Raw genomic sequence first — 57,671 nt, 5'->3', positions numbered from 1 at the left:
TTGAGACTTACAAAAAGTATTATTGTTCTATGGATCAAAACCCAGAAGAAAGAGTAAGAAGGTTGTTTGATACTGAGTATGAAAAACTGAAACTTCAGTTTATGTCCGATCTGCATGATGATGTATTTTCTAAAATGGGGATTATTTCATTAACAAGTAATCCCTGTGATATGTTAATGTGGGCGCATTACTCTAATCATGATGGTTTTTTAGCAATCTTTGATGTTGAAAAGTTAGTAAAGAAATTTCATGGTCCATTTCCAATAAATTATAAAGAGAAAGCAGATAAGTTTGACATAAATATAAGTCCTCACTTGGCTATCTTTTATATGACTAATATTAAATCTAAATCATGGTCATATGAAAAAGAGTGGAGGCTCATCGCGGAAACAGACTCAAATTTATTCTTGCCTCATCAGCCAAATATAGAGAATCGCATTGAAAGACAGTTTCCTTACTCTAAGGGTACTTTAAAAGAAATAGTTTTAGGATTCAATTTCAATAAATTAAGCATAAATAAGGTTACTAAAAAGGACGGCTTTGTTATTTTGGATTTCAAAGGATTAGAAGATGCCGATTTTAGAGTAACTCTTTTAGATTTTATAATTCAAAATAATATTACAGTTTCTTCGATTCATTTATTTGAAAATTTAGAATTTAAACTTATAAAAAAGGAGTTAGAATTAAAGTATTTTGACAAATATGAATATGGATTTAAAATAAAGCACGTTGCCTAACACCCGCTAGCGCAGATTTGCAATTTTGAGCGTTCTAAACCCCATTTTACCTTAGGATAAATCGACCAACTTTGATAAAGAAACTTCTAAAGCATTAGCTATTTCTAATAAAGTATAAAGAGTTGGGTTGACCTTACCATTTTCCAACTTCTCAATAGCTTGACGGTCTTTATTGCATGCTCTTGCCAAGTCGGATTGACTCCAACCTTTCTGTTCGCGAAACTCTACAACTCGCTGACCGATTCTCTTCTTTAGTTTATCACGTGTCACGAAACAAATGTCAGCTAATTTGTTGACAAGTTTGTCATATTAAAAGTTGACAAATTGATTTTTTAAATTACATTTGTCATATAGTTGTATGACAATGGTAAAAATCAGAAAATTGAAAATTCATACGAAATTCCGCACAAGGAGATTTGATTGTACAACTATTCCTGAAATTCGGCTTGAAGGAAAGTGGCTCGCAGAGCTTGGCTTTAAACAAGGGCAAATAGTAGTAATTGAGCAAGAACCCAATAAACTTATCATAACAATAGATAATGGAACTAAATAAATGCTCCGCACTAACCGAAGTCAACCTCCCAGACGCAACCAACTTGTGGAACGTTGCAAACAAGTTCTGAACGAGTTATCATAGCATATCCAACTTGTTTTTAGAAAATGTTGTATATTTGACTCAAGTTCAGAATAATTAAATGAATAAGATACTAGCTGATAGAATACTTGATGTAAAAAAACTTTGTGAAATCTATAAGGTTAAGACGATGTATGCATTTGGCTCAGTATGTACTGATAGATTCAATGAGAACAGTGATATTGACCTTTTAATCTCTTTCGATAATTTATCGATAGACCAGTACACCGACAATTATTTTGATTTACATTACAAGCTGCAAGATTTATTTAAACGCCGCATCGATTTACTTACTGAAAACTCTTTATCAAACCCATATTTCATAAAAGGTGTTGAACAAACTAAACAGCTGATTTATGCAGCTTGAAATTTAAAAGTTTTTGTTTGACATTAAAGCCTCGATTGATTCTATTTATGAATATCTTGGCGAGAATAGAGATTTCAATACATACAAAACCAACAAACTTCTTAAACGAGGTATAGAACGAGAGTTTGAGATTATAGGAGAAGCCGCTAGTCGTATTTTGAAAATTGATTCCAACTTCCCGATTGAAGATGCAAGAAAGATAGTTGATTTACGAAATTGGGTAATTCATGGTTATGACAGAATTGATGATGTAATAATTTGGGGCATAATCTCAAAACAACTTCCAATCCTTCAAAAGCAAGTTGAATCTTTGTTAAAGGATGAATAAAAATCAGTTTACAACAGCGTTTTTATCCTTTTTTAGGCTGCTGATGTTTTGGTAGGCTCAACGCTTTTTATTTACTTTACTATCGGGGGTAATAAAACAGTTTCAATCTCCCAAATGCAACCAACTTGCGAGACTTTGGTGGAAAACTTAATTGTTGAAATAAAATGGCATTAAAATATACAAATAGGGTTGGTGAAAACTACTATTTTAAAGCAATACCGACAAAAAAGGGTAGACTTAGATACTATACGACAAAGATTGAAGATGATTGTCAAAATATAAATGAGATTCCTAATGGATTTGAGATTTATGAAACTCCAGAAGATGCGATTGTTGTACTTAGATTAATTGTTAAAAAGCTATTTACAGAAAACGAAATATCGGTGATTGAGAAATCAATTGCTAAAACAACAAATCTCAAATATTCATTAATAGATGTGCGTGAGAATTGCTTGACAGTATTTGTTGGGAATAGAAATGGAGTGGATTTAGGCGAATGGGATGAAAACTATAAAGATTTCATGATTAAGACGCAAGCATATCATCCGAAAATGAGAATTATAAAAACTAAAAATGAATTTATTATCCAGCGAAGGTGTTACCTAGGTTCAATGGATGATTGGATAGAAATTGATAGGTCTGAGGACTTGGAAAGCCTTTCACTAATCTACTGTTACCATTTAAACAAAGAAAGTTTTTTTGAGTTATTTGAGAAACAATAAAAGCCAACCGCCAACAGTGTATTTATCCTATTTGGGTTGATGATGTTTTGATAGGCTCAATGCTTTTTGCTTACTTTACTATCGTGTTGTAAGTAAACGGTTTGAACCTTCTAAACGCAATTAACAAGCGGGGTTTATGCACTAATTTATTTTAAGAAACGACCAAAGATATATGATAATACAGATTGCAAGTGATTTGCATAATGAATTTGGAATTCTTGATTTGGATTTTGAAAGCATTGATTTATTGATCTTGGCTGGCGATATTCATGTTGGAGAAAGAGGGTTATTGTGGATTAAAGAACAAGTCAAGAAAGTACCTGTTTTATACGTACTTGGAAATCATGAATATTACAGAAACTCATACCCTAAATTGCTGAAGAAACTTAAGGAAGGTTCGAGAGAATCAAATATTCACATTTTAGAAAAAGACAGTATAACTATAGATGGAATTACATTTCATGGAACAACATTATGGACAAATTTTGAATTGTTTGGTAATCCAAGAATTGCAGGAATTGAAGCGCAACAAAAAATGAATGATTACAAATTAATTAGAATTGATCCCTCTTATTCCAAATTAAGGTCAATAGACACACATCTTTTCCATTATGAATCACTCGAATGGCTAAGAAATAGCCTTGAAAAAAGCAAAACCTCTAAAAATGTTATCATAACTCATCATGGTCCAAGTATATTGTCCTTATTGCCTGAATATAGAGAAGAATTAATTTCAGCTGCATTTGTATCAAATCTTGAAGACTTTATTAAAGAGATGAAACCTGAATTATGGATTCACGGACATATACATAATTGCTTAGATTATACAATTGAAAACACAAGAGTAATATGTAACCCTAGAGGTTATCCAGACGAACCTTATAATGGATTTAATAATAAATTACTAATAAAAATTAGTGCATAACAATGATTCGACAAAAGTTACGAATTCGTGTTTTCCAAATACAGCATTGAGTGACATAGAAGATTTAATTAAAAAAGAGGTTGTTCGTTTGAACAACCTCTAATATTAATTACTTATCCTTAGAAATTAAAAATGTACCATCAAATATAAACTTCCATAGGAATATGGGAACGTTGTATAAAGATTATTACTTCTATCACCAGGCGTTACCGCACGATCATATTTTACTAGTTGGGTTAGATTCATCTCTTCACCTTTAAGATTGCCCTGTGATTCCCACATCTTGCCATACTGAATACCTAATTCAGCCCCAACACAAATTTTAGGCATAAAATAGTATTCTGCACCAGCAAATATACCTAGGCTTACCGATTTGGTAGCACCATCGTTAGATTCTAATGTTCTGCTCGATAAATTACCCCAATGCGTTGTTGGGCTAGGATTTAATTGATTCATTTGGTTACCATACTCACGTGTGTACTTGGTTTTATAGTATGAGAACCCAAGATCGGCACCGTAAAAGCCTCTTAGCCTTTTATACCCACGAAATTTTTGGTAGCCAAGTCTTACCCCGTAATTGTTGTCAATTGAGGTTTGCCTATCCTCAACTTGCTGACGACTAAGAGGATCAATAGCCCTAGCAGCATCATCAATTACATAGTAGTTATATACATACTTTGAAGAGTTTACACGAATAGAAACTCTTAGCGCCTCATTATCACTAAGGAAATAACGGAAATATAAATTTTGATCTCCTAAATTAAGGGAGTTATTGGTATTTCCGTTAAACATATTGCCAACATAATAAAGAATTGGATCGGCTGAAAGTCCGACGGCAATATCACCTTTTTGCGGAAGAATAATACTTCCGTGTTTATTTACCAGTACACTATCCTGAGCTATAGCATTAAGTCCAAGAAGCAGTACGGTAAACGATATAATTATTTTTTTCATCTGTTTAAATTAAGTTAACTATTTGTTTTGCAACAACATTTATACTAAAGTATTAACAACAATTTGCTTTTAACTCCGATAGATTGTCTGTAATTTGCTCATTTCTTTTGGTATACTCTTGAACATGGACATTTCATGAAGTCTTATTTTCGCAAATTTGATTAATAATTAGTTTTCGTTTTGAACACCTGATAGCGTAATCGTACTAGCGTAAGTAGTGCTTATAGATTGAGCAGGTATAGTTCCAGTATAAAGGAATTTCTTTGATGGAGGAACTGTAAGGGTTTTGGTTGCTTCAAATTTAAGACTTATGGCCTCATCTTTAGGAATAGTTGCAGTTATTTTTCCATCAGCACCAACAGTGGCAGTACCTGCCCAAGTTGAGGTGTAAAGATTCACGATAGTACCTTGTGGTACGTTCTCATTTCCTGCAAGAGTTTCATCCATATCGGCTTTAAGAATAAAAGCACAAGTAACTGTTTCTACAAAATTATCTAGCTGATTTTGACCATCGTATGTAATTTCCTTGCTTTTGCTTTCTCCTGGTAAAACAGATATAGTTTGTGCTGCGGTTACTGAGTAAATTTTTGAAATAGTATTTGACACAGACCCGAATGACTGTACCTGACTATAAGTGAATTCTGCTGCTTTTATAGTAACAGTTACACCTGTACTAACGGTAGGAACGGTGATATCTGCAATTCCATTACTGATTAATACAGTATCAATCCAATTTCCGGTTACACCTGCGGCACTACTAAGGCTGCTATTTGGGATAGATACAAAAACCTTAGTTCCATTTGGTGCTAGTTCTAAACCTTGTTTAGTCTTATCCAATTCAGCATAAAAATATGCTTTCACCTTAGCTTTCTGAGATTTATCTAAGGTTAAATTTGATGTTGTTATTTCTTTTTCGCAGCTGGCAAAGATAAATGCCAAAGCAATCAAAATAACCCCTAATTTTCTTTCTGTTCTTTTCATAATGTTTAAAATTTGGTTATTAGTTGGTAAAAGATTAATTTATTTAAAAGTAATTTTCTAAAAATCAAAATGGGATACGAAATTATAAAAAAAATAGTAAATACAAATTATTTATTTCAAATAAATTTGTTTAAACAATTATAACAAAGATTTTTAAAAATTGTTTTTTTGTATATCCGTTATAATACCTGTAAGCAAAACACTACCCATTGTCATTCCGGGCGAAGTCCCGGAATCTGGATGTAGACAATGGGATTCCTGCATTCGCAGGAATGACAGTATAAAGGTTTGATTTTGTTATTTAAACGGACACTCATATTCTTTTATTCACAAAAAAATAAGGGTATCTCGGTTTTTTGAGATACCCTCTGAAAATAATTAAAATGTTACTATTTGAAACCTCTGTGTAAACTAATCAAAACCAACCGTACCAAGATTACATGCTTCAAAGGTGTTACTAGTATTGGTAAATACTGTATTTGCATCATTATAAACACCCCAACCGCCACAGAATTTGAACTTACTATTGGATACAGTAAATGTTGAACCGAATGATTTAATTGCAGCTCTTGTAGCTGAACTTCCTTTACCAGCATACTGGAATTCACAATAATCGAATATTGTATTGTCTGAATTGTCCCACAAATTAATACCTTCCCAAACTCCTGCAGCAGGCGTTGTAGCTGAACTTGTGAAGATTATTGGATTGATAGTAGATCCAACTGCTGTGAGAACTGCATTGTTGCTGTAACCTACATCAATTGTACCACTTGAACCGAATTTTAAAATAGTTTCTTCCTCAATTGTTAGGTTTGCATTTATATTAATTCCAACATTGATATAGTAAGACACTGTTTGCTTTTTCCATGTTATTGGGGTTGAAATATCACCACTATTTACATCAATACCATAACCCGATGCACAGGTGAAAGTATTACCTGTTCCGATTGTGTTAATTGCAGTGGCTGGTAATTCCATAGCATGAAGTGCGTTGTTATCAATAGTGTTATTCGATATTGCTTCAAAGCCACTATAGTCAAATTCAAACCCTTTACTGCCAGAGTGATGTACTGAATTATTGCTAAAAGTTAAGGATGTACCTATGAGTTTAACTGCACTATTTGTAGTGATCCTATTTAGCCTAATTTACAATTTGTAAAAGTATTGTTTATACTGCCAGCAGATAAAGTTTAGCTATTAAGGAAAAGTCCCCGTCCATTTGAATCTAATAGTATACTGTTTTTAATCTCTTTAGGTTAATTCCTCGAAGCTCTGCTTCGATAGAATAAATGGCTTCCAAATAATACCTCGACAGCTCTGCTGCGAGGTAGTTTATTTTATTGACTTTTTCTAAATACAACTCAGGCTAAATAGAAGGGCAAAATAGCATTGCACACACTATTCTAATTAGAATGTTAAGACGTATCTTTGTATCGAAATTGTTTTAAAAGACTACGCTTCGATTATGGAGAAGGATAACATCAAGCAGAATTTAAAAAATATTACTGCGGATAAGAATATCATCCCATCAATTCATAATTATTGTGATAGGTGGTGCGAAAAGTGCACGCATACAATACATTGTAGCGTTTTTAAAATTGAACAGGAATTAAACCTTAGCAATGAGGAGTTAGATGTTAAGAACCAACAATTCTGGACGTCTTTAACGGAATTGTTTCAGGCAACTGTTGAGTTGATACACGAAAAGATGCAGGAGTTAGAGATAGATCCAGACATTGAGATTCCATCTGACGATTTCATTTCCAAATCTATTAGTAGCGAGATGGTTATTATCTCTCGCAATTATGCTTTAGAAATAGCTAAATGGCTTGATCAGCAGCGCCAAGTAATTCTAGAAAGATATAATACCTTACAAAACATTAATACTGAAAGTGCCCTTCTATTTGCTGACACCATTGAGGTGATTCAGCACTACTTTATGATAATTGCAACCAAAACCTATAGGGCATCTTTAGTATACGATGATATTAATGATGAAAACGATGATGCAAGAGGCTCAGCAAAGGTTACCATAATTGTAATTGATCGATCAATCGTTGCTTGGAGTGCCATGCTTACATATTTTCCAGTAATGGAGGATGATATACTACATTTTCTAAAAACCCTATCTCAGGTAAAACGTATGCTTTTAGTGGCATTTCCCAGTGCTATGGAATTCGTAAGACCTGGGTTTGATGAATAGTTCCGATCTCTTCTCAAGATCGGAACTATTTTTTATCGAACTTTACTTTCCGTTATCGTAAACTTAAAGAGCCAAAGCTTTTAGTTTAGAATCAACTTGAAGACCTTTTTGTCTTATTGAGATTTTATTTATTTCAAAACCTAGGGCATCACCTTTTGTAACAAAATTAATTCCAGCTCCCGTGATAGCTAAACCTCTGGATTCTCCAATAATTAGAGTGGGACTATAGCCAAGTTTGGTTACAACAACTTTAATTAAACCGCTACTTAAATCATTAATAAATAAAACATTACATTTTGATATTTCGTCTGTAGAGTTAAACTCTATAACTGATATCTTTTGAGAAGTTACTTTTTTTGTAGCCGCAATTTTTTTTAATTCCGGAGTTACTTTACTGGATCCAAGAACACCAATTACAAAATCGCCTGTCTGATAAGATTCTGGCCAATTTATATACTTAACAATATTATAAATGTAATTGGCTTTAAGTTTTTCGTCTTGCCCATTCACATTTATTGATAGAAGTAATAGAACGCTTGATAAGAATAAAAAATTCCTCATTTACTTTAATGTTTTGATTATTAAATGCAAAACTATGATCTATTGCTAATAAATAGGAAAAAAGACAGATGATATTAAGTGCTTAATTGTATGAAGTAAATCATCAATTAGAAGATACATAACTTGCTTATTATAAAGCATATTCGCTAATTTCAACAAAAAAACCGCCCCTTTTGAAGGCGGTTTTAATTGAACTATAGTAAATATTGTTATTTACCAAACTTAATGCTTGCTTGTGCTGCTGCTAAACGAGCAATTGGAACACGGAATGGAGAGCAGCTTACATAGTTTAATCCTGCTTTAAAGCAGAACTCAACTGATGCAGGATCACCACCCTGTTCGCCACAAATACCAACCTTTAAATCACCGCGTGTAGCACGACCTTTGGTAACTGCCATTTCTATTAGCTGACCAACACCGCTCTGATCGATAGTTTGGAATGGATCGGAAGCTAATATCTTTTTGTCTAAATAATCGTTCATAAATCCACCGGTATCATCACGGCTAAAACCGAAAGTCATTTGGGTTAAGTCATTGGTACCAAATGAGAAGAATTCAGCTGTTTTTGCCATACGATCTGCAAGTAAACAAGCACGAGGAATTTCAATCATTGTACCGTATTTACACTCAATGCTTGCCATTCCAAATTTAGCGCTAACCTCAGCTCTAACTTTATCAAAAATAACTTTAGTTACATCTAATTCAGCAACATCGCAGGTAACAGGAACCATTAATTCTGGATGTGGTTGGTGTCCTTCCTTAATTAATTCAGCTGTAGCTTCAAAGATAGCACGGATTTGCATCTCTGTAACTTCAGGATAAGTAATACCCAAACGAACTCCACGGTGTCCCATCATTGGGTTCGACTCGTGTAATGCTTCACCACGTTTAGCAACTGCTTCGGCAGAGATTCCCAATGCTTTTGCAAGTTCAGCTTGTTTTTCAGCGCTTTGTGGAACAAACTCGTGTAATGGTGGGTCGAGTAAACGGAATGTTACAGGCAAAGTATCCATAGCAAGTAAGGTTGCCTTTATATCTTTCTTAACAAATACCGATAACTCATCAAGTGCGCTACGACGCTCTTTTTCACCTTCGCTAAGAATCATTTTGCGAAGTAAGAAAAGTGGTTGCTCAGAACCTTTACCGTAAAACATATGCTCGGTACGGAACAAACCAATACCTTCAGCACCATACTCACGAGCTACCTTAGCATCAGCAGGTGTCTCAGCATTTGTGCGAACACCCATTTTGCGATATTTATCAACAATAGTCATGAACTCCTGGAAGCGTGGATTCTCAGTTGCATCCATTAATGTGATTGCACCTGTGTAAACGTGTCCTTTTGTTCCGTTAAGGGTTAAAATATCACCCTCTTTAATTACTACAGTAGTACCAGGAATTTTAGCTGTTTTGCTAGCAGCATCTACGTGTAGACCACCAGCACCAACTATACAGCATTTACCCCAACCACGAGCAACAAGAGCAGCGTGTGAGGTCATACCACCACGAGCTGTAAGAATACCTTCTGCTGCGCGCATACCTTCAACATCCTCTGGGTTGGTCTCTTCGCGAAGAAGAATAACCTTTTCACCTTTACGAAACCAAGCAACTGCATCTTCAGCGGTAAATACCACTTTACCTACTGCTGCACCAGGACCTGCTGGTAAACCTTTAACGATTGGGCTTACTTTTTTCTCAGCTGTTGGATCACAGATTGGGTGAAGAAGTTCGTCTAACTGAACTGGGTCAACGCGCATAACAGCTGTTTTCTCATCAATTAGCTTCTCATGTAGCATATCCATTGCCATGTTCAACGCTGCAGTACCTGTGCGTTTTCCAGCACGACATTGTAACATGTATAGAACACCTTCTTGGATTGTGAACTCGATATCAAGCATATCTTTGAAAGCTTTCTCAAGGGTATTGCGGATATCATCAAGCTCTTTATATGTTCCGGGCATTGACTCTTGCATACTGTGCAAGTGCTTGTTTTGCTCGTTCTTTGTGTCGTCGTTTAGTGGATTTGGAGTGCGGATACCAGCAACTACATCTTCGCCTTGAGCGTTTACTAACCACTCACCATAGAAGATATTATCGCCAGTTGCAGGGTTACGGGTAAATGCAACACCAGTTGCAGAAGAATCGCCCATGTTACCAAACACCATTGATTGAACGTTTACTGCTGTACCCCAATTATCAGGAATACCTTCGATACGACGGTATGAAACAGCTTTCTTACCATTCCAACTCTTGAAAACAGCCATAATACCACCAATTAGCTGCTCTTTTGCATCATCTGGGAAATCTTTACCTAGAGCTGATTTAACGCGTTTTTTGAACTCCTCAGCTATTAACTTTAGGTCGTCAGCTGAAAGGTCTGTATCTGATTTATATCCTTTTTTATGTTTGAACTCATCAAGCATATCGTCGAGTTGCTTACGGATACCTTTACCATCGGTCTCAAGACCTTCGGCTTTCTCCATAACAACATCAGCGTACATCATAATCAAACGACGATATGAATCCCATACAAAACGAGGGTTATTGGTCTTTTTCAAAAGACCAGGAATTGTAGCAGAGCTTAAACCAACATTAAGAACGGTATCCATCATCCCTGGCATTGAACTACGAGCACCAGAACGACAGCTGATAAGCAATGGGTTGGTTGCATCACCATATTTCATACCCATGATATCCTCAGTCACCTTCATTGCACTCCATACTTGTTCAAGTAGGTCGGCTGGTAATTGGCAATTATTTAGGTAATAATCGTTACAGGTTTCGGTTGTAATGGTAAACCCTGCAGGAACTGGTAGTCCTAATAGACACATCTCAGCCAGATTGGCTCCTTTTCCACCAAGCAGATTTTTCATATCCGCCTTACCTTCAGCTTTCTTTCCTCCGAAGGTGTAAACACGTTTCACGTTAGACATTTTAGAATGATTTTATAATTTAAATATTGATTGATACTAGATTGAAAAAGACAACTTTTTCGAGCCTACAAAATTATCAAAAAATATGAAATAGTGGTTTTTAGGTGCAATTTGTTTTATGATCTGCAACACAGAATTTGAGTGTTTTAAGATGTGAATACATCTAAATCGATTGCAAGCTATTAAGTGTACTTAAAAAATATATCTGCTTGCTATAATTTGCAATTAACTAAGTAAAGTATTTTCTAAATTAGCATTTTTATTACCAAAAATGAACTTTATGAAAAGAATTGAACCAACTGAGTGGCAACTTAAGCAATGGCACGATGACCCCAAAAACTGGAAACTTGGAATTTTTTACTACAACAGAATGGATAGGAGGCTATTTCCACCAAAAAGATTTTACGGTGGATGGACAGTAAACTTTGCGAATCCAATCTCAATGGTTGCTCTTCTTGTTTTATTGATTTTGATTATTGCAATAAAGTATTCAATTCAATAGATATCAATAATTTAGATTTTGTTTTATATAATATATTGAATAATTAATCAAAACCCAATAGGTTAGTTTTAATAAATTGATATCTTTGAATTAAGGATTACAATAAGGTGTGGTTTAACATCCTTTTAGTTGTATAAACACACCCTTTTGTATGCTTATAAGCGATTTAGATACAAGCAAATGACAACAAGAAAGATTATGAAAAGTATAAACGAAGTTAAATTAAGTAATGAAGCTGAACTTGAGTCTTTGCTTGTTCAGAATCCTGAACAGATTGAAAAAGGTTTTACAATATTAACTCATCAAAGAAAAACTTTTGGGTTTAAAACATTAGATATTTTAGGAATTGACTCTGAAGGCATTTTAACATTAATTGAACTGAAGAATACGGTTGACGAAGGACAATTAAGACAATCAATTTTATATTATGATTGGTTATTACAGCAAGGAATAGATTGGATTTCTGATGCATATAAAACACAATTAGGGGAAAAGAAAATTGCAGATAAAATGCCGCAAATTTTTCTAATATCTCCCGAATTCGATGATGAAATGTTTATTGAAGTAAAATACATTAGACAAGAAATAAAAATAAGGTTATTTAAGTTTATTGCGTTTGAATTTGACGAACATAAATATGTTAAATTAATTGAAGAGGCAATTCCATCAATTAAAGCCATTGAAACAAAGCCTTGGACTTTGAAAGACAATATTGAATATATTTCCGACAATGAAGTAAAATCAATTTTTGAAAACTTCATTAAGCGAATAAAGGAAATTGAAAAAAATATTGAAGAAAAACCATCTAATTATTTTGTGACATATTGGATTAAAGGAAGAAAATTTTGCGATTTGTATCCTAGAAAAAATTCATTTGCAATTGGTTTTAAAGTTAATACCGAGAAAAAGTGGGAAAGTTTGAATAATATTTCATCGAAGGAACAAGTTGATGAGGCTTTTAAGATGATTTATAAATCTTACGAACTGATGAAAAAATAATTGCCAGCCTACCTGTGGTTAAAAATATTGGGGCTGATGATGCAGTTGCTTAAATTTTTCTAACGTATAGTTTGTTTTTAGCGCAGGATGCCAAAGTTGATACTAACTCACCAGCAAATGCAACCACGGGAATGTTGCAGCATTACTAAAACTAATAATTATGTCGAAATATAGACAATACTATGATGAAGAAGAAGATGAAAATGTGGATTTTACTGTTTTCCTTATTCATGGACGCTCCCAAGAGGTACATAAAATAGAGAGATTCATAAAAGACGAGTTATTATTTAATGCTGTTTTATTACAAAACTCGTTTAGCGGAAAAAATATTATTGATAAATTTAAAGACGAAATATGGTACAATGCTTCTTGTGCTGTTGCAATCATGTCTCCAGATGACAAACTTGATAATGGTAATTACAGAGCAAGACAAAATGTTTTTTACGAACTAGGTTATTGTAGTGGTGTCTTTGAATCTTATTATGATGAAGACTTAGAAAACGAACCTGTAATAATCATTAAGGAAAAATCTATTGATTTTCAGGATGTATCAGACCTTTTGGGCGTAGAATACTTAAGTTATACCAACGGATGTATTGAATCTACTTTTATTCATCTAAGAAAAGCGTTAAATAATTTGTACGAAGAATTAGGTGGTGAAGAGGAGGTTGAGTAAAAGGTTATGCTGCTAGTAGCAACCACACCATCCTTGCTAGATTTAACAACGATAAATTAATTAGTTGGTAATTAAGTTTAAGTATCAATTACTGGTAATTGGATTCATAATATAATAACGACTTTGTTTTTTTTGAATTAATTGAATGACAATTTGTTTAGTGTAACTATTAATTAAACTACTCTAGTTATGAAAAAGAACATTTTTGTAATTATGCCATTCGGTTCAGGAAATGAATACGGTGGAAAGCAGGAAGAATCCGAATTTATTTTTGAGGAAATAATAGTACCTGGAGTAAGAGATATTTTTGGTGAGGATCAGATTATTGATCGTGAAGTAGGTAAAAGTAAATCGGGTTTAATTACAAAGTCAATTGTTGAACATTTAGCGAAAGCGGATATTGTAATCGCTGATATTACGGGTCACAATCCTAATGTTTTTCTTGAGTTAGGAATGAGATATTCTCTTAAAAATAAAATTACGATTGTATTAGCTCAAGAGAATACCGTTATTCCATTTGATATAAAGGGATACAGATTAATTTTATATAATATTTTTAAACCGAAAATTGCACGAAAGCAAATATCTTCATTTATCCGCACTAGTATTGATGAAAAATCAGGTTCGGATAGCATTGTTTTTGATACCTTCAAACAAATGTCAGTTAGTATTCCAGACATATTAGAAAGTAGAGGTGACGAGCTTAATGTTAAAGATCCAATTATGTCATGGGACGAGTATATGACTAAGATACAGTATATTTCAAATTTTTTAAGACGAATTGTTAATGAGGGTAAATATGTTCCAGATGCAGTTCTTGGTATTTCAAATGGAGGAATGATTGTTGCTGATCTTATTGGAAAATCAGTCTTTGCAGGCACAAATACGCCAATACTGAGTCTTTGGGCACAAAGATACACGACAGAACAAGATTATTTTAAAAATGCATTAAATGACGCATTATTTAGTGCAATAAAGAAAACAAAGTTTAAAGATAAAATATTTCGAATACTTTTATTTGACGATCATTTGGCTTCGAGTAATACGGCTAAGCAAGCTTTTGATTATATAAAAAGCATGTTAGGTGATAAAACAAAAATTGTTTTCATTCCACTCGTTTCAAAAAGAATAAAATATTTGAAAGTTTTTAAAGATTACCTGCCATTTGGATACAATGAAAATTCTATTGATATTTTTCAGGTAGCAGAAGATGATTTTATAAAAGTTATTGATACTAAGGCTCACTATTTTCCTTATTTGATGAAACAAGTTAGCGAAGGACTTGAGCATATTGACCATACCAGTGACGAAAATTAGCTGATACCAACCGCAGAGTAATATAATTTAAACTTCAACCAATCAAGAAACTCAAATAGAATCCTAATTTAAAAAATACATAAATGAATCAAATAAGTAAACCCATTGTTGTTGAACAGGAATTCAACTCATCTGTTGGCAAAGTTTGGAATGCTATTACTAAACTCGAAGAAATGAAACAATGGTTTTTCGATAACATCCCAGCTTTTGAACCTGTGGTTGGGTTTGAAACAGAATTTAGCGTTCAATCAGAGGGTCGTAATTTTCAGCATTTATGGAGAATTCTAGAGGTAGAACCAAATAAAAAGATTAAGTATTACTGGAGATATAAGGAGCATAAAGGTGAAGGTTTCGTGACCTTTGAATTATTTGAATCGAAGGAAAATACTAAACTTCGTGTCACTAATGAAGGATTAGATTCTTTCCCCCAAGATATTCCAGAATTCAAAAGAGAAAGCTGTCAGGCTGGCTGGGAATTCTTTATTAAGGAAAGATTGAAAACTTATCTTGATAGATAAAAATATTGCTCTTCAATTCAGATATATAACAGCCAAACGCTATTTGCTACTATTAGGATTTTAATGCTCCTTAAATTTTAGGTTTAAAATCAAATTATTAGGGATATTACAACCATAAGAGGTCGTCTCAAACTTAAGGGTTATGCTGGTTTGTTAATTTTGTTCCTTTTTATTAGTTTTACTACCCAAGGGTAAGGAAATATTAAACTTTCTCACATCCTAAATGCACAAACTATCAGATGTATAATACGAATAAAACTAAAAACTAATAGGGTATGAAAAAACGAGTTAACTTGATTGGGCTATTGCTTTTAGCAATTTTTACAATAAGTTGTAGCAATAGCAATAAGCCTAAAAATTTTGATTATGGGTCGGTTGTGAATAATAAATATACCAACTCATTCTTTGACTTGGAAATTAATTTACCAGCCAATTGGGTTATTCAAACTAAGGAGCAAACTGAAAACCTAGTTAAACAGGGTAAAGATGTAGTTGCTGGTGACGACAAAAATATGAAAGCTATTCTCAATGCTTCAGAAATAAACTCAGCAAATCTATTGGTTGTGTTCCAGTATGAGGTTGGAGCAGCTGTGGAGTATAATCCAAACTTTATGCTTGTGGCTGAGAACATAAAAAATTTTCCAGGGATAAAGAATGGGAGTGATTATTTATATCAGGCTCGAAAGCTGATAATGCGATCACAACTACAATATGATAGTATTGATGAGGAGTTTACAAAAGTTATTATCAATAATACCGAATACTATGCAATGAATGCTTTATTAAACTATTTGGATGTTGGCATTAGGCAGACATACTATTCAACCATTCAGAATGGGTTTTGTGTTAGCGCCATAATTTCATATATTAACGATGAACAGAAGGCTGAATTAGAAGAAGTGATAAATTCAATTAATTTCAAAAAATAGATTATTGATAGTATCCGTAAGATCGGATATAAAAGTCAAACGTTGAGCCGGATTCGTGATCCGGCTTTTTGTTCCTATCAGGATTTTCAATTCGTTTAAAATTAATTTACTAAATTCGGTTTCAAAATCGAATTTTCATGGAGATTGCCTTTACGTTTGCCTAAAAGGCAATTTCTAACTGCCCATTTCCAACCATTAATAAAACACGTTCTCAGGTACCTCCGTAAAATCGTAAACTTGCATGTAGGTTTTTGGTAGCTCCTCCGCTTTATGCGTTGTAATTAATGCAATAACTTCCATTCCAGCATTATGAGCCGATTGTATGCCTGAGATTGAATCCTCAAAAACGATACAATCCTTTGGGTCAATACCAATTAGCTCTGAGGCTTTAAGGTATATCTCGGGATCGGGTTTACACTCCTTAACCATGGAGGAATCAACCACAGTATCAAACATATCTCTGATACCTAATTCATCCAGCACAAAGTTGAGATTACTTGCTGGTGCTGATGTTGCTACTGCTGTTTTAATCCCTTGCTCCCTTAGCTTTGCTATAAAGGCTTTTAACCCGCTAATGGGTTTTATATCATCTCTATAGATATTTCGGTAAATCAGCTCTTTCTCTTCTGCGAGTTCATCTATCGCAAATTGCGATAGTTTAGAATTAGTTAAATTGGGTAGGATATCGCGGTTGCTTTTTCCAAAGTACTTAGTTCTAAAGTTTTGCTCGTTAAATGGTATTCTATGATTTTTGCAGAAACTTGCCCAAGCTTTTACGTGGTAATTGTGATTGTTTACAATTACTCCATCCATATCGAATATTGCGGCTTTATATTGTATCATGTTTTTTTGTTTAGTTACTATGAAATTTGAGGGGGCAATTTTCGTTAATTTTTCTCGAATAATATATTTTTTGTGAGGAAACTATTCTGCAATAAAAAAATGTTGCACGCAAAGCCGCTAAGTCGCAAAGAAAATAGAATAGGGGTACAGCTAAAATATTGTGATTGGGTTATATCAAATTGAACCTACGGTTTGGATGCAAAGAGAAAAACCAAAGGTTTTTCTCTCTCGGCGTGCTTTGCGGCTTTGCGTGAACCGAGCAGTATTGAGGGAACTGTTTGAATGAATTTGCAAAGAAGGGGAGGGGTTTATTCCTATGTTTTTATCCGATTTAAGGGATGGTATTAGGGGTTTTACCTATACCATTGTAACGTTGCTTAGTAGTTTTTTGAAAAACATTGGTTGCCGTCTACAAGCTAGTTTTAGCCTTGTATCGTCCTTTAGTATTATCGTCTTTTCCTTTAAAATATTCAATTCCTTTACGTAGTCGAGGTTAATAAGGCATGATTTGTGGATTCTATAAAAAATATCTAAGGGTAAAACCAGTTCAACATCTTTTAACAATTTTGCAACAACAATGTGTTTATTATTATTTAAAAAGATATGAGTATATCTTCCTTCGCCCTTGCAATATATGATATTGTTAATATTTAATACACTAACACCAGTTTGGGTTCGAAAGGCTATACGGTCATTACTATATTTGGATTCCATCCTAATATGTTAATAAAATATAGTTTTTTGATATATTTATAAATTTCGGAAATAAAACTTATCTGTTATAGAGTTACATAGTAAAGTTATCAACAGGAAGATGTTAATAACTTGTTGATAACTTTAGAGTAGTAGCATTAATTGGGTTAGAATAATAGTGATAATAAATGTAATCCATACATTGGTAGTTGTGGTTTTTAGCTGATTTTCATTTGGTGAGCCAATGAATTCTGATTTTATTTTTTCTATCCCTGATGGATCACCATATTCTGTTTGTAATGGTTTTGTTGCATCATCTCGGTTTTCAGATGCTAATTATCAAAGGATTATTTCAAAGGACAATTCTTTGCAGGCAAAGCCAACAGAATAAAAAGAGGCTGTGTAAAAGGCTCAAAAAGGTTTTACGCAAAGAACGCTGAGACAAAATGCAAAGACTGCAAAGTGCTGATTTAATGGGTTATACTCTTTGCGGTCTTAGCGAAAAACTTTGTGAACTTAGCGTGAAATCTTCTAGACAGCCTCTAGCAAAAAATATTTGTTATTTACTGTTTTACTTTCCTTTTTGAGCCAGATTTTGCTCTTGCAGCACCAATAATAATAGAAAATGGTAACCAAAAGGGTGCTGTAAGTACTGCCCATTTAATAAAAAAGAAAACTAGATAGCCAATTATTGGTAGCACAAAATAGTACATCCATGGGTGGCTCATAGCATTGATATCGTATTGAAACATCTGCAAAAGCAGGTCAAAGTATTTTTCGAATATTGGGTGCATTGGTATGGGTATATTAATTGTTAATACTTTTAGAGTTATTTTTTATATCGATCTAATAACTCCATTAATTTTTTATCTTTAATTTCATGTTTAGCATAGTCATACGCAGTAAATGTAGTCCTTCTTGGATCATTTAAAGCATATTTCTCTTGTATATGAGAATCCGCTCCATGAATTAATAAGTATTCTATTAACTCAAGGTTGATAGGGTTTCTTGATATTGCCTGTGCAATTGGTCTTTTATCAAATTTATTTGCTACATTTACTTCTGCGCCATGTTCTATCAAAAGTTTTACAATTTCAAGATTATCATGTAAACATGCATCGTGAAGAGGAGTATCCCCTTCCGAATCAGGTAGATTTACATCAGCTCCATTTTTGATACAGTATTTTGCTACTTCCCAATTTTCAGTCATGCAGGCAATTGATAGTGCAGAACCTAAATCTTGGTAATAAGCATTTACACCGTATTTGTTTAAAATAGAGATAACCTCATTGTTTTTCTTTTTTTTAATTGCAAACCTTAATCTGCCTATTGAAATTTCATTATTTTCTGACATGTTTATTCGTGTTTATGACTTCTATTTTCGTGTGCATCTTCTACTTGATAGTTTTTTATATCATGGTATTCATCTAAAAATTCTTCCCAACTTATTTCTCCAGATATATAATCATCTACTAAATTACTATATTTTGCATCTTTTTTATGTCCAGCATCCCACGGATCCCCAACATAAATTTTTATTTCCTTTACATTAGCATCTCTTACAAATACACCTTTTGCATCGGTTTCTTTAGTCGCTTTTGCCCAAACATCATTCCTGAAATTGGAACTATGAGTAGGTCTGTTGTTAATTAAATATCGCCTTTCCTCATTAACCTTTTCTATATCTCCTTTATCCCACTTTTCTTTAAATTCTTTGAATGTATTTTTTTCAACTCTATTTTTTAACTTTTTATACCTAAATTTATGTTCTTCTTTCTTTTTAGGCTTATTAACTTTAGTTGCATCTGCAAGATATTTACCATTTATATATTTTGCTTTTAATAGGTCGCCTTTTTGTACCGGAATATCAGTAACATCACCCGAAGCATCCAAGGTAAAACTCTCTTCAGTATTATTCGGAGCGATCCTAATCTTAATGTCCATATCCCCATCTTTCTCGTCCTCCTGAACTGATTTGAATTTAACATCTAAATTAATACCTTTTTTCAATTGAGGTTGATATTTATCCTCTAATTCTTCTCCTTCTTTTTGCTTGCGTTTGTGGAAATCTTTAAAGTCTTCTTTTTCCTGAATCTTGCTTTGTTTTAGCTTGGATTCTATCTTATCGGCTATTTCTTTATGCTTTTTCTCATCTTTTGGATCAAGTTTTTCTGCTTCTCCAGTTTTATTTTCTTCTTTTATTTTTTTGGCGTCTCCTGGTTTAGCCTTTTTACCTCCAAACCATTTTTTGACTTTATCGGCAACTACTTTTAACCCTTTACTAATTGCTTTGTCTATTGGCTTTCGAACTTTTTCAACGGTTTCTTTTATTTTCTTGGATATGCCGCCTAGTTTTAAGAACTGCGCTAAACCGCTAAGTATCATTGGTATGGTTTTGGCAATTGCACTTTCTATAAAACCTGCTGCCCCGCTAATATTTCCTGCTGCTATATTTGTAATTGAACTTATTACCGAATTTACGAAACTTATTATACGCTCAATATTATCTATAAGCCACATAATAAGGTCGTAAATAGCAATAATTGCCCTTACAATCGCCCCAGCTGGATTAAGCATCAGTGCAAGTTGAATTACCGCATTTTTTACTATGGTAATTAGTGCCCATTCTTTAATCCCTTCAATTATTGATGTTTTGATTGATTCTGCTTCATCCTTTATCCACTCCCATAAACCCATTGGACCTTCTGTAATAAGAATGGTAACCATTTCAAATCCTGTTTCGGCAGCAGTAACTATGTTTTCGCCAACAAGTTTCACCAGTTTCATTCTAATATTTGACCAGGTTAGCCCTAGTATGGAAAGTCCCATTTTAAGTATTCCTTTCAAGCTAAACTCCTGTGGTATTTCAACAGTTCCTCCCATTGCGCCTGTCAACCATTCCATCATACCACCAATCATATGCTTCTTGAAGTTTGTCTGGAACAAATCCAATCCCTGCCCTACAGCCGAACCTAAATTTGAGAAAAAGCCTATTGGATTTGTAACAATGGCTGTAATGGTAGCAATTCCTTTATTAATGATACCCATTACTTCATCGGGGCTCATTCCCATACTGGTAAGGGTAAACGTAAAGAATTTCATAGCAAGGTCGAGTAAGAATTTTCCCAACTTGCTCAATGCCCCCTTCATTTTCTCCTTGCGTTCTTCAATCTTCTTATCAATTGTTTCGATTGCTTTAGCTCGTAATTCCTTCAGTTTTTCTTTTAATTCCTCGCCTTTTTTCTTTACATCTTCGGTAAGTTTATCCAGCTTCTTGCTTATATCATTTTGGCAACCTTGTCCATATTCTTTAAGCTTTCCACCGAGGCTATTTACGTAATTATCAATTTCTATTTTGGCATCAGCAATAATTTTTTCACATTCTTTAATTACTGTTTGACAATCGGTTGAAATTTCTTCAATCAGCTGATCGATGGCACTTACGAAAACAGCCCTGTTTTTTTCAAAAATTGCTTGCACTTCTGGTAAATCGTCGGTTCCCATAGCCCAATCGCCTATGGAAGTAAAGAACCCTCCCACACCCGAATGTCTTTCATCAAAGAATGTGTCAAGGTCTTTATCTACATTCTTATCGAAGGTCTCCAAAGCCAATTTTTGCCCTTCTTCAAAGGTTTTCATGCTTTTCGATTCAAGCGATTCCAGCTTTTCTTTAACCTGATCGTTGGCTTTTTTGTATATCTTATTAATATTTTCGCTAACAAGTAATTTTTCTTGTTCAAATTTTGATTTCCCTTCAATTTGAGAGTTTTGAGCCTCAGCAATTCCTTTTGCCCTATCGGCTGTCATTTGAGAAATGGCTTTTTGCTCTTCGTTTTGAAGCCCCTGTTGCAAGGTGCTTTTCTCTGACTGTTCCACTTTAGCTGCTTCAGCAGGTGCGTTGTCTGCATCCTCTTTAATTCCATCGCGCGCAGCTCTTGCTTCAGCCATTGGGGCAGCATCCGATGTTTCGAACTCTTTTAATAAATCGGGTTGTTGTAATTCATTCTTAACTAAGTCATCGCTGGCTTTTACATATTCCTGAAAATCGGTTTGTTCGGCAGCAGGTGTTGGTATTAGCCCTTCGGATAGTTTTAACTCGCTAACCTGAGGTGGAGCTTCAGGTGCAGGTAATGGAGCTTCTGCATTTTTTTGAACAGGCTCAGCTGTATTCTCTATTTGATTGTATGTTTGTTTAACTTTTTCTGTTTGACTATTAATAAGTTGGTTCATTTCAACCGATGCTTCTTCTGCAGGATTCGATTCGGCTAATCGTTTTACATCTTCTACATCTTTTGGCATTTTACTTTTTATGGCCACTGCAAGGCTATTCTTTGCCGAATCAGGATCAAGTTCTGGTTCAGAAACATTATCAACAGCTTCAACGGTAGCTGTATTAACTTCACTTAACGCTTCCTCTTTACTAGGCTGCACAGCTTTTTCCGTTTCGGTACGTTTTTCCGCAGCACTTTTAGTTGTTTGTTGCTCTGCTGTTACTTCGGAAATTTTGATTAAGCCTTCATTAAAAGTCTCTTTAGAACCTGTGTTTAGCTGACTTGCAGTTTTCTCAAGTTTATTAGTTTTTGCTGTAACAGTTTCTACCTGTTGTTCAGTCGATTTAGGTTTTGATATTTTTATACTTGCACTCCCCCCCGAGGAAGATAAGCTTTTAGCATTTTTTTCAACTGCAGCAGTTTCCTGCTTTGTATTTTTAGATTCAACTTCTTGCCCTTCTAATGGGTTCTCTTTGGGAGCAGCGTTTTTATCTAACTCCGTTTTTTCTTTCTCGACCCCTTTGGGTTTCTCTTTACCTTCGGTTTTCTTAAAATCCAGACCTTTCTTTTCTTTTTGCTCTTTGGTTTCAGTTTTGTCTATACCTTTTCCATTCTTCTTTCCCTCAAGTTTGTTTTTCTCTTTATCATCATCTTTAGGAGGAGTTGCAAAATCGGCTGTTTTTTCACCAATTACCTTTTCCTCAAGTTTATCCTCCTCTTTTTCCTTTTTATTATCCTTTTCTGTTTTAGCTGATGCATTCGATTCCTTAATAGAAGGACTCATTTTAGGAGTTACAACTTTTGGTTGTAGCTGAATATTAAAGTTACTTGGGGTTGGTATAACTTTTTGCTCTGGCTGGGATGGGGCTATTTTATTTAAATTTGAATCTTGGGATTTACTTTTTTGGCTTTGCGTTTCTTTATTACTGTTTTCTTTAATAGGCTCTTCAAGGGCAATGTCAGATTGACCCCAGTTGGTGGGGGACGAGTTATCTTTTTTTATAGTATCTTTACTGCTAATAGGCATTTAATATTGAGTATTATATCGATTTAAAAAACCAAAACCTTTTTTCTTACTTACTAGGATCTAGATCTCCTCTTAAAAGGCTGATGTCCTGATTAATAAAGTTATTTGGCATTTCCCCATTAGTTCCTGCATCTGAATAATAAATCTTTAAATCTTTAAGATTTGAATCATCATAAACATCATAGAAAGTAAGTTTGCTCAACATTTTTATTGCATCCCCCTTTTTCTCGTTAGTTTTTGTTTCACTAATATTTGTCTCTAAAACATTCTTATTGCTGATAACATAGTATTTATTATCTTTTCTAATTAAAGCACCTGCATGTGCATCAGTATTACCTGGTATTATAGCAATATAGCCAATGGGTTCAAATTTTGCATCAAAGAAGAATCGCATTCCATAGCTTGCAAAGACATCACAATCGGCCTGTAAACGTTTTTTAGAAGGTTCACCTGCTGGTAAATGAGCTATTTTTCCTTTAGGATCTGGTGTAATGTTTCCTTTGTCTACATGAAAGAAGAAAATATCTGTAATATTCCTGTAGATTTCAAAAATTGGCTCAGGATTAGTCGGATATTTTTTCCGGGCAGCATCTCCAATGTTTTCAGTATTAGTTTCTAACCAGGTCTTTAAGTCATCAAACCCAAAAGTCTTTGGGGGAGGAATGATTATGCTTTGACTTTTGGCAAGATCTATTAAATACTGAACATAATATTTTTGTTTATATGTATATACCCAAGGCATGTCGGTTTTCATTCTTGATTTGTCATAATCTTCATTTGACATACCTGCTGGTATCAAAGGCTGTAATATAGTAGCACCATAAGAGGGTTCTATAAAAAAATCATGTTTTAGAACTTTAAATAGTAAATCAGGATTTCCTATCTGGCTCGACATCATACTATCGGATAGTGATGCGCGAACTTTGGGGTTAAACATCAATATTTCGGCAATAGCATCGATTATTTTTTGTTGTGTACCAAATTTTAGAAATAATGGTTTTATTATTGCTTTTGTTCTTGTATCATCTAAGTTCTTTAAAGGCGAATTATTGCCATTGGTCAAGGTATCAACTATAGTTACTTTAGTTGGGTCATCGACAGTGGCACATAGGAATGTTACAATTGCTTCAAGCTCTGAAGCAGAAGCCGTGGAAGGATTTTTGAGAATTGTATTATAGACTAGGATTCTTGTATCAGCATTAAGATAGCCAGATTGTGCTATAGCCTTAGAAACAAACCCTGCTTTGACAAGCGAGTCAAGAATATAAAAAGCTTTTGAATCAGCATCATCTTTTATATCCTTATCAGTTGAGGTTGCTTTCAATGTAAATAGCCATCTGGCAACAATCTCTGCCCTTAAATAATTATCCTGCCATTCCTTTAACTCTTTTGGATCTTTTGGTTTAGGGAGGGGATCCATTACTTCATCCACAATTTTTGGTCGGATAAAGTCCCAAGCAGACCAAGGAAAATCCTTATGAGTTTTGTCTTTTACACGTTTGTTTTCATCTGCCCACTTAATAAATTCCGCATCTACACCCTGTTCAGTAACAGCTCGCATTATTTTTCTTTGCGCACTATGTTGTTTTTGTTGTATAACATGAGTCAATTCATGCACCAGTAAATGCCTTTCAGAGGAATTTTCGGGATTATATTGCCCATTATTAAAATAAATATCATTCCCATGTGTAAATGCTTTTGCCCCCAGTTCCTTATTCATCCGCACTGCATTATCATCGGTATGTACACGTACATTATTAAAGTTTCCTCCAATTTTTTGCCCCATTTCTCGGCTAACTCCCTCAGATAGCGGGCTACCTTGACCTTTTGTTGAATTTAGTTGCGAAGCCAATGAAGATGATACTTGTGGTACTTGATTATTTGATGAGCTGCCAACCGACATTTGGATTTTACCCTTTTCTTCATCCTCTGGCGGCCTACTTACTGACTCATCCTCCTCAGACTTCATTTGAAGATTTTTGTCTTCCTCCTCAGATTTCATCTGAAGTTTCTTATCCTCATCTTCCTTAGGTTGCATTTGGAGATTATCCTGTGCATTTCCAGGCATACGAGATACCCTATTGGCTACCTCATCAGCTTGCTTTTCATAAATATCGTTGGGAGGATTTACCTCCAACTTTGGCTGAATTATTCTTCCGGGAATAGTTCCCGGTTTAACTGTTTTCGGATTAAAATATTTTATATTCATTTTCAATACAGTTAAATTTTATAGAACGAGGCTGTTTAGTGATACACAGTAACCTCAATTTTTTTCATTACTTTCTTCAACTTCATTCCATTGAATTACTTATTGTTAAATTAATTTTAATCCATTATAGTAGGCTTCAATTAGCTTTTCATATTTTGGAGATTCTGATAAAAAACTTGATTCGAATATTGTTATCCAGTCTGTACAATAAAACGTGAGATCGTATTTATTGCTTTTATCAGATATCGGGGAAAAATTAGCCCAGTTTAAAAAGGTTCCTGCAATTGGATATCCTTCATTGAATAAACCATAACTAATTAGCTTACCCTGACCATTATACCATTCACAAGGTCCATGTAAGACACCATTTTCTATTCCCATTATCCCTACAGTCTCATTTCTTTTATTCTTAATGATAATATTCTTTCCTTCCATAATTGTATTAATTAACGTCAGTTCGATGTAAGAAACAATGTATTAATCTAAATATCAATCGGTTTATTTTATTTGAATCAATGGAATAATGGAAAATTGGAAAAATGGAGGATACAAGCAAAAATCTAACCTCTTGTTTTGACTTCGTCGAGTTCCGCTTCGCTCCAGTTCCATTATTCCATCATTCCAACCTTCCATCAATACCTTTAAATAATTATATATCATTAAAAATAAACACATTATTACATTTCTTATATCGAGTTCACGTTAATTATATTTAGAATAAGTTATGGAATCAGAGTAAACTTGATTCCATAATCTGAAACTCTCGAAATGAAAGAAACTATAAGTGTAATACATGTAGAACCGCTTAATTGATTATGGTAAAGTAGAATTTCTGTAACATTGTTCATCTACATTTGTAATATTCCAAGTATAACCAGCCACTGGGTTTCCATCTTGATCAATTGCTGGACCGGATACTGGCATCCAATCGACAGCAGGTTTTGGTCCTTCAAGAGGTCTTTCTCCATTTTTGGACATCACTTCAGCCGGATCTTCTCCATTTCGTCCTGTTTGACCACCAACAATGTGAAAATCTCTACTAATACCTGTCGTATTACCAGCAGGTGTAGTCACGCTAACATCACATTCCCAAAGCCAGAACTTGTAATCACGAGGATTGCATTGGGTAGATCTATTAGCAAGATGTGTCATAGTTGCTAAGATTGCCTTCGTGGGATTTAGATTATGCCAAGTAAAAGTCTTAAATGCAAAACCAGCACAATTATACCCTCTTCGAGGTGCAGTCGAGCCTATACCCTGAACGGCAAATAAAAGATGCGCAGCATCAGTGAGAGGACCCCATTTACCGTCAATATCACCAGTATATAAACCATTATTCTTTAATTCTTGTTGATATACCTTAACAGCCTCTCTCGTATTAGGGCCGTATATTCCATCAGGAGTTGTAGCAACAATTCCTTGGATTTCAACAATTGACCGTGTAACGGTAACAGGAGGTGTATAGCGCCAACCATTATCTGGTATCCAAGCACGTTGTATATTCGTATTAGGTTTTCCCTGTTGAATTGTATGCGTTAGTTCATGTGCCAATAAATGTTTTCCCGAGGAATTTTCGGGGCTATATTGTCCATTATTAAAATATATATCATTCCCATGTGTAAATGCTTTTGCACCCAAGTCTTTGTTCATCTGAACAGCATTATCATCGGTATGTACACGTACATTATTAAAGTTTCCTCCAATTTTTTGCCCCATTTCTCGGCTAACTCCCTCAGATAGCGGGCTACCTTGACCTTTTGTTGAATTAAGTTGTGAAGCCAATGAAGATGATACTTGTGGCACTTGATTATTTGATGAACTGCCAGCCGACATTTGAATTTTACCCTTTTCTTCCTCCTCTGGCTGCATACTTATTGATTCATCCTCCTCCGGCTTCATTTGAAGTTTTTTATCTTCCTCTTCCGGTTTCATTTGAAGATTTTTGTCTTCATCCTCCGATTTCATCTGAAGTTTCTTTTCCTCATCTTGCTTTGGCTGCATCTGGAGGTTGTCAGAAGCACTTCCGGGCATACGAGATACCCTATTGGCTACCTCATCAGCTTGCTTTTCGTAAATATCATTAGGAGGGTTAACCTCCAGCTTTGGCTGAATAACCCTTTCGGGAATAGTTCCCGGTTTAACTGTTTTCGGATTAAAGTATTTAGTATCCATTTTCAAATCAGTTAATTGTTATATAGTTATTCCTTTCTTTGTGAATTCACGTTTAATACCTTCAAGGATATCCTTTCGTAGTATGATGTTTGAATCCCTGCTCAGTGCCATTAATGAACAGAAATGAATTACGTTTATAATGGAACCACCCGCCAATTCGTAATCGGTGGCAATTTTGTTTAGTTCAATTTTTTCTTCTAAAAGACATTTTTCTGAAAATCCTTTTTTCCATAGTTGCATTCTTTCATCAGGTTTTGGAATAGGGAAATGGATCATCGATTGAAAACGACGCATAAAGGCATCATCAAGGTTGCTCTTATAGTTTGATGCAAGTATTACTAACCCGTCGTAATCCTCGATTCGCTGTAATAAGAAGGATACTTCCTGATTGGCATATCTATCATGCGCATCATTTATATTGGTACGTTTTCCGAATAGGGCATCAGCTTCATCGAAAAAAAGTATCCAGTTTTTACTTTCGGCTCTATCAAATATCTTCGCAAGGTTTTTTTCGGTTTCGCCAATGTATTTAGATATAATCTTGGACAGATCGATTCGGAAAACATCCGCTCCAGTTTTTTGCCCAAGCAAAGCCGCTGTTAAAGTTTTTCCAGTACCTGGAGGGCCATGGAACAGGGTTTTATAACCAGGTTTTAACTTTTTTTCCATGCCCCATTCGCTCATTAAAGTTGAGTGGTACTTAAGCCAGGTTTCAATTTCGAAAAGTTGTAGTTTGGTATATGCTGGAAGAATTAAATCGTCCCAACTCATTTTTGTTGTAAGTAGTTTTGCTGGGAATTCGGCGCTGAATTTCGGTTTGCGAATTTCTCCAAATATAATTAAGTCCAACACATCCTGCGAAACTGTAATAACCCCATTGAGTTTTGGTTCTCCGTTTTCAACATCTTCAAGGCAAAGAATGTTTTCTTTGTAGAAAATATGATCATTATCGAAAAACCGTTGGAGGTAAAATCGTCGCTCAAGGTTATCGCCTGCTAGAATAAACATAACGGTTTCGCCAGTTGGTAAAAACCCATTATGTCCTTTACCTTTTCTTCCCCCGAATTCGGTGTAAATTTGTTGTGTATTGCTATTAATATTAATGAAAACGTCCAATAGTTCGGGCTTTATATATGGCGTAAGTGCAAGAATTAGTATAAACCTCTCCTCAAAACCAAGGTCGTGTTTCTTTATGAACTCTGCATAGGACGATGCGCTTCCATTAAGATGCGGTTGCTTAATCTCAAATATATCTTCGCAATCATTTGATTTATTGCAATTAATCAATGATCTTGTTTTAAGAATTTCCTTGAACCATTCAAGTTCTTTCTTAATATCATCGGCATTATTTTTGACCGTCTCTTTTACCATTCTACATATATCATTTCGTTACTCCAAGGAAGGAGAATCATTGATATGCTCCAAGGTAACCTATCGAGCAGTACATCAATTGTTGTTCTTTCAATATATAATTTCCATCCATTTGTTTGTTTATTCAGTATTCCTTCCTTTTGAAGGAATGTGGTTCTTAGTGCGTGTATAGAGGTATTTTTTAGTACTGTCCAATTATCGATTACAGATTGTAATAGTGCATTGCACTCCTCAATTTCATTTTCGGTTATATTGAAACCTAATGGTATAGATTCATAAATATCTGTACCACAAAGGATTTTATTGAATAACAAGTCATTTTCAGGGGTTTCTTCCTGCTCAGTTGCTAAATATTGTAAAAGATGAATTGCCCTATATTTAGACTCAGCGCTTATAAATTTCCTATCCTTTACCAGATTTAATCTCTCGAAAAACATTACCAAAAATGGCCAAAGAAGAGCCAACCCAGCATTATTTATATGTTCTGAATCAACTTTGGGTTGAGGATAAATATCCGCACTTTTATTACTATTAGAGCCCTTTGTTACGGCGTTCTCAAATACGGATTTATCTTTTAATGCTTGATTTTCATCGATAGATTCTGTGGCTGTAATTTGTTTAATAGTATTGTCGATATTGGATTTGTTAATTATAATTTCGCTGGGTACGGATTTATCTTTTATTGTTTGATTTTCATTAATCGATTCGATGGTAGTAATTGGTTTTTCTGAGTTACTAATCACATCTGTTTTTTCAATATTTTGAATTTCTTCACTATCGTTATGCCATTCAGTAGTAATTTCTAAATCATTGACTAATAAGAATTGTTTAATGTTTTTTTCCTGTTTTTTGGATATCGTTTTATTCCCTAGAATTTCATTAATGATTACTTTATCAGCATTTATTTGATTTAAATAATAAATCAAAATATGGCTGATTGATTCAATTTCATCTGTATTATTGGCAATAAGTAATTGCTGATTTTTGGTTATATAAATAAGAATTATATTCCAAATATTCTCTCTAAACGTTGAATTAAATATATTGTTTAATGTATTAAATGATAATACTTTAGATATAGTTTGAATAAACTCATCTATTGAGTTATTTGTTGAGGAAATTAAAATTTTTAATGTTCTAACAATAAAATCATCAGAGAATTGATTAATGAAACGTTTTCTAATTAATTTATCTTCAAGGAAATTTAAAAGGATGTCTCTAGTTTTATCAGGAGTCTTATCTAATAAATCTTCGGCAATTAACTGTATCGATTGTCTTTCCGTATTATCATTGTTATATATTAATTTACCTGTTTGAAGGAAATATATAAAGATTTCTAATTGAGTTCTCGCTTCGGAATTAATTTGAGTATAAATATCCGAGATATTATTAATAGTATTTTCGGGTTCTTTAACTTTATTTAGCAATATTTTTATATTCGAATCTAGTTTAGTAAGATTATAAGTTTGATTTTTAGTAATTATAATTTTAATGCTTTCTGATATTTTCGAAAGAAAATGGAATAAGTCCTTTGGATTTAAAATTTCATTTCCTGATGGAATAATAAGTTGCGAAATTATTTGTTTAGTTAATTGAATATCATCTATTTGACTTGTTGTTAAAGTATGTTGATTATCTGTAATATACTTTAGAATAGAATTCCATAGTTTTTCTTTTAATACGATTTCTGAATCACCAACAAACGGATGTATTGATTGTATTTTTAGTAAACCATCCATAAGTTCTAATAACAATGGAGCGTTTATTGGTTCTAAAACATGTAGAGTTTTTATAATTATTTTTTCTGGGAATTGGTAGATAAAACGCTTAATGGTATTTGGTTTTAAAAAAAGATTAAATAGCAGACTCTTTAATCTTAAAGACGATTTTTCCAATAGATCCTCAACTAATCTTTGTATAGTAAATTCTGAATCTTTCCTGCACCACCAAGGGAATGATCCGGTTATAAGAAAATGGTTAAGTATTTCCAAATTATTATCGACATCTGACCTAATCTGAAAATTATTCTTATCCTGCTCGGTATTACTATAATCTTTATGGGTTGTAAAATCTAATTCGTCGCCTAGTGATTTTTCATGCAATTGGACTATAATAAACTCTTCAAGAAGCTTTTCAACTTTCTGAGGGAAATCGCTATTAAGTTTATCGACGCTAATTCCACCTATGTCAATTTCTAGTTTATCAATCTTAATGATTTCAGCGTTGCTGGAGTATTTATCGATAATTCTTTCAATAACAGTAGGGATATGATTCCAGTAGGCTCTGCTGAAAGCATCTTGTATTAGATGGGCATCTTTTTTATCATTCAGCCTAATCTCTAATACCTGTTTATTGATTATATGTTTTTGATCACCCACCAGCAAAAAATAATGTTATTATTATCATTTTATTTTTATATCCGTAATTCGTTTTTTAAGCTCTGCGTATTCACTCTTTATTTTGGCAATTTCGTTCTTCATGTTTTTATAGGCAATAGCTTTTTCATCCTTATCTGAACCTTTTTCAGCCATCCAGTCAATGTAATCCTTGGTGATTTTCATTTCGGTTCCATGGCTATACTTTGCAGCAATCTTTTGTTCGATTTCTCCGTTTATCATCAGGATTGCTTTTTCACACTGTTTTTTTGTTTTAAGCAATTTTTTATCAACGATCTCTTTTATTGAATGCTTTTTAATTTCATCTCCAGCAATATATTCAAAGGGTTCATCAATTTTAATAATACCTTCCTTCACCTGTTCTTTCAATGATTTTTCAACTATTTTATTTTTTTCTATTTTTTGATTGGATTGTAATTTTAGGAGGCCCTCTTTGACAAGTTCTGAGACTGTTTTATCAACAATACTATTCTCCACAATTTTATGATGTGCTTCTAATTTTATAACACCTTTTTCTACCAGATCCTGAATTGTGAGTTCAACTATTTGGCCATTTTCATTAATATCAAAATACTCTGGTAATAATCCATCCGTTTTTCCGATTTCCATTTTTTTGGGATCGTACTTAAAAAAGATTTTCTTACCATCTAAATTTTGATCAAGCGGTGCGGGATTGATATGAATTAATTCCTTTGTTTTTTTGTTTCGTACTATATACATGGCTTTTGTTTTTTAGAATTTAATACAAAACATAACTGAAGTATTTCTTGGCCTAGTTTCACTGCCATGGGGAAAAGTCCTAGTAATTTCTTTATCTATGTACTGAGGTTCTTTTAAGCCTGTTTGCGAACTGTTTAAGTTTGCATAACCTGTATTTATAGTTACTGCCGAAGTATTTATAGTAACTATCTCTGAAGAAATATTTGCAATTCCTGTACCTGAATTAGCCTTTAAAGGGTGGGTTAATTGTATTTCCTGAGTTCCCATAGTTCCTCTAGATATAGGTTGTGCATAATATTCAGTACCTGTTTCTAGGTGGGTATGCCCTGAATCAGTATGAGCATGGCTATTAGATGTATGAGTATGAGATAAGGTAGTGTGCGAATGTCCAATGTCAGAATGTGAATGACCTTTATCATTATGTGTATGCGTTAATATCTGATCTGCTTGCCATGAGCCTAAAGTTCTATCTTTATCTATTCCCTTACCATGATCCCAGCCGCGTAGGAATTCTCCTCTTAAATCAGGAACATTAAAAGAATCTTTATTTCCATCCCCATTGCCATACAGAATACCTATCCTTTCAAATAATAGTGGAAATTCTTGCCCAGAGATCATTTGACCATTACATTCAAGCCACCCATTTTGTTTTAGCCATCCAACAATCTCAACTATAGCTCCAAGATCTTCCAATAATTTTTTAATTTCGTTTGCTTCACCAGTAGTAGTTCCTTTTTTAATAATAACAGGTGTTGATTCAATAAGAATTTTTACTTCTTCTGGTTTTAATCCAGTAATAGAAGATAAGGGGTTTATTAATCTTTTATATTCTCTTCCTGGAGATATTAACCTTACATCATTTTTATTTGCATAACTACCACTATTAGGATCAAATGCAAAAGCCATAACAGTTCCAGCCATTACATCACTAAAATAATCTTTGTATTCTTCACTTTGTTTTATTGAGTTAATAAGATGGACATTTCCAATTACTGATTCACCATCCTTTAAAACAGTATAGCTAAATCGCAAGGAATTTTGGGCATCATAGTTTACACCAGTCTCAAAAATAATTGTTTGTTTATTATTTGTTAGTGTACCAATTTCAGGTGGAATATCACTTATAATGCTAGTAATTTCTAGATTATTTTGCGATGCATAGTCTACAGGTATAATATTAGTACCCAATTTGGTAACTTGATAAATAACGTCTGGAATGGGATAATCTACTAATCCATTAACAAGGTGAATGACACCTTTTATTGTTGGGCTTGTTTTGGTTTTTTTAAGGTAATAATTGATTTTTAAGGTATTAATATTTGTGAATTCAGTACCAGGAATAAAGTTTATGGTATTAGTTCTGGAGATTGTGACTTTTCCGTATTCAACTGGTATAGTATCAACTTCGACTATTGGAATTCCATTTTGGATAGCAAATTCAATTGGGATTAAGTTGCCATTTTTCTTGTTAACTAGGTATACAATATCAGGAATAGAATATTCATCTAAGCCACTTATTAGATGTAAGATACCTTTTACAGGCTCATTTTTGTCGTTACGAAGTATGTAGCTGGTAGAAAGTGTTTTGTTGTTAGAAAATGAACTACCAGGTGTAAAGATGAGCGCAGAATTTTGCTGATCAATTGCCATTGAACCCATTCCAAGAGGAAGACGAGAAACGGTGCTTATTGACCATCCTTGTGGCAGAACAATTGGGATACCATTTTGATTTACACTTGTTACAAGATAAACAATATCGGGTACAGTTAAATCAAATTTAGTGACAAAAACGGTTACAGTTGCCTCAGATGTCTCATTATCTCTAGCATTATCCGTAAGTTGATATTTGAAGCTATCCTTACCGGCAATATTGGGTATAAATTTGATGACCTTTTTTCCAGCATTATCATCTATAATTGAAACTTGTCCTCCGAGGAGTGAATTTGGTGAGGGTAGAGATAATTGGGTAGTATCATATTTGATATCATTTTTTAAAATGTCGATAATTATTTGGTCGTGTTGAGTAACAATTTCAGTATCTTCAAACGCTTGGATATGCGGCTTATATTCTTCTCTCACTAAGACTTTCACTGATGCTATGTTATTTACAATTTCAATTTGTTTTGGAAATATGTAAATACTCCCTGCATTACCATTGCTTTTATGTGCACCAACTATTAAAATATCATTATAAATTCCAACAGCAGAACCGAAAAGATTATTGGGTTGTAACTTTTCTGGCTGTACCTTCTTATTTTGTTCCCAACTGCCGTTTTCGTAAGTAAAGAGGTAAGCAGCCCCAACATTTTCACCACCCTTGTCTTCATACCGCGATCCGATTAGAATGGTATCTTTGTAGATATCAACCGAATAGCCAAAGTAATCGCCTGATTCAGCGTCAAATGGTACAAGTTTTTGTATTTCAACCCATCTATTCTGTTGATAGTTGAAAACATAAGCAGATCCTGAATTTTTTCCAGAAATGTCATTTCTTCTTGCACCAACCACGATAGTGTTTTCATAAATTGCAACTGAACTTCCAAAATAATTATCGGCTGCTAGATCGTTTGGAATAAGTTTATGCTTTTCAATAAACTGAGTTCCATTATATGAATACACGTATGCACACCCAGAATTATATCCTTTAGAATCTTTACAATAGGCACCGATCACTAAATTATTATTGTATAATGCTACATCGTAGCCAAAATAATCGCCTGTTTCCGAATCACTTGCAGTTATTTTTTGTTTCTGAACCCATTTATTCGCTTCTAACTTGAATAAGTAGGCGCACCCACAGTTTTTAATACTACTATCCTTTCCAAAGGCACCAATGATAAGAAGGTTATTAAATATTGCTATTGAGCAGCCAAAATAGTCACCTGCATTAATATCATCGGGTTGCAATTTTTGTTTTTCTACCCAATTTTTGTTCTCATAAGCAAAAACATAAACGCTTCCAGCCATACTTCCATTAGTGTCTTCGCCCTTTGCTCCAACAAACGCATAGTTGCCGCTAATTGCTACAGAACAACCGAATTGATCCTCACTTTCTTTATCGCTTGGAAGTAGTTTTGCCTGTTGTTTCCATTGGTCGTTAATTAATTCCAAGATATAAGCACTACCTGAATTTACAGATTTATCACCCCCTTTTAAGGCCCCGATAATTGCTTTGCCCTGATCAATATCTAATGAGTATCCAAATAAACTGTTTGCGATTAAATCATCTGGAACTATACTTAACTCATTTTTAGAGGTTTGTATGCTGTTATCAGTTTGTGCTATTTTTCGATTAATTGTATAGTGGAAAGTATCTAAACCCAAATAACTATTACGATTATAAGTTATTAATTTTTTACTTGGATCGTAAGTTGCATATTGGCTATTCGTTGTGATATCAAATTTGCCAGTGTAGGGGATGTAGTCATTTTGCAAAATATCGATATCCACTTTATTATACTTAATACAAATTGCTCCATCGGGTAAAGCGAGTTCAGGTAGTTGGTTATAATCAAGCTCTTTTTCAATTGTGGGTAATTCAATACAATCACAGCAGCACAGATATGGCAATGAAAATTCTGCAAGAACCTTATTTTTATCTAATTCTGGAGTAATATCCTCAATGATCATCAAATATGTTCCGAATTTATTTACACCGATCAAATGATCGATTCCAGGATTTTTCTTAATAAAATTCGAGAATACCATTGGATGGTTTTCCTTCAGGTATTTTTTCCTGCCAATTAATCTATTGTATAGTAGATATAACTCTTTGTAAGTACAATTATTGAGAATTCTATTGATAAAGTCAAGACTTTCATCAATAGCGACTAATTTATTTTGAAGATCTTTGGCTGGTATAACATTAATTTGGACATTAATTAGTTTTCCTTGTAAATGGGTCAATACTAGCCTATACTCCTGCATTAGTTCAATTAAACGACAGTATTTGTCAAAGAATAATGGGAAATTAAAAACGTTTATATTATTTGGTAAGCACGAAAGTATATCATCAATAAGAGTATTAACTATATTAGATTTTATGGTTGTATATTCAATTTCCAGATTATAATTTTCAAGTTTTTGGACATCCCCGTAAAGATTTTGAATTAGACATTTAAATCGGAAACGTGATTCCGTATATGAAACACTAAGATCGTTCCATAGTTCAGGACTTAATACTAGTTTGTCGGAGGCTTGATTAAGTATTAGAGTTACAACATTAAATGGTAAATTAAAGTCAACCTTTTTTTTATTTAATTCGGTTTCACTGATATTAGCTTCTTTTCCCAATACCCCTTCAATTCTTAAGAATGAGTATTTATCCAAATCAAATTTTAAAGGATTTTTTATTGGATCGATGCTATTTTCTTTTTGGTGTTGATAAGTTAGGATATAATCGGACAGTTTTCGTTTTTCAATATCGTAGTTCCAATAGTTAATTAACGGTAAATCACCTTTGTCGATATCATAATAGAATGGAATTGATCTGTCGCTTAGATTTGATAGCTTTTCATTACTTGGAATTATATATATATTGTCTATTGTTTTTTTTAGCTTGGTTTTAGTTTTTTTGAGTTTATCAGCTTCTTCTTCTAAATTAGGATCTTCTAATCTTTTAATATATTCAAGTTTGAAATTAATAATCATTGACACCATTCGCTGGTGCAGTGACTGGGCTTTTAGCGTAAGATATTTTTGAATTGAGTATGCGGGAGAATGTATAAATCTATTTCTATATGGAGTTGAATCAATATTATAGTCCTTATCGGGTATTGCAGGGCCTAGCATTAAATGTAATGGAAATCTTTCCATATCAATAAGGCATTCGTTGCACAGTTCAAAGGCTGTATTTTTAAACTCTTCATAAGCAAGAGTTAAGTCTTTAAAAAAATCGTAGAAGTATTGAGTACCGTATAAATCGACACTCAAATTTGTATCCCATTCCAAAACTGTAGTATCTATTATTTCTCCGTTCCCAAAATAATTCTTGGTATATACATCTTTTAGAATTGGGTTATATGTTGTATATGTAAGTTTAATAGCGTCTAGCAAATCCTTTTTAACCACTTCCACAGCATCTAAATACTTTTTAAGAAGTAATGATTTATCTTTTGCTGCCGGTTCATCGGGTTTAATGTTAACCCTAGGAATGGTAATTACCGGAAGTTCGAATTTATTGGGAAATGTTGGATCGTAGGTATCAATATTAAGTCTTTGTAAGACTTTGTCCATATTATCTTTAGTGATCAATAACCTTCGAATTGTGAAGATTCTTGTTTGACCTATTTCATCGCAGCTTTTAGCCAAGCAAGTTTTCAGATCCTGATCGAATATTTCGAGGAATAGGAGAACTACTTTGTCGGTTAGGAAAGTTTTGGATAACTTAGTTTCATTGCTGGGATCGGTTGATGTTGATAATAGTTCAAATAATTCTACATCCAAAGGGTTGGTTTTATTAGTAATATCTTCGAATGGGGGATAGGTTATATTCGATTTTGTATAATCATATTTCCTATACCATCTGGTTGAACAATCGCCTTGTTCTAATAAAAAACCTTCGGATGTTATGCCAACTCCTTTGGTTATGGTTAAAGCGTCTTCGGTAGTGTCATACTTGATATGAAACCCGCATATAGCACCTATTCCGATTAGCTGTGACCTCGTAAGCCTATTCTGCTGATCAAGGTATTTTACTAGGTTATTTAACTGGTCGCTGGTTAAAACCTGGTTGTTTTCAAATACTGGATAGCTATCTAAGATGTTCATTTTTTTAAGGTTTAAGCGTTACCAATCATAGTATTGTTAAGTATAATAGTATTTTGTAAAGTCTCATGTTCCTCGGGATCGTAGAGTGTTCCTACCGGGTAAACATTTCTTAGCTGGTATAATGCTTCTATCAACTCTTTAAGTGATTTGCTAATTGCAATCTCATCAGCATTCTTTCTAGAGTTTTCAACTATCCAACGTTTATATTTCTCCTCAAGAATTTGCATATGATGGTTATTTACCCAGCAAATTCTTAGGAAGATATGCGCTGGAGCTTCCATACGTAGCGTTTTTTCGAACAATTTTCGGAAGTCGTTGTTACTGAATCGCTCAGGCCAATATGGAAGTATAACCGAAGCAATGCACGTATATGGGTCTCTTATTTGAGTTGAACAATCCTTATCAAGAATCACAGGCATAAGCGTATCGCTGACAAGCATAATTTTATTCGATTCAGCTTTAGACACATAGTAGAATCCATCATTGATGTTGCTAGATGAGTCTTTAATTTCAACCTTATCGGCTTCTTTTGGGTAGAAGCCATCCTTTCTTAGTGATAGTACTAAAAATCCTTCCTTATCAATGCTATCAATATGTACATTTACCGGATACGACAATGTTCCATTTATATCTGTATCGCTGATGCTAGCAAAAGTTTCTTCGGATATTTTAAACTCCGAGGTGTTCTCCGATTTATGATTTATTGCTGATTCAATAATTATTTTTGAATTAATCTGATCTGTTTTATATCTATAATTTGTAGTAGTATCGGTTTTATTTCCAGTTTTGAATTCAATAGTATGGTTGCCCTCTACAATAATTTTATTGGATGAAGATTTAACTTCAACTACGGGTGTTTCGATATTATAATATAGATCGCCAAGGTTCTTTATGTCAACTTTTAATGTTTTAAGTTTTGGTCTAAGCAAAGGGTGTTCAATTACATGAAAACCTTCCCTGTTAACAAATCTGCTTTTAATAAAACTTATTATGCTATTTCTAGTTTCTTCATTATCCGATCCAGTTATAGTGAATGAAAGATTGGTTTCCGAGAATGACGTTATTCCATCGATACTGACTAGTAATCCAAGAATTTTTTGTTGCACATCCACTTTTTCTGTAGGCAAATCGGATGCTTTAACAGCCACTTCTCCGCTTACAATTAAATTCTCAGTAACAAAATCAAAAGGTTTACAATACAGTTCAAAAGTGTAAGTCTGGTATTCATCTATTATTTCACCTGATTTGTTAAAAATCAGATAATTTTCGAATGGACAAGCTATGTTGTTTCGGTTAGATTCTTGATTATCAAAAAATTCATCGTGAAGTATTTTAACCAGCTCATCAATATCATTTTCTACATCTTCTTCGGAAGTGTAATAGTTGGGTTCACTTGTGCCTATTATTCTGGTATTGTTTTCTTTATCCAAACAATCAATATAGAAATAGTAATTAGTGTCATTAATTGAAATGGTGAAGTCTTCTTTAAAGAGTCCTTTAACTATAATAACTTCAAGATCCTTCTTTAAATCTTCAATCGATTGGTAATCAGAATTGTTAAGTAAGGTTTTACTTCCGTTAACTATTTCAAATTTATACAGACCATTATCTTCGGTTATTTTAAAATTATCTCTGAAATTCAATAAATCGGTACTTTTGGGAGGTATTCCCATTAGTAAGGAGACTCTTTTTTCTAATCCCGATACATTATCGATATGCCACACACTATCTGGATGCTTATAGTTAAAGGCTTTCCCCCTATTTGTGCTAATTTCGGGGTAAGAGTTGATGAAAACTAGTTTATCATCAATAAGATCGGTTGATTTGTTTTTATCGGAATGCCAATACCTTGATAGTGCATAATCCGAGAATTGTTCTGAAAAGCGGGCTAAAAGGTGATCGAGAAATTTGTTTCTTCTATCAGAAAAGGTTGACTCATCCTCGGTTATAGCATAAAGTTTTTCAGGATGGCTAGTCTTATCAACATATAAGGCATCAACATCAGGTACTATCTCGAATAGTGGCTGAGTGTAGTAGGTACGACCAATTTTGTAACTACCATTTTCATCTTTCTCTGCATTTATCGAGAAGAGATCTTTAACATGGGATAGTTGGGATAGATAGCTGGCAAGGAGTTGATCGAAAAACATAAGGTAACCCTTAAGCTGCTTAACTTGTGCCTCTCTTTTGTTTTTGGATTCTGGTGATATTCCTGATTGATTGGGTATTCCTTCTCTTCCAATTCCATAAATTAATGGAAACTCCTCCTGAATACTTGTATACTCCTCAATGTTTCTGAATTCTCCACAAGGAATATTGATATCAAGTTTTGGGGAAATAAGTTTATTATCCCTTTCGTTTATATTTAACTCTTTAAGTAAATCTTCAACTTCTTCAGCATTTGCTTTGAATGGTATGTTATCCTTAAAAAATCTGAATTTACAAAGTTCAATGCTGAGTCTTGGAACATAGTTCTGCTCCATAGCTAGTTTCAGGCACCATTTTACATTTTTTGATAAGATTTTTCCATCCTCATTGTTCTGGGGAACATTTGCTATTTGAATATCTTTAACAGCTGCAACCCCAGGAATATCCATAATAATTTGTATTAAGTCGGATACATGGATTACATCTTTTCGGTTGGCATTTTCAAGCTCTTCATCATATATAAAACCATGTTCTAGGGGAGGTCCCTCAAAAATTGTGTCAATAGTTAAGCAATCACCTGCATTTTTATAGGTTACTGATACAATACCACCATCCACGAGTATTTCAGATGGAATATCCTCATTAACAGTAATATCAGTATAACTTGAGTTATAAGGATTAATTAAAACTGAGGCAACAGTGTAATCCCCGTTATTACTAACAGCATTCTTTACTGTTACTGTAGAACTTTCTGATAATATCTCGGTTACGTCCTTGTAAACGGTGAATATTTTTGATGCTTTATCGATACTCTTAATGTAATACTCCTCAGTGATTTTACACTTATCGAGCATTTCCTGAATTGTGTAAAATTTAACCGATGGAGATAAGAATTTATCGATGGTATGATATATTTGCGCTTGAACCTTTTCAGTATCTGCATTATTATCGAGTTCAACATCAGCACATACTGCAATTTCCTCAACCTTTAATGCGCTGAGTCTATAAAAATCTTCGCAAAGATTACGGTTATCGTTTAATCTTGCTTTAACCTTTTTAAGTATTTGCTGGATTATTCTAACCTTTTCCTGATATTTTCGGATTAATCCAACTTCGGAATCAAAAATACATTCATTGATTTTTTCATCAATAATTTCTAATCCATCAACTTCATTGTCATCCGATTCATCTTTTATTACAATGTGCAACGTTTTTTCATCAACAATTGTATAGGTTTCAAAGTAGTAATTATCAGGTAGATTGCTTATTTGAAATCCTATATTGTTTTCATTAATGGAATGTATAATAGAATCGAGATTGTCCCAATCAATTTTTTCGTCCCATCTTGGACACTCAACTTCAATATCAATAACTAATCCATTTAAATTTTCGTTATCTGGATTAACTGTTATTGGAAGTTCGCCTTTTATAGTATTTTCATTTAAATCACCATAATAATCGCTTCGATCAAATTCAATTAGTATGTCGTAAAGTATTCCAACTTTAATTGCTTCCTGATCTGATGTTGCTAAAGGTTTTGTATAAGTTAGCTTACTATTCTTAACATCGGCGTAGAAAAAAGTTTCTGCTTCATTCGATTTATCAATCCATGAATTCTTAATACCCAGCAATTCTTTGTCGCTTGAATCGGGAATATCAAAACTAATGGCAGTATCAATTAGCAACTTTCTATAGTCTTTCCTAGTTAGTGGAGCATTGTGAAGTATTTGCCTAGCGGTATAGAAGTTCTTAATGTTTTCTGTTTTAGAGCCATTCTGCTTAACGGCAATAATATCGTTGATAGGGTAGGAGGCTCGGTAGCCTAAGTCGGTAATGGCATAGCATAATGCTTCAAGTATTGTAATACCAGGATCATGAAGGTTGTAATCACTCCATATTTTCCCAGCCATTTCCTGAATATATTTTATACCTTCCTCACGAAGAAGTTTATAATTCTGACTTTTTTGCTCTGGTGACTCTTTCGATATTTTTATAATGTCTGCCATACTGTGTATGGAATAAAATTTAAATTTTCAATCAGTTTTTATTAAAAAATCATATCATACTTACTATTTATCGCAAGAACAACCGTCCCTTGATGGGATTGTGACATCATACTGTTCATTATCATCACAATCACATATTTTAGAATCAATTACCTCAATTTTATGTTCTTTGGATGATGTTAAAATAGATGCTGATGTTGTTGTTTCAGCGTACTCAATGTCCGTTGATTCAGTTCCATCATTAGCTATTAGGCTTATTTTGAAACAGGTAACATAATCAACATAATCCCGTTCCTCAATAAAGTTGAGAATTTTTGATTTGTGAATTTTGCCACCAAAAACCACATCCGATTCTGAATCGAATGCCCATGGGGCAAGAAAAGAGATGATATCGGAGTTAAGCTGATTATGATAGTAACCGGGATCTTTGAGCTTTTGAAATTTCACCTTGAAATCAACCCTAATTTCTTCGAAAATGGGATTCATTATAAATAGGCTTAAATTCTCGGAACAGATGCTTTGTTTTGTATTATCCTCACTCCCTTTTATAAATTCTTTAATTTCAGTTAAGGTGTTTAAGCTTGTTTTAGGTTTAAGTAAATCAACTGCATTTGTATTTCGAACGTTTGAAATTACAATAAGAGTCACATTTCCCGGCGCCATTTCGGCAAATGATCCATTACTATATTTAGTGTGATTTAAGCATTTTACCTTATAGATTGATGGGAATGAAGCAAGAACAAGCCTTTCGTAATCCCAAATTGTTATAGCTCTTGATTTATGTCTCAATCTTTCGCTAACTCGTGTGTAAAAATCGCTGTATTGTTCTTTAATCTCCCCTCCAAATGAAGAGTATGGTTGTGTGATTTTACTAATTGATGCTTTACTATCCTTAAATTTCTTAATGGTTTCTTCTGCAAGTGGTATTTTTAGATAGTTTGGATCGTTGCCATTATCAACAAAGCTAGCAGTTACGGCTTGTGTGTTTACACTTATAATATCTGCAATTGCTTTGGATGAATTTTCTACCGATGCTTTTATCCAGAATAAATCTGGGGTTAATACTGTATTATCAGAATTAATTGTTTTGGGTAGACTTAAACTTACAATCCCAGAGGTTATTAGTTTATCAGTTGTATCGAACAGAATATCATTTTTATCAATTGGTTTCCATTCATTGCTAACTAGATATGACCAATTAACTATTTGGTTTGTTAAATCAGGATCGGGGCTGCCCTCCGAAACCTTGAATAGTATTGATATGTTTTGTGGTGGTTCTAAATCGCTTAATCCAATATATAAAGTGCCTTCGTCCTCATACTGAGGGAGTAGGAAATTCTGAGATTTTGTAGTTAGAACCTCTTCTACTCCAAAAGGGTGAATATGGAAGAATTGTTCAATACGTTCTTCAAAGTCTTTTTCTTCAATCTTAATTACCTTAAAATTTTCAGATGAGGAATAGTCAAGCGATAACTCTTTTATTGCAGGGGTATAGGGTTCGTTTGGAAGTTCATCTGTATAATCTACTGTTTCACCAGCTTCTTCTGTTTTTTTAACACCAGTTAGAACAGCTTTTGTATATGAAATCTGAAAGTTTGAATGACCAAAATCAGTACCATCTAGTTTGAACTTCATAAAGCCTCTTTGAGTTGATTCATCATAAACCTTAAAGTCGCTTAGTTGCTCGTTTCTTTCAATGGTTACATTTAGATCTGGACTAAATGTCTTTATTTTTACTGTCTTATCAAAAGGTAAAGTGGTACCGTCTGAAATTTCAACTCCATTTTCATTTGTAAATAGTGTAGTTTGATCCTTAAGTTCTACCCAATCCTTGTTATAGAGATAAGATATCTTAATTTTAAACTTTGAGTTAGCTCTTTTGGAACCATCGCTAGAGTCCTTGTAATACTGATAATAATCCTGAAACCCTAATAAATTAGTTGGGAGTTTATCCCATGCAATATTTAAATCTATTGATTGCGGTTTTTTCTGGAATACCTCCCAACTACCTATGTAAAAGTTGGAACCAATTGCTGGTTTATTCGTGAATGGCATAAAGGGTTTCGATGGTTTTAGCTCAGAAAAATCATTTTGGATAGTTAAACTTTTTACGCCCGAAACCTCTATCTTTATTTCAGCGTTAATAATCTCAAGATCTTTTAAATCCTTATAAATGTATGTATTTATTATTCCATCAGTATTAATAATAATTTTTTCGACAGGCCATTGGGTCTCAAAAGGATCAAGAAGAACTTCTTTATTGTATTTTACAACTGCTTTTTTATCCTTGAATAGGGTTCTTTTAATTATTAGCTGTTTCTTTTTTAGATCGATGGTTGTGCTATGGAAATCTTTACGAAAAGAGTATTTAATATCGTTAAGTTTATCAATACCAAATCCATAGATATTCAACAATTCTGATGTACTTGTATATTTTTTACTTGGTAGTTTATCTCGTTCTGTAATGATTCTTTCGGCAACAAGTATTCCAATATCATAATCCTTAGTCTGATCTCCATATCCAGTATTTGGATCGTCATAAACAGGACCTTCTTGAGGTTCATTACCGGCAATATCTTTAGCTTCTTTGGCATTATTTAGGAATTCTAATGCCCTTTCCTCTGAGTACAGATTGTCTTCGTCCAAAGACTCAATCCATTCCTTCTCCCCACTAAAAAAGGCTTGAATGGAAGTATCTATGTTATAATCCCTGCATTTAAGTATTCTTTCCAGAGGTTCGGCATTGCTAAAAGTTAGTGTAAGTATAACAGTTCTATCGCCTTCGGCTAAGAAAAGGATTGGCGATGCAAAGGCAAAACCTATTTTGGCTAGCTGCCTGTTAGCAGTATATTCTTTATTTTCATTTTTGGATAATGTGGGTAATCCAAAGGTTTTCCAGCTCAAATCCTCGGCTTCAATTTCACCACCCTGCCCATCGGATGAGTTTGCAATAGGTGAGGCGTATAGACAATAATTTGGTGCTAAGTTGCCGAATATGCTATTTTTATTGCAGAAAAGAGTTTTTAACTCCTTTACTTTTGCTTTGTTTACAACAATTTCCTTATCGGTTTCATATATCACTTCAACACCAGTAGAATCCTTACCTGCTTTCAGTTTTGTTCCTTTATCAATTTTAAAAGAGGTAGTTACATGCTTTGCAAGTTCAAATATTAAAAACACTTGATCTGCAACGGCAGGTTTTTCTGATAGTTGCAAAACTTCTTTATAGTAAAAGTCGATATGTTTTTTGGTAAGCAGGTTTAAATCATCCTGCGCATATTTAAAAAGTTTCAGAAAGGCTATGAATAAAGCATAATGCGGTTCGGTAATTTGATTTTTAGTATCTATGGATTTATAAAAAAACTCTTCCCAATTCCCTTTTATACCATTATCAATATTAAAGAAGTTTATCTCTTTGGCGTATTGCTTAACAAATTCAATTAAATCTCCCATACTACGTTCATCAACAGCAATATATCCAGGTAGCAAGGCTTTAAGTAAGCGTTGCTGTTGGCTTGTGCCATCTCTTTTTAAAGGGTTCTTATCGCAACAATTCTGGCTCATATTAAATGTCGGTTCCTTCGTTTATATAGTATGGATAAACTAAGTTTGTTCTAGTATTGGTAGCAGATATGGTATAATCAACAGTAACTTGAATAATCCCATTTTCAGCATCGGGTGTAAGATCTATATCATTAATTGTTACCCTTGACTCGTGGTAAAGGAAAGCTCTTTTTAACCTATTGGTAATCATGGTTAAACTGGTAATATCAATTTTTTCAAAAAGTAAATCCTCAAGGTTTGAACCAAAATCAGGATGCATAACTCTTTCACCTAAAGCAGTATTTAGAATTATTTGAATGCTTTCAGCAATATCCTGTTCATCCTCAACTAACTCCACTGTAAAGCTGCTATCAACAAAAGTTACAGGGAATTTCCATCCTCTTCCTAAAAAGCTGTTGCTTACATTGATGTTATTATCACTATTATCCATAAGAATTCTAGTTTTTTACCCTATCATTACTGTTGGTTCGCCCACTGCGGCAGACGCTCCACATATACAAGTATCGCCAACTCTAATTGCTGGTTTTCCCCCAATTAATACAGTTGCACTTCCCATTGGAAATGGGCTGGCTGTTGGTTGATGCGCATTTGGGGGTAATGAGCATACATGATTGTCGCCAGCAACTGAGGCAGGCATGCCTCCAATTAAAACAGTTGCTTCACCTGGACCTACTATTGTTCCACCATGATTAGTAACATCTCCAACTCTTGCTGCTGCTGGCATAAATACTTTAATATTAATTAATCGCTACAACAGAACCTTTCAATACGGCTTGACCGCTAGTTGATAGTTCTGCTCCACTACTTCCTTCTGCCTTATACTGGGCACTAGCTTTGCTTGACACATTAGTTCCCTCTATTGTAATATCTCCGCTAGCTTTTAGAATCAAATCTTTAGCACTTTCAATGGTAATTCCATCGGCGTTCATTTGAATTATATTGCCATTCTCATCCTCTAGTTTAATTCCCTTCTCATCATCGCTCACTAAAAGGATGTTGCTATTTGGTGTTTCAATGGTCAGACTTTTTTTCTCATCGTTAAACATTAGTTTAACTTTTTCTTTTGTAACAAAGCCTTTTTCATAGTTATCTTCGGCTGGTTCAACTGGCGATGGTAGGGCACTACTGTGAAGCATTCCAAGTATTACAGGATCACGAGGATCGTCATTAATAAAGCCTACAATAACCTCATCATCAACATAGGGTCTGAAGAATGAACCACGGCTATCTCCAGCATCAAGTGTGGCTACTCTTGCCCAAACACCATCTTCTTCGGTGCTTATAACAGGTATTTTGACTCTAACCCGAAATTCTCCATCGGGATCTTCATGAATATTGGTGACAATGGCAATATGCAATCCTTGTATTGCAGGTAATATTGCCGATGCAGGTTTTTCTAAAATATTATCGTATGCATGTGCATAACATTGATCCGATAGACCAAATTGGATATTTGTTTTCCACTTGGTATTTGAACTTACTGTATGGGTTATTGCTGAAACAAAGGCTTTGCCGTTAAATCGGTCTCCAAAACCTCCCAATTCTATGATATCACCAGGTTTTATATCGCTAAAGCCAACAATCTGGACGTGTCCCTGAATTTTAGCAAGCCTACTTCTGAGTAATTTAGTGTTTGCCCATGATTGTAATTCTTCAGTAATAACTTGACCGGGGTGTTGCATTTCATAGTTTTCGAGTCCTATAATACCAGCTAAGTCTGATCCTGTAATATTCCCCTGCTCTGTTAATCCAGGATCTTCACCGCTGGATTCAATTACTGCCTGACTTGTATAGTCCCATGATTTACTCTTGGTTGCAGTGTACTGGTTGCGGGCATCCATTTCGGCTTCAAACTCAAAAACGTTGTCGCCATGAAAGAGTTTTACTAAGGGATCTGCTGATAAATCGGGTGCTTTAATGGTTATTGTTCCATCATCAACGAATACTAGCTGACCGTTTACATCGGCTCTTGAAAGTATAAAGTCCCAGTCGGTACAGTAATACTGAACCATTTCCTTATGCTCTAGTTCTGTTGCTTCAACATCTACCTGAAGGTCAGTGTAATCCGAAAGTATCTCTTCAATAATATCACTATCCTTTGAATCAAAAAAGTATTTATTTTTTCGACCTATTGTCATTTTAACGCTCACGTCTTTCATTTCAAGAATAAGCTCAGAGTTCTGTTCGCTTCTAAATTTTATTCCATGTTTAATGACAATTCCTTTAAATATAGGATCTTCTATACTATGGTAACCAGCATGAATTTCGATTTCGGCTCCTGGAATAAAATCTTCACTGGCACTAAGTTCAAAATCCTCTTTTGCCATATTACCATCGCTTAGTACAAGTCTGGCTGTTGGGATCTTATTCACAGTTTTACTGACGCTAATAGACACAATTGCCACATCGCTACTAACTTCTGCACCATTCGCAAAAATTCGGAACGTTGCTAAGTCAGTACTTGCTTGGGTTGGTATTGTTCTACTTTCGTCTGTCATTTCGATTTATTGCTTTTATCGATTGGCGGAAAAATAATCCTTTGACCAACTTTGATATTTCGGAAATTAGTTAGACCATTTATTTTTGCTAACTCCATGTAGTATGAAGGATCGCCATACATCATTTGTGATAGTAAAGGCAAAGTATCACCTTCGTTTACTATTCTATAATGAGTAAGATCTGGCGATTCAGTTTTTTGTTCAGCTGCTACTTCTGTTTTTGTAATGCTCTCTGAAAAATTTGCTGTAAGAGTGGCTCTTATTGGCAAACCGCTTAAATTAAACAATTTGTAATTTATTGTAGCGCTTTCGAGAACTCCTCTAAACTCAAATGACCCCCAGTTTATTTGTAAATATGATGGTTTATGCGTTTCGCTATTTACCTTTTGAGTAAGTTCAAAAAACTTTGCTATTGCATCATTGATATGCCTTTTACCAGAATCAGTAGGATCAGAATTTTTAATTAATGTGTATGCATCGAAAACAGATGATCCTGCTTTGCTCTCGCTTGATGGAGATGCACAGGTTGCATCAAACATAAAATCGAATGTCAATTTACTTGGTTCGTTTGTTCTAAAGGACTTTTCTTTACCATTGGTATTAACTTGTTTTTCATCTAGCCATTTGGTACTTATTGTTTGAGAAAATGTAGTAGGATTATACATGACTATGAAACTTCCAATAGTAGTTTTATACTCCTCATCCTGAAATGCTGTAATCCTAAGTTTCTCTAAACCTCCACCAACCGTTAATAAATCACTGAGTCCCATCAACGTTCGTTTTTGTTATTTATAACCTCAAGCAATTGAGCAATTTCATCGGATGAAGAGAAATTACTCTCGTCATTGGCAAAAGAATCTTTACTGGATTTTACATCCTTTTTATTCTCAGATTCAACGTAAGCTCTAATTATCAATTCTCTAATTTCAACAGGCATATTTTAAATTTTTGCTGATAGTGTTATAATTCCTACGCCATGTTATCAGATTATTTAACCAATGAAATAAGATCTGTTACATCAATCCTTTTATAGTATTGATATGATAATTCAACGGTTTCAACCAAAACTTTATTCTCAGTTGCATTTAAATCGGCAATAGTCCATTTTACTGGGATTGCATTAACAAAATTCCATGCCTGAATAGGAATATGGAGGCTATTTAAAAGAATTACCGTAACATCATTTGGTACAAACTTGAAGCCTTCCACCGAGTCTTTATACCACTGCATTAGCTGAGAACCAATTAGCATCCCACGTTCCAAAACTAGGTTTGGATACGTGGGTGGATTTGGCAGCCTATGTTTAAACCTAGTTTCTCCTCCTTCTTGATATTCTTCAGTATTAATAGTTACATTAATACCTGAAACCTTCTGAAAACCGATATCAGGTATGCCCGGATAATTCAACAGTAATCCTTCAAAACGAACAACGAAGTGAAATCCAACCGGAGGATAGTACAATGTCATATTTGCTGTAAATTATTGATTGTTTGCAATTTGTTAGTAGAATTAAGACAACTTTTTAAACAGACGAAAGTACTCTTCGGCTGTTTTAAAAGCCTATTGGCAAAGTCATTAACACTACTGAGAAGAACTTTTATGAGAATTCAATTGATAGTCCTTCGTGACAAAGTTCAATGCTTTCTACAGCTACTTCGTTCCCAGTTGATTTTAATGCAGGGCCATCGACCTTGCAAGGCCAAGCATCTTTCACCTTCCATGAAGCTACTGGAGCATGTTCCTCGTTTAGTAGGCTAATGGTAAGATCTCTGCGGGTAATATTGTTAAGTTTCACCGTATTGAGCCATTGAAAGAATTCATTATCACCTTTGAAAATTCCTCTTTTCAAGGTAATGTTTGAGTATTTTGGAATTCCTGGCATTTTTGTAACCTGATATTCAGGTGAACTACCCTCACGGTAATCAATACTTTGAAGTTCAACATTTAATCCTGATACTTCGGTAAATCCTATTCTTGTTCCACTCCATTCAACTTGGAAGTGAAAGGCGGATACTGGATAATTTGTTGCCATGATTATAATTTTTATAGTTAATAATTTTAAGTTCTAATTAATGGTATTGTTATGATTCCTGTAATTTGTGTGAAAATTTAAGAATGATGAATTCTGCAGGCCTTACAGCAGCCATACCGATTTCAATATTCATTCTACCCTCAAGGATGTCAAGTGCAGTCATTGTTTGTCCTAGACCCACTTTTACAAAGAATGCATCATCGGCTTTTGCACCGGCAAGAGCTCCATTCCTCCACTGAAGGGTTAAAAAGTTTTCAATCATTGTTTTTACTCTTAACCATGTATTTGCATCGTTAGGTTCAAAAACAACGAATTCAGTGGCTTTTTTAACCGATTCTTCTACGAAGATGTAAAATCTCCTTACAGGAACATATCTCCACTCATTATCATTTCCAGCAAAAGTTCTAGCACCCCAGATTAATGTTCCTTTTCCAACAAAGGTTCTAATGGCATTAACTGATTTCCCAGATGTTGCATCAACATTAAGATCATCCTGCTCTTTGTTCGTGATCTTAACGGTTGGCCCAATTACTGATTTTAATCCAACATTTGCAGGAGCTTTCCAAACGCCACGATCTTTATCAACTCTGGCGTAAACTCCGGCAATTGCACCTGATGGAGGTATTGTTACGTAAAGTTTTTTAATTTTTGCCTCAATGGCTCTATAGATACTTGGATTGCTTGTTTTTAAAACTGCATAGGTATCGGTTATTGGATTTGCTGATGCAACAGCATTATTTTCTTTGTGGGTAATAGTAACTTTGCCATCGGAATAACCGCAATTCAGTGTAGTATTAACAAAAGGAAAATAGCAAGCACCATACTTTAGGTAATCAGTTCCCAAGGCACTTCTATAACTTTCTATTTCAGAAGGTCTATATTGACTGTATTTTATCTTTTCCTCTTCTGGGTCAGAATCTTCATTGTAAATTACATCGGCAATTGTGAAACGATCTTGTAGTTTGTTGCATAAAGTTAGAGCACTTATAACTACACCCCCATACAAGGCTTGATCGTTTAATGAAATTGCATCGGGGAATACCAATAAAGTTGGTTCATCAATCTTTTCTAGTGTTGCAATGCCTCCTTTTAGTCCAGTGTTGCTATCACCATCGCTAATAGTAGCATTGTAGTCACCAACTGAAACGATATAGCATGGGCCTCCGCCGTTATCGAAAAACATTTTTACGCTGTAGTAGAGGAAGAAGCTTAAAGTTGACGAAATACTGGCATTGATCTCTCGACTGAATATTTTATTATCGTTATCCAATTGATCTTCAACAGTAACGGTAATGATTTCCTCTTTTGGTCCTCCAAATATTTCTTCGTATTCAAGCATTGAGGTTATTCTTGTTGGCTTATAGAGTAAAGCAGTGGTGTCTTTATTTTCCTCTGCCTTTTCGGTATATCCTATAAATGCGGGAATTGCAGTTTCTACTGCGGCTATCGAAGGTGGAATGGTGGATATTTCTTCGATATATACCCCGGGGGTTAATGGATTTGTCATAGTTTAAGTTTTAATATTTTGATTTCTTTATTATCAGTTAGTTATGACTTTTGTAACATGTGCGAAAACTTAAGAATTATAAATTCTGCAGGTCTTACGGCAGCTAAACCAATTTCGATGTTCATTCGCCCTTCCAGAATATCAAGGGAAGTCATGGTTTGGCCTAATCCAATTTTCACATAGAAAGCATGTTCTGGTTTTGCCCCGGTTAAAGCACCATCCTTCCATAGCGTTATCAAGAAGTTTTCAATCATTGCCTTAGTCTTAAGCCATGTATTTGCATCGTTTGGTTCAAAAACAACAAATTCAGTTGCTTTCTTAACAGATTCCTCGATGAATATAAATAGCCGACGGACAGGAACATAGCGCCACTCATTATCATTCCCTGCAAGTGTTCTGGCACCCCAAACAATTACGCCCTTACCTGCGAATTTCCGTATAGCATTAATTGATTTTCCTGATGTAGAATCAACATTAAGATTTTCCTGCTCTTCCTTAGTAATGGCTATTGAAGGATCTTTGACCATGTTTACGCTTACATTAGCGGGAGCCTTCCATACCCCACGATCCTTATCGACCCTAGCATATATTCCGGCAATTGTTGCACTGGGGTAGAGTACAACATAATTTTTCTTGATCTCTTTTGTAATGAGGTTGTAAAGGGCTTTATCAGCCGAACTACTTAATGCTAAAGTTGAGCCAGATACTGTTCCACCACCCTCATTATACCCAAGAGTAATAGAGTTTCCCGCTTCACCAACGGCCTTAGCTGTAATTGTAATCACATTGCTTGCTCGTAAGTAATCATAAGGTAGGCCAACCTTTGTATCGAGTAAGTCAATTAGTGATTTAGCGGCTTGAACATTGGTTGAGCCAACCTCAAAATCAATACCCGCTATAAATATTTCATCATTAATAATAAATGAAGCCCCATCTATACAGCTATAATCGCTAATGGTAATAGTACCTGAAGCTTGAGTTGTATCATCTCCTCCCTCCAGTGTATCACCCGATACCGAAGCACCCCCCCCGCTCTTTGTGCACCCTAGGCCAATTAAAGTACCCACATACCCTCTCGAATTTGCAGTGATTGTTATTACATTATCTTCGATACTCGTTGTATATGCGCTATCCTCCAGATCATCAACAGCATCCTTAAGATTCTCGGCAGTAGCATTACTATCTACTCCTTTTTCAAAGTCCTTACCATCGCCTTCCACTAAGGTTTGACCATTGATGCTGAAAACATCTCCATCGATCTTGTCATTATCCTCAATGGTAATTGTACCTAAGGCAAAACCATCGTTCAAGACATCGGATAGTTTAGAGCCGCTAGAATAAATAGCTCCAGTTCTATTATCAGTAATACCTACCTCGCTATCTTTATAGTAATAATTTATTGTTGTTTTGAGAGGTGGGTAATAGGCTGCACCGTACTTTAAATAATCTGTTCCGATATTACTATTGCGGAAATGATCACCGTCCTCTTTAACAGTATTATCGGAATCAGCGATTACATCGAATATGCTAAAACGATCTTGTAAAAGATTGCATTGAGTTAGCATTGCATCGTATACATCTTTCCTATCTGCCTCTTCGAGTTCAATTGCCTCTGGTATAACTAAAAGGGTTACTTCATCCTCTTTGCTAACCGCATCGAGACCGACTAGGAGTAATGCCTTATCGATGCTTGCATCACTTGCCTTTGTTGCATATTTACTTATTGATACAATATAGCAAGGCCCACCACCATTTTCGAAATACATCCTTACATGATAGTAAAGAGTATAGGGTACTGAAATTTGGGAAATTGCAATAGTTGCATCTGATAAGGTAACCGAGAATTCTTCCTTAAAAGGACCACCAAATATTTCGGTGAATTCCAATAAGGAGGTTATCCTTACAGGTTTGTTTATTACCGTTTCTCTATTTCTAGTATAGTCTTCTGTATAGCCTATGAAAGCGGGAATGGCTGTGGCCACAGGGGCTATAGAAGCCGGAAGGGTCGATATTTCCTCAATATAGACACCTGGTGTTTTGTAATTTGCCATCTTCTAATTTTTTAATTATTTATATGAAAACATATATTTCTGATTCACTATTTTTATTGATAATCCCAGAAAGTTTAGGATTTGGTAGATGCTTAATTAATGAAATTCCCTCTGCAGATGACTTACCACCCCTATCGGTTTTTAGTAATTCAATGTTTAAAAGGGAATCTTCATAAAAGGGTATTTTATTCTTTGATGTGAATATTACCGTATCGAATCCGCTAATGCGAATATCAGGATCAGGTTCTTCTCCTTTTTCAAATTCGTATGTATTCTCATAGGGAGCTGGGTGTTCACTGCTTGAATCAAGGATACTTAGGCTGAATGAATCTAAATCAATGCTATCCGATTTATTAACTATCAGATACTTCCAAAAAGATTCTTGCCTGATAAGGCTTAGATTATATTCTTCAAGAGTAGTGTTATCATATTCTATTTCCAATAACCCAAAAATGGATTGTTTTGATAGTTCATTATCGATGTAAATCAATTCATCTATTTGATCATTGGTAGAATCGCTAACCCTAAAAGTATACTTTCCGCTTGGATAGGTTGATAAATCAATTTTGTAGTAATAGCTGCAATCTTTTTCGGGTTTTATGGATGCAAAGGGGCCTAAAATGTTGGCTCCTTCCATATTTAATATTTCAAGATTTGCAACGTCCGAATTGGGATTGTTCGCTTTAAAAGGAAATTTGTAGTTGAATATTTGAGGTTTTATATCATCTATAAATTTGTGCGTAATGGTTTTATTGCCAACAGGATTGTTTGTGAAATAGATAATCTTTTTGGCTGTATACTCTTTAGAATCTACCTTTAGATTGGTAATATTAAGTAGCTCATTTGTATCCTTAAGAGTAATGGCAAACGTAAATAAATTTCCAGATGGGTCAATTAATGGTGTTCCCAATTCATCAATGGATTTGTAGGCAATCTTAAATCCGCTTTCGCTTTGCCTAAATATCAATTTATGATTTTTGATATTCTTTAGGCAATTAGCGGTTGGTACAAAGGTCAATTTTTTACAAATACCACTTTTGTAGTAATTATGAAGCGTGTTAATATTGAATAATGTTATATACATCAATTTACAGTTGAATTATTTAAATCTACTCCAGAAGCAACAGGTAATTCAGTATCTACAGAACCACCTTGGAATCGTAACATTCGGACTTTATATAGAACCGAGGGTAGATATTTTGTTCCAACTACACTCCAAAAATTGTATAATTGCTCAAAGGAGTAGGAGTAGAGCTCAACAATAATCTTTTGGATATTAGGATCTAAGCTTGCAAGCAACGGAGAGTTCTCATTTGTAAATACATTTTTGGATTGAAAGAATAGGATTACGTTCGAGAGCTGCTTTAACCCTTCCCTGTAATCATCGGTTGGATCTTCCTTAAGTTTATCCTGAAAATTAGAGGTGATAAGTATGTATAGATTCAAGCGTAATTCTGGGTTATAGCTCTGTGTTTTACCATTATCATTTAAATAGGCAGCCCTTTGCTCCTTAAAAACTCTTTCCTCTTCAATATTGATGAGAGATAGCCCCAATGATTTATTTGGTATTACCAATCCGCTCTCTGAAGCTATGCTTGATAGTACTATTTTATCCTCATTAGGAGTATTATTCTTAATTTTCAGAAATGTATTTATTTCCTGTGTTAGAAAATTAAGTGTTGTATCAATCATTTACTTATCTATTTTAAATAAATTCTTGGTAATTGTTTTTGTGCAGATTTTACATGATGTTCAAAGTTACGGCATAGAAAATTGATGTTTTTGATAAGAGTTAAGTACGTTGTGATAGCTATTTTAAAGTGAATAAGCGTAGGCTATTATTTGATAAGTGCAATTTGATATAAATGATGTTACATCCATCATATTTGATTGTAATTATATGAATATCAATTGTATAAAATTGAAATATGGACAATAAACTATTTGTTTTTGGTGAATTAACTCCGATTAAACTAAACATTTTGCTTTCGGTAAAAAGCAAATTTTGCTGCTTTAAGGTGAATCATTCTTTTTTGTATTTTAGCATTTAAATTTGTTGGTATAATTTTGGAGAGGTAAGGCTTTAATAACCCCAACCCCTTAAGAAGGGGCTATAACAGAGCGATGATATCTAAACATCAGCAATATTAATACAGCTTCAATAGTAAATGACTACTAAACTCAATAACTTGCCATATTTAAAGGACACTCGCCGTCATTTGCGAAGGAATATGACTGAGGCGGAACTTGTTTTATGGGAGGTATTAAAAGATAAGAAGTTGTGTGGGCGAAAATTCAGAAGACAACATAGTATTGGTTATTATATAGCTGATTTTTATTGTTCATCAGAGAAGTTAATTATAGAGTTAGATGGACAGCAACATTTTACACAGGAGGGGATAGCAAAAGATATTGACCGGGATACACACCTTGCGTTAATGGATAAAAAGGTTTTAAGATTCGAGAACAAAGAAGTTATTAATAACCTTACTGGTGTACTAAAGCAAATAAAATCAGAATTTAAGTAAAAATGTAAATACTGTTATAGCCCCTTTTTAAGGGGTTGGGGTTCTAAAACAAAAGGCTAAAAACGATAATCAGATGAAACGAACTTTTTTCTCACTATTTCTTTTTATTGCAGCAACACTTTCAGTTTCTGCCCAAAATAAAGGCGCATTCATTACTACTAAGCCAGATACGGTTAAAATGGGTGAAATAGGCTTAAACGATCTGTCGGATGAGAATGGAAAGATTCAAATTTCGGTTATAAATACTGGAAATCAACCGCTAATCCTTAATGAAGTAGCTGGGTGTTGCGGAACAAATATTAAGGAATGGCCAAAAGCGCCAATTCTCCCTGGAAAATCGGGTTTAATTAAAGTGGAATTCAGGATTGAACCACGCCCGCAGGTTATCAGCCGTAGCGTTACCATTAAATCCAATGCTACTAATTCAAAGATTATTAAGATTCCAATCGAGGGGGTTATTATTAAATCAACCGACAAAAACGAGATTAATCTATAGCAATCTTGGTATGTGATAGGGGAAAGTGTTGGTTTGGTATCATTGAGAAGTTGGAAGACGGAAGTCAGAAGTCAGAAGACGGAAGATGCTTAATAATTTGAAAATTGAAGAATTTGAAGATTTGAGAATTAACACAAACACTAAACACTAAATACCATGAAACCCACAACTCTAATCTTAACCTTTTTGATTCTTCTCTTTGGATGCAATCAGAAAAAGGTCGATACCCAAAAGTATTGCGATGAATTGATGCAAGTAGATAGTGATTTTAGCACCTATTCCGTTGAGCATGGAAAGAATGCTGCATTCGTTAAATTTGCTGCCGAGGATGTTACATTCCTTGCTCCCAATAGCTACCCAATGGTGGGCATTAAACTTTTGGAGGAGCGGCAGGCCAAAAGACCTGATACTACTTATGTTTTAACATGGAAACCCATCTACGCTCGTGCAGCTGAGTCTGGCGAACTTGGATATACCTATGGAATTTGGGAGTTTAAGGAAAAAGCAAACCCCGATCAGATTAGCAAAGGAACCTATACAACAATCTGGAAAAGGAACGAGAAGGGTGAATGGAAGTATGTACTCGATACGGGGAATCAGGGGTTGGGGGAGGAGAAATAATAATTTGAAAATTAGTTAATTTGAGAATTAGTTAATTTGAAAATTTGATAATGTGGCAAGTTGAAAATTGTATGGAATCGAGTATATTCATTATCAAATTGCCAAATTCCCTCAAGGGAAAACTTTGTATCCGAGCAAATGCAACTATCGCATTTTGCGATACCCAATTGTAAATTATTTAATATGATTGTCCGCAATAATACCTAATCAGGAATAAACAACCCAAGTTGTCATTCCTGCGAATGCAGGAATCCAGTTCTTTATAATCTAGATTCCGGGACTTCGCCCGGAATGACAATGGAGCGAGTTTTGCTTATAGGTAATATAGCGGATATACATATTATTTAATTGAGGTGTTTATTTAAGCACTAATTTTAACATTCTGATATGTAATGGGATCACCTTCAACCATTCGAACAATAAGTTTATGAAAAATGGTTTGCTTATGTATCGATCTGTTGAT

Annotated in this window: 46 protein-coding genes and 1 pseudogene (1 of these 47 running past the window's edge); 16 read left to right on the top strand and 31 right to left on the bottom strand. The window is 34.3% G+C overall.

Annotated features, from left to right (window positions below):
• A protein-coding gene (locus tag HOO91_03570; GenBank protein NOU16622.1) for a DUF2971 domain-containing protein crosses the window boundary here: on the top strand, window positions 1-737 show its 3' portion. 241 nt of this gene lie to the left of the window's left edge; 737 of the gene's 978 nt are visible here — the last part of the coding sequence; its start codon lies off the left edge, out of view; its stop codon occupies window positions 735-737.
• Window positions 738-788: 51 nt separating this feature from the next.
• On the opposite strand, the gene HOO91_03565 is transcribed toward HOO91_03570, so the two are convergent.
• The gene (locus tag HOO91_03565; GenBank protein ID NOU16621.1) at window positions 789-1,007 is read right to left on the bottom strand and encodes a helix-turn-helix transcriptional regulator; all 219 of its coding nucleotides are present in this window, start codon (window positions 1,005-1,007) and stop codon (window positions 789-791) included.
• 94 nt (window positions 1,008-1,101) lie between these two features.
• Here HOO91_03565 and HOO91_03560 point away from each other — a divergent pair, with 94 nt between their 5' ends.
• From HOO91_03560 to HOO91_03540, 5 genes and pseudogenes are all read left to right on the top strand, one after another.
• Complete coding sequence (locus HOO91_03560) at window positions 1,102-1,290, top strand: type I addiction module toxin, SymE family (GenBank protein ID NOU16620.1); 189 nt, start codon at window positions 1,102-1,104, stop codon at window positions 1,288-1,290.
• A 142-nt stretch (window positions 1,291-1,432) separates the two neighbouring features.
• Complete coding sequence (locus tag HOO91_03555) at window positions 1,433-1,738, top strand: nucleotidyltransferase domain-containing protein (GenBank protein NOU16619.1); 306 nt, start codon at window positions 1,433-1,435, stop codon at window positions 1,736-1,738.
• Window positions 1,728-2,066: pseudogene (locus HOO91_03550) on the top strand (DUF86 domain-containing protein). Before HOO91_03555 ends, HOO91_03550 begins: the two are co-directional and overlap by 11 nt.
• A gap of 164 nt (window positions 2,067-2,230) precedes the next feature.
• Window positions 2,231-2,788: a hypothetical protein gene (locus HOO91_03545; GenBank protein ID NOU16618.1), complete on the top strand. Its 558-nt coding sequence runs from the start codon at window positions 2,231-2,233 to the stop codon at window positions 2,786-2,788.
• Between the two features lie 172 nt (window positions 2,789-2,960).
• Complete coding sequence (locus tag HOO91_03540; protein NOU16617.1) at window positions 2,961-3,713, top strand: phosphoesterase; 753 nt, start codon at window positions 2,961-2,963, stop codon at window positions 3,711-3,713.
• Between the two features lie 126 nt (window positions 3,714-3,839).
• Here HOO91_03540 and HOO91_03535 read toward each other — a convergent pair whose 3' ends face one another.
• The 3 genes from HOO91_03535 to HOO91_03525 all read right to left on the bottom strand — a co-directional run bounded on the left by HOO91_03535 (window position 3,840) and on the right by HOO91_03525 (window position 6,794).
• On the bottom strand, window positions 3,840-4,667 hold the full coding sequence (locus tag HOO91_03535; protein NOU16616.1) for a hypothetical protein: 828 nt from the start codon (window positions 4,665-4,667) through the stop codon (window positions 3,840-3,842).
• Between the two features lie 168 nt (window positions 4,668-4,835).
• Window positions 4,836-5,648: a hypothetical protein gene (locus tag HOO91_03530; protein ID NOU16615.1), complete on the bottom strand. Its 813-nt coding sequence runs from the start codon at window positions 5,646-5,648 to the stop codon at window positions 4,836-4,838.
• A gap of 411 nt (window positions 5,649-6,059) precedes the next feature.
• Complete coding sequence (locus HOO91_03525; GenBank protein NOU16614.1) at window positions 6,060-6,794, bottom strand: right-handed parallel beta-helix repeat-containing protein; 735 nt, start codon at window positions 6,792-6,794, stop codon at window positions 6,060-6,062.
• A 319-nt stretch (window positions 6,795-7,113) separates the two neighbouring features.
• Between HOO91_03525 and HOO91_03520 the strand changes: the two genes are divergently transcribed.
• Window positions 7,114-7,851 carry a hypothetical protein gene (locus HOO91_03520; GenBank protein ID NOU16613.1) on the top strand — a complete coding sequence of 246 codons (738 nt, stop codon included), beginning with the start codon at window positions 7,114-7,116 and terminating at the stop codon, window positions 7,849-7,851.
• Between the two features lie 63 nt (window positions 7,852-7,914).
• On the opposite strand, the gene HOO91_03515 is transcribed toward HOO91_03520, so the two are convergent.
• Both HOO91_03515 and HOO91_03510 read right to left on the bottom strand, forming a co-directional pair.
• The gene (locus HOO91_03515) at window positions 7,915-8,412 is read right to left on the bottom strand and encodes a YfiR family protein (GenBank protein ID NOU16612.1); all 498 of its coding nucleotides are present in this window, start codon (window positions 8,410-8,412) and stop codon (window positions 7,915-7,917) included.
• Between the two features lie 209 nt (window positions 8,413-8,621).
• Window positions 8,622-11,345, bottom strand: coding sequence for a pyruvate, phosphate dikinase (locus HOO91_03510; GenBank protein NOU16611.1), 2,724 nt, complete (start codon window positions 11,343-11,345; stop codon window positions 8,622-8,624).
• A gap of 280 nt (window positions 11,346-11,625) precedes the next feature.
• Here HOO91_03510 and HOO91_03505 point away from each other — a divergent pair, with 280 nt between their 5' ends.
• From HOO91_03505 to HOO91_03480, 6 genes are all read left to right on the top strand, one after another.
• Window positions 11,626-11,847: a hypothetical protein gene (locus HOO91_03505; protein ID NOU16610.1), complete on the top strand. Its 222-nt coding sequence runs from the start codon at window positions 11,626-11,628 to the stop codon at window positions 11,845-11,847.
• A 180-nt stretch (window positions 11,848-12,027) separates the two neighbouring features.
• Window positions 12,028-12,846 carry a DUF91 domain-containing protein gene (locus HOO91_03500; GenBank protein NOU16609.1) on the top strand — a complete coding sequence of 273 codons (819 nt, stop codon included), beginning with the start codon at window positions 12,028-12,030 and terminating at the stop codon, window positions 12,844-12,846.
• A gap of 160 nt (window positions 12,847-13,006) precedes the next feature.
• Complete coding sequence (locus HOO91_03495; protein ID NOU16608.1) at window positions 13,007-13,522, top strand: hypothetical protein; 516 nt, start codon at window positions 13,007-13,009, stop codon at window positions 13,520-13,522.
• Window positions 13,523-13,711: 189 nt separating this feature from the next.
• The gene (locus HOO91_03490; protein ID NOU16607.1) at window positions 13,712-14,839 is read left to right on the top strand and encodes a phosphoribosyltransferase; all 1,128 of its coding nucleotides are present in this window, start codon (window positions 13,712-13,714) and stop codon (window positions 14,837-14,839) included.
• A gap of 83 nt (window positions 14,840-14,922) precedes the next feature.
• Complete coding sequence (locus tag HOO91_03485) at window positions 14,923-15,357, top strand: SRPBCC domain-containing protein (GenBank protein NOU16606.1); 435 nt, start codon at window positions 14,923-14,925, stop codon at window positions 15,355-15,357.
• A gap of 275 nt (window positions 15,358-15,632) precedes the next feature.
• A complete protein-coding gene (locus HOO91_03480) occupies window positions 15,633-16,286 on the top strand; it encodes a hypothetical protein (protein NOU16605.1) in 654 nt (217 codons plus the stop codon).
• A 195-nt stretch (window positions 16,287-16,481) separates the two neighbouring features.
• Here HOO91_03480 and HOO91_03475 read toward each other — a convergent pair whose 3' ends face one another.
• The 25 genes from HOO91_03475 to HOO91_03355 form a co-directional block, all read right to left on the bottom strand.
• Window positions 16,482-17,129 (bottom strand): HAD family phosphatase, encoded by a 648-nt coding sequence (locus HOO91_03475; GenBank protein ID NOU16604.1) that lies wholly within the window; start codon window positions 17,127-17,129, stop codon window positions 16,482-16,484.
• 357 nt (window positions 17,130-17,486) lie between these two features.
• Window positions 17,487-17,843 (bottom strand): LytTR family transcriptional regulator, encoded by a 357-nt coding sequence (locus HOO91_03470; protein ID NOU16603.1) that lies wholly within the window; start codon window positions 17,841-17,843, stop codon window positions 17,487-17,489.
• Window positions 17,844-18,385: 542 nt separating this feature from the next.
• The gene (locus HOO91_03465; protein ID NOU16602.1) at window positions 18,386-18,616 is read right to left on the bottom strand and encodes a hypothetical protein; all 231 of its coding nucleotides are present in this window, start codon (window positions 18,614-18,616) and stop codon (window positions 18,386-18,388) included.
• 35 nt (window positions 18,617-18,651) lie between these two features.
• On the bottom strand, window positions 18,652-19,176 hold the full coding sequence (locus HOO91_03460) for an ankyrin repeat domain-containing protein (protein ID NOU16601.1): 525 nt from the start codon (window positions 19,174-19,176) through the stop codon (window positions 18,652-18,654).
• 2 nt (window positions 19,177-19,178) lie between these two features.
• Window positions 19,179-23,120, bottom strand: a complete 3,942-nt coding sequence (locus HOO91_03455; protein ID NOU16600.1) for a hypothetical protein — start codon at window positions 23,118-23,120, stop codon at window positions 19,179-19,181.
• A gap of 46 nt (window positions 23,121-23,166) precedes the next feature.
• Window positions 23,167-25,329: a DUF4157 domain-containing protein gene (locus HOO91_03450; GenBank protein NOU16599.1), complete on the bottom strand. Its 2,163-nt coding sequence runs from the start codon at window positions 25,327-25,329 to the stop codon at window positions 23,167-23,169.
• 105 nt (window positions 25,330-25,434) lie between these two features.
• Complete coding sequence (locus HOO91_03445; protein NOU16598.1) at window positions 25,435-25,764, bottom strand: hypothetical protein; 330 nt, start codon at window positions 25,762-25,764, stop codon at window positions 25,435-25,437.
• 378 nt (window positions 25,765-26,142) lie between these two features.
• Window positions 26,143-27,501, bottom strand: a complete 1,359-nt coding sequence (locus HOO91_03440) for a DUF4157 domain-containing protein (GenBank protein ID NOU16597.1) — start codon at window positions 27,499-27,501, stop codon at window positions 26,143-26,145.
• Window positions 27,502-27,519: 18 nt separating this feature from the next.
• Window positions 27,520-28,872 (bottom strand): ATP-binding protein, encoded by a 1,353-nt coding sequence (locus HOO91_03435; GenBank protein ID NOU16596.1) that lies wholly within the window; start codon window positions 28,870-28,872, stop codon window positions 27,520-27,522.
• Window positions 28,866-31,250: a hypothetical protein gene (locus tag HOO91_03430; protein NOU16595.1), complete on the bottom strand. Its 2,385-nt coding sequence runs from the start codon at window positions 31,248-31,250 to the stop codon at window positions 28,866-28,868. The genes HOO91_03435 and HOO91_03430 overlap by 7 nt, the downstream gene beginning before the upstream one ends.
• A gap of 24 nt (window positions 31,251-31,274) precedes the next feature.
• Window positions 31,275-31,877, bottom strand: coding sequence for a hypothetical protein (locus HOO91_03425; GenBank protein NOU16594.1), 603 nt, complete (start codon window positions 31,875-31,877; stop codon window positions 31,275-31,277).
• Between the two features lie 123 nt (window positions 31,878-32,000).
• Window positions 32,001-37,757, bottom strand: coding sequence for a hypothetical protein (locus HOO91_03420; GenBank protein ID NOU16593.1), 5,757 nt, complete (start codon window positions 37,755-37,757; stop codon window positions 32,001-32,003).
• An 11-nt stretch (window positions 37,758-37,768) separates the two neighbouring features.
• Window positions 37,769-41,911 carry a hypothetical protein gene (locus tag HOO91_03415; GenBank protein NOU16592.1) on the bottom strand — a complete coding sequence of 1,381 codons (4,143 nt, stop codon included), beginning with the start codon at window positions 41,909-41,911 and terminating at the stop codon, window positions 37,769-37,771.
• 63 nt (window positions 41,912-41,974) lie between these two features.
• Window positions 41,975-45,475 (bottom strand): hypothetical protein, encoded by a 3,501-nt coding sequence (locus HOO91_03410; protein NOU16591.1) that lies wholly within the window; start codon window positions 45,473-45,475, stop codon window positions 41,975-41,977.
• Between the two features lies 1 nt (window position 45,476).
• Window positions 45,477-45,905: a GPW/gp25 family protein gene (locus HOO91_03405; GenBank protein NOU16590.1), complete on the bottom strand. Its 429-nt coding sequence runs from the start codon at window positions 45,903-45,905 to the stop codon at window positions 45,477-45,479.
• Between the two features lie 15 nt (window positions 45,906-45,920).
• Window positions 45,921-46,199 (bottom strand): PaaR repeat-containing protein, encoded by a 279-nt coding sequence (locus HOO91_03400; GenBank protein NOU16589.1) that lies wholly within the window; start codon window positions 46,197-46,199, stop codon window positions 45,921-45,923.
• 13 nt (window positions 46,200-46,212) lie between these two features.
• Window positions 46,213-47,973, bottom strand: coding sequence for a type VI secretion system tip protein VgrG (vgrG, locus tag HOO91_03395; GenBank protein NOU16588.1), 1,761 nt, complete (start codon window positions 47,971-47,973; stop codon window positions 46,213-46,215).
• Window positions 47,970-48,743, bottom strand: a complete 774-nt coding sequence (locus HOO91_03390; protein NOU16587.1) for a hypothetical protein — start codon at window positions 48,741-48,743, stop codon at window positions 47,970-47,972. The genes vgrG and HOO91_03390 overlap by 4 nt, the downstream gene beginning before the upstream one ends.
• Entirely contained in the window at window positions 48,743-48,910 is a 168-nt protein-coding gene (locus tag HOO91_03385; GenBank protein NOU16586.1) for a hypothetical protein, read from the bottom strand. Before HOO91_03385 ends, HOO91_03390 begins: the two co-directional genes overlap by 1 nt.
• A 50-nt stretch (window positions 48,911-48,960) precedes the next feature.
• Window positions 48,961-49,440, bottom strand: a complete 480-nt coding sequence (locus HOO91_03380) for a phage tail protein (protein NOU16585.1) — start codon at window positions 49,438-49,440, stop codon at window positions 48,961-48,963.
• Between the two features lie 130 nt (window positions 49,441-49,570).
• Window positions 49,571-50,005, bottom strand: a complete 435-nt coding sequence (locus HOO91_03375) for a phage tail protein (GenBank protein ID NOU16584.1) — start codon at window positions 50,003-50,005, stop codon at window positions 49,571-49,573.
• Between the two features lie 49 nt (window positions 50,006-50,054).
• Window positions 50,055-51,512 carry a phage tail sheath family protein gene (locus HOO91_03370; protein ID NOU16583.1) on the bottom strand — a complete coding sequence of 486 codons (1,458 nt, stop codon included), beginning with the start codon at window positions 51,510-51,512 and terminating at the stop codon, window positions 50,055-50,057.
• 41 nt (window positions 51,513-51,553) lie between these two features.
• On the bottom strand, window positions 51,554-53,077 hold the full coding sequence (locus HOO91_03365; protein NOU16582.1) for a phage tail protein: 1,524 nt from the start codon (window positions 53,075-53,077) through the stop codon (window positions 51,554-51,556).
• A gap of 505 nt (window positions 53,078-53,582) precedes the next feature.
• Window positions 53,583-54,647 (bottom strand): hypothetical protein, encoded by a 1,065-nt coding sequence (locus tag HOO91_03360; GenBank protein ID NOU16581.1) that lies wholly within the window; start codon window positions 54,645-54,647, stop codon window positions 53,583-53,585.
• Window positions 54,647-55,255, bottom strand: coding sequence for a DUF4255 domain-containing protein (locus tag HOO91_03355; protein ID NOU16580.1), 609 nt, complete (start codon window positions 55,253-55,255; stop codon window positions 54,647-54,649). Before HOO91_03355 ends, HOO91_03360 begins: the two co-directional genes overlap by 1 nt.
• Window positions 55,256-55,731: 476 nt before the next feature.
• Here HOO91_03355 and HOO91_03350 point away from each other — a divergent pair, with 476 nt between their 5' ends.
• The 3 genes from HOO91_03350 to HOO91_03340 all read left to right on the top strand — a co-directional run bounded on the left by HOO91_03350 (window position 55,732) and on the right by HOO91_03340 (window position 57,208).
• Window positions 55,732-56,091: an endonuclease domain-containing protein gene (locus tag HOO91_03350; protein NOU16579.1), complete on the top strand. Its 360-nt coding sequence runs from the start codon at window positions 55,732-55,734 to the stop codon at window positions 56,089-56,091.
• Window positions 56,092-56,164: 73 nt separating this feature from the next.
• Window positions 56,165-56,587 carry a DUF1573 domain-containing protein gene (locus HOO91_03345; protein NOU16578.1) on the top strand — a complete coding sequence of 141 codons (423 nt, stop codon included), beginning with the start codon at window positions 56,165-56,167 and terminating at the stop codon, window positions 56,585-56,587.
• Window positions 56,588-56,743: 156 nt separating this feature from the next.
• Window positions 56,744-57,208, top strand: a complete 465-nt coding sequence (locus HOO91_03340; protein ID NOU16577.1) for a hypothetical protein — start codon at window positions 56,744-56,746, stop codon at window positions 57,206-57,208.
• Window positions 57,209-57,671: the final 463 nt, after the last annotated feature.

The organism is Bacteroidales bacterium, from assembly GCA_013141385.1.
Lineage (GTDB): Bacteria > Bacteroidota > Bacteroidia > Bacteroidales > Tenuifilaceae > UBA8529.
This window is presented reverse-complemented; position numbering and strand designations above follow the sequence as displayed.

Bases quoted from the DNA above. Each gene is read 5' to 3' on its own strand.
- HOO91_03440 (NOU16597.1), bottom strand. From the start codon at position 27,501: ATGGATACTAAATACTTTAATCCGAAAACAGTTAAACCGGGAACTATT.
- HOO91_03450 (NOU16599.1), bottom strand. From the start codon at position 25,329: ATGAATATAAAATATTTTAATCCGAAAACAGTTAAACCGGGAACTATT.
- vgrG (NOU16588.1), bottom strand. From the start codon at position 47,973: ATGACAGACGAAAGTAGAACAATACCAACCCAAGCAAGTACTGACTTA.
- HOO91_03345 (NOU16578.1), top strand. From the start codon at position 56,165: ATGAAACGAACTTTTTTCTCACTATTTCTTTTTATTGCAGCAACACTT.
- HOO91_03420 (NOU16593.1), bottom strand. From the start codon at position 37,757: ATGAACATCTTAGATAGCTATCCAGTATTTGAAAACAACCAGGTTTTA.
- HOO91_03535 (NOU16616.1), bottom strand. From the start codon at position 4,667: ATGAAAAAAATAATTATATCGTTTACCGTACTGCTTCTTGGACTTAAT.
- HOO91_03435 (NOU16596.1), bottom strand. From the start codon at position 28,872: ATGGTAAAAGAGACGGTCAAAAATAATGCCGATGATATTAAGAAAGAA.
- HOO91_03360 (NOU16581.1), bottom strand. From the start codon at position 54,647: ATGTATATAACATTATTCAATATTAACACGCTTCATAATTACTACAAA.
- HOO91_03385 (NOU16586.1), bottom strand. From the start codon at position 48,910: ATGCCTGTTGAAATTAGAGAATTGATAATTAGAGCTTACGTTGAATCT.
- HOO91_03520 (NOU16613.1), top strand. From the start codon at position 7,114: ATGGAGAAGGATAACATCAAGCAGAATTTAAAAAATATTACTGCGGAT.
- HOO91_03410 (NOU16591.1), bottom strand. From the start codon at position 45,475: ATGAGCCAGAATTGTTGCGATAAGAACCCTTTAAAAAGAGATGGCACA.
- HOO91_03510 (NOU16611.1), bottom strand. From the start codon at position 11,345: ATGTCTAACGTGAAACGTGTTTACACCTTCGGAGGAAAGAAAGCTGAA.
- HOO91_03495 (NOU16608.1), top strand. From the start codon at position 13,007: ATGTCGAAATATAGACAATACTATGATGAAGAAGAAGATGAAAATGTG.
- HOO91_03540 (NOU16617.1), top strand. From the start codon at position 2,961: ATGATAATACAGATTGCAAGTGATTTGCATAATGAATTTGGAATTCTT.
- HOO91_03355 (NOU16580.1), bottom strand. From the start codon at position 55,255: ATGATTGATACAACACTTAATTTTCTAACACAGGAAATAAATACATTT.
- HOO91_03470 (NOU16603.1), bottom strand. From the start codon at position 17,843: ATGGAATCCAAATATAGTAATGACCGTATAGCCTTTCGAACCCAAACT.
- HOO91_03390 (NOU16587.1), bottom strand. From the start codon at position 48,743: ATGGGACTCAGTGATTTATTAACGGTTGGTGGAGGTTTAGAGAAACTT.
- HOO91_03350 (NOU16579.1), top strand. From the start codon at position 55,732: ATGACTACTAAACTCAATAACTTGCCATATTTAAAGGACACTCGCCGT.
- HOO91_03475 (NOU16604.1), bottom strand. From the start codon at position 17,129: ATGATACAATATAAAGCCGCAATATTCGATATGGATGGAGTAATTGTA.
- HOO91_03505 (NOU16610.1), top strand. From the start codon at position 11,626: ATGAAAAGAATTGAACCAACTGAGTGGCAACTTAAGCAATGGCACGAT.
- HOO91_03455 (NOU16600.1), bottom strand. From the start codon at position 23,120: ATGCCTATTAGCAGTAAAGATACTATAAAAAAAGATAACTCGTCCCCC.
- HOO91_03415 (NOU16592.1), bottom strand. From the start codon at position 41,911: ATGGCAGACATTATAAAAATATCGAAAGAGTCACCAGAGCAAAAAAGT.
- HOO91_03480 (NOU16605.1), top strand. From the start codon at position 15,633: ATGAAAAAACGAGTTAACTTGATTGGGCTATTGCTTTTAGCAATTTTT.
- HOO91_03555 (NOU16619.1), top strand. From the start codon at position 1,433: ATGAATAAGATACTAGCTGATAGAATACTTGATGTAAAAAAACTTTGT.
- HOO91_03490 (NOU16607.1), top strand. From the start codon at position 13,712: ATGAAAAAGAACATTTTTGTAATTATGCCATTCGGTTCAGGAAATGAA.
- HOO91_03500 (NOU16609.1), top strand. From the start codon at position 12,028: ATGACAACAAGAAAGATTATGAAAAGTATAAACGAAGTTAAATTAAGT.
- HOO91_03370 (NOU16583.1), bottom strand. From the start codon at position 51,512: ATGACAAATCCATTAACCCCCGGGGTATATATCGAAGAAATATCCACC.
- HOO91_03530 (NOU16615.1), bottom strand. From the start codon at position 5,648: ATGAAAAGAACAGAAAGAAAATTAGGGGTTATTTTGATTGCTTTGGCA.
- HOO91_03560 (NOU16620.1), top strand. From the start codon at position 1,102: ATGGTAAAAATCAGAAAATTGAAAATTCATACGAAATTCCGCACAAGG.
- HOO91_03375 (NOU16584.1), bottom strand. From the start codon at position 50,005: ATGGCAACAAATTATCCAGTATCCGCCTTTCACTTCCAAGTTGAATGG.
- HOO91_03465 (NOU16602.1), bottom strand. From the start codon at position 18,616: ATGCACCCAATATTCGAAAAATACTTTGACCTGCTTTTGCAGATGTTT.
- HOO91_03400 (NOU16589.1), bottom strand. From the start codon at position 46,199: ATGCCAGCAGCAGCAAGAGTTGGAGATGTTACTAATCATGGTGGAACA.
- HOO91_03445 (NOU16598.1), bottom strand. From the start codon at position 25,764: ATGGAAGGAAAGAATATTATCATTAAGAATAAAAGAAATGAGACTGTA.
- HOO91_03515 (NOU16612.1), bottom strand. From the start codon at position 8,412: ATGAGGAATTTTTTATTCTTATCAAGCGTTCTATTACTTCTATCAATA.
- HOO91_03425 (NOU16594.1), bottom strand. From the start codon at position 31,877: ATGGAAATCGGAAAAACGGATGGATTATTACCAGAGTATTTTGATATT.
- HOO91_03380 (NOU16585.1), bottom strand. From the start codon at position 49,440: ATGACATTGTACTATCCTCCGGTTGGATTTCACTTCGTTGTTCGTTTT.
- HOO91_03405 (NOU16590.1), bottom strand. From the start codon at position 45,905: ATGGATAATAGTGATAATAACATCAATGTAAGCAACAGCTTTTTAGGA.
- HOO91_03365 (NOU16582.1), bottom strand. From the start codon at position 53,077: ATGCTAACTCAATGCAATCTTTTACAAGATCGTTTTAGCATATTCGAT.
- HOO91_03460 (NOU16601.1), bottom strand. From the start codon at position 19,176: ATGTCAGAAAATAATGAAATTTCAATAGGCAGATTAAGGTTTGCAATT.
- HOO91_03340 (NOU16577.1), top strand. From the start codon at position 56,744: ATGAAACCCACAACTCTAATCTTAACCTTTTTGATTCTTCTCTTTGGA.
- HOO91_03485 (NOU16606.1), top strand. From the start codon at position 14,923: ATGAATCAAATAAGTAAACCCATTGTTGTTGAACAGGAATTCAACTCA.
- HOO91_03545 (NOU16618.1), top strand. From the start codon at position 2,231: ATGGCATTAAAATATACAAATAGGGTTGGTGAAAACTACTATTTTAAA.